49 protein-coding genes (2 of these 49 cut by a window edge) are annotated in these 57,671 nt (G+C 70.5%); 16 read left to right on the plus strand and 33 right to left on the minus strand.

The window, feature by feature from the left end; genetic code table 11:
- From clpC1 to lysS, 3 genes are all read right to left on the minus strand, one after another.
- Positions 1 to 1,571 carry the 5' portion of an ATP-dependent protease ATP-binding subunit ClpC gene (clpC1, locus tag E4P42_RS06560; RefSeq protein ID WP_135124257.1) on the minus strand. Its footprint begins 973 nt before the window's first position, so 1,571 of the gene's 2,544 nt are visible here — the first part of the coding sequence; the start codon lies at positions 1,569 to 1,571; its stop codon lies beyond the left edge, outside the window.
- A 303-nt stretch (positions 1,572 to 1,874) separates the two neighbouring features.
- Complete coding sequence (gene lsr2 / locus E4P42_RS06565; protein ID WP_135124259.1) at positions 1,875 to 2,216, minus strand: histone-like nucleoid-structuring protein Lsr2; 342 nt, start codon at positions 2,214 to 2,216, stop codon at positions 1,875 to 1,877.
- A gap of 114 nt (positions 2,217 to 2,330) precedes the next feature.
- Positions 2,331 to 3,869, minus strand: a complete 1,539-nt coding sequence (gene lysS, locus E4P42_RS06570) for a lysine--tRNA ligase (RefSeq protein ID WP_135124261.1) — start codon at positions 3,867 to 3,869, stop codon at positions 2,331 to 2,333.
- A gap of 94 nt (positions 3,870 to 3,963) precedes the next feature.
- On the opposite strand from lysS, the gene E4P42_RS06575 reads away from it, so the two are divergent.
- Entirely contained in the window at positions 3,964 to 5,214 is a 1,251-nt protein-coding gene (locus tag E4P42_RS06575) for an alanine racemase (RefSeq protein ID WP_135124262.1), read from the plus strand.
- 2 nt (positions 5,215 to 5,216) lie between these two features.
- On the opposite strand, the gene E4P42_RS06580 is transcribed toward E4P42_RS06575, so the two are convergent.
- From E4P42_RS06580 to ftsH, 11 genes are all read right to left on the minus strand, one after another.
- A complete protein-coding gene (locus tag E4P42_RS06580; RefSeq protein ID WP_135124264.1) occupies positions 5,217 to 6,032 on the minus strand; it encodes a type III pantothenate kinase in 816 nt (271 codons plus the stop codon).
- Between the two features lie 5 nt (positions 6,033 to 6,037).
- Entirely contained in the window at positions 6,038 to 6,445 is a 408-nt protein-coding gene (panD, locus tag E4P42_RS06585) for an aspartate 1-decarboxylase (RefSeq protein WP_135124266.1), read from the minus strand.
- Positions 6,445 to 7,386 carry a pantoate--beta-alanine ligase gene (panC, locus tag E4P42_RS06590; protein WP_135124268.1) on the minus strand — a complete coding sequence of 314 codons (942 nt, stop codon included), beginning with the start codon at positions 7,384 to 7,386 and terminating at the stop codon, positions 6,445 to 6,447. The genes panD and panC overlap by 1 nt, the downstream gene beginning before the upstream one ends.
- A complete protein-coding gene (locus E4P42_RS06595) occupies positions 7,383 to 8,324 on the minus strand; it encodes a Rossmann-like and DUF2520 domain-containing protein (protein ID WP_135124270.1) in 942 nt (313 codons plus the stop codon). Before E4P42_RS06595 ends, panC begins: the two co-directional genes overlap by 4 nt.
- A gap of 86 nt (positions 8,325 to 8,410) precedes the next feature.
- On the minus strand, positions 8,411 to 9,814 hold the full coding sequence (locus E4P42_RS06600; RefSeq protein WP_209305708.1) for a DUF6779 domain-containing protein: 1,404 nt from the start codon (positions 9,812 to 9,814) through the stop codon (positions 8,411 to 8,413).
- Between the two features lie 77 nt (positions 9,815 to 9,891).
- The gene (locus tag E4P42_RS06605; RefSeq protein ID WP_135124274.1) at positions 9,892 to 10,371 is read right to left on the minus strand and encodes a DUF3180 domain-containing protein; all 480 of its coding nucleotides are present in this window, start codon (positions 10,369 to 10,371) and stop codon (positions 9,892 to 9,894) included.
- On the minus strand, positions 10,371 to 10,901 hold the full coding sequence (gene folK / locus E4P42_RS06610; protein ID WP_135124276.1) for a 2-amino-4-hydroxy-6-hydroxymethyldihydropteridine diphosphokinase: 531 nt from the start codon (positions 10,899 to 10,901) through the stop codon (positions 10,371 to 10,373). The genes E4P42_RS06605 and folK overlap by 1 nt, the downstream gene beginning before the upstream one ends.
- Complete coding sequence (folB, locus tag E4P42_RS06615; RefSeq protein ID WP_135124278.1) at positions 10,898 to 11,302, minus strand: dihydroneopterin aldolase; 405 nt, start codon at positions 11,300 to 11,302, stop codon at positions 10,898 to 10,900. The genes folK and folB overlap by 4 nt, the downstream gene beginning before the upstream one ends.
- Positions 11,295 to 12,125 carry a dihydropteroate synthase gene (folP, locus tag E4P42_RS06620; protein ID WP_167759381.1) on the minus strand — a complete coding sequence of 277 codons (831 nt, stop codon included), beginning with the start codon at positions 12,123 to 12,125 and terminating at the stop codon, positions 11,295 to 11,297. Before folP ends, folB begins: the two co-directional genes overlap by 8 nt.
- Positions 12,122 to 12,727 carry a GTP cyclohydrolase I FolE gene (gene folE, locus E4P42_RS06625; RefSeq protein ID WP_135124280.1) on the minus strand — a complete coding sequence of 202 codons (606 nt, stop codon included), beginning with the start codon at positions 12,725 to 12,727 and terminating at the stop codon, positions 12,122 to 12,124. Before folE ends, folP begins: the two co-directional genes overlap by 4 nt.
- A gap of 22 nt (positions 12,728 to 12,749) precedes the next feature.
- Positions 12,750 to 15,080, minus strand: a complete 2,331-nt coding sequence (ftsH, locus tag E4P42_RS06630; RefSeq protein ID WP_135124282.1) for an ATP-dependent zinc metalloprotease FtsH — start codon at positions 15,078 to 15,080, stop codon at positions 12,750 to 12,752.
- Positions 15,081 to 15,253: 173 nt separating this feature from the next.
- Between ftsH and E4P42_RS06635 the strand changes: the two genes are divergently transcribed.
- From E4P42_RS06635 to E4P42_RS06650, 4 genes are read left to right on the plus strand one after another with little or no spacing between them, the layout of a single operon-like run.
- The gene (locus tag E4P42_RS06635) at positions 15,254 to 16,213 is read left to right on the plus strand and encodes an alpha/beta fold hydrolase (RefSeq protein WP_135124284.1); all 960 of its coding nucleotides are present in this window, start codon (positions 15,254 to 15,256) and stop codon (positions 16,211 to 16,213) included.
- Positions 16,210 to 17,400, plus strand: a complete 1,191-nt coding sequence (locus E4P42_RS06640; protein WP_135124286.1) for an LLM class flavin-dependent oxidoreductase — start codon at positions 16,210 to 16,212, stop codon at positions 17,398 to 17,400. Before E4P42_RS06635 ends, E4P42_RS06640 begins: the two co-directional genes overlap by 4 nt.
- Entirely contained in the window at positions 17,400 to 18,416 is a 1,017-nt protein-coding gene (locus E4P42_RS06645; RefSeq protein WP_135124288.1) for a zinc-binding dehydrogenase, read from the plus strand. The genes E4P42_RS06640 and E4P42_RS06645 overlap by 1 nt, the downstream gene beginning before the upstream one ends.
- 15 nt (positions 18,417 to 18,431) lie before the next feature.
- Positions 18,432 to 19,166 (plus strand): SIMPL domain-containing protein, encoded by a 735-nt coding sequence (locus E4P42_RS06650; protein WP_135124290.1) that lies wholly within the window; start codon positions 18,432 to 18,434, stop codon positions 19,164 to 19,166.
- On the opposite strand, the gene E4P42_RS06655 is transcribed toward E4P42_RS06650, so the two are convergent.
- Genes E4P42_RS06655 through dacB form a run of 5 tightly spaced genes read right to left on the minus strand, consistent with a single transcriptional unit; the run spans position 19,163 to position 25,485 of the window.
- Positions 19,163 to 21,394 (minus strand): molybdopterin-dependent oxidoreductase, encoded by a 2,232-nt coding sequence (locus E4P42_RS06655; RefSeq protein WP_135124292.1) that lies wholly within the window; start codon positions 21,392 to 21,394, stop codon positions 19,163 to 19,165. The genes E4P42_RS06650 and E4P42_RS06655 overlap by 4 nt on opposite strands.
- A gap of 41 nt (positions 21,395 to 21,435) precedes the next feature.
- Complete coding sequence (gene hpt / locus E4P42_RS06660) at positions 21,436 to 22,068, minus strand: hypoxanthine phosphoribosyltransferase (protein ID WP_371286993.1); 633 nt, start codon at positions 22,066 to 22,068, stop codon at positions 21,436 to 21,438.
- A 14-nt stretch (positions 22,069 to 22,082) separates the two neighbouring features.
- Entirely contained in the window at positions 22,083 to 23,045 is a 963-nt protein-coding gene (tilS, locus tag E4P42_RS06665) for a tRNA lysidine(34) synthetase TilS (protein WP_135124294.1), read from the minus strand.
- The gene (locus tag E4P42_RS06670; protein WP_135124296.1) at positions 23,024 to 24,100 is read right to left on the minus strand and encodes a zinc-dependent metalloprotease; all 1,077 of its coding nucleotides are present in this window, start codon (positions 24,098 to 24,100) and stop codon (positions 23,024 to 23,026) included. The genes tilS and E4P42_RS06670 overlap by 22 nt, the downstream gene beginning before the upstream one ends.
- Complete coding sequence (dacB, locus tag E4P42_RS06675; protein WP_135124298.1) at positions 24,097 to 25,485, minus strand: D-alanyl-D-alanine carboxypeptidase/D-alanyl-D-alanine-endopeptidase; 1,389 nt, start codon at positions 25,483 to 25,485, stop codon at positions 24,097 to 24,099. The genes E4P42_RS06670 and dacB overlap by 4 nt, the downstream gene beginning before the upstream one ends.
- 129 nt (positions 25,486 to 25,614) lie before the next feature.
- Between dacB and E4P42_RS06680 the strand changes: the two genes are divergently transcribed.
- From E4P42_RS06680 to E4P42_RS06690, 3 genes are all read left to right on the plus strand, one after another.
- Entirely contained in the window at positions 25,615 to 26,103 is a 489-nt protein-coding gene (locus E4P42_RS06680; protein WP_135124300.1) for an inorganic diphosphatase, read from the plus strand.
- Between the two features lie 83 nt (positions 26,104 to 26,186).
- A complete protein-coding gene (locus E4P42_RS06685; protein ID WP_135124302.1) occupies positions 26,187 to 26,708 on the plus strand; it encodes a 2-oxo-4-hydroxy-4-carboxy-5-ureidoimidazoline decarboxylase in 522 nt (173 codons plus the stop codon).
- 54 nt (positions 26,709 to 26,762) lie between these two features.
- Positions 26,763 to 27,953, plus strand: coding sequence for a metallophosphoesterase (locus E4P42_RS06690; protein WP_135124304.1), 1,191 nt, complete (start codon positions 26,763 to 26,765; stop codon positions 27,951 to 27,953).
- Positions 27,954 to 27,988: 35 nt separating this feature from the next.
- On the opposite strand, the gene E4P42_RS06695 is transcribed toward E4P42_RS06690, so the two are convergent.
- The 9 genes from E4P42_RS06695 to E4P42_RS06735 all read right to left on the minus strand — a co-directional run bounded on the left by E4P42_RS06695 (position 27,989) and on the right by E4P42_RS06735 (position 37,568).
- On the minus strand, positions 27,989 to 28,966 hold the full coding sequence (locus E4P42_RS06695; protein WP_135124400.1) for a 2-hydroxyacid dehydrogenase: 978 nt from the start codon (positions 28,964 to 28,966) through the stop codon (positions 27,989 to 27,991).
- A 5-nt stretch (positions 28,967 to 28,971) separates the two neighbouring features.
- Positions 28,972 to 30,318 (minus strand): enolase C-terminal domain-like protein, encoded by a 1,347-nt coding sequence (locus E4P42_RS06700; protein WP_135124306.1) that lies wholly within the window; start codon positions 30,316 to 30,318, stop codon positions 28,972 to 28,974.
- Between the two features lie 76 nt (positions 30,319 to 30,394).
- The gene (locus tag E4P42_RS06705) at positions 30,395 to 31,177 is read right to left on the minus strand and encodes an IclR family transcriptional regulator (protein ID WP_135124308.1); all 783 of its coding nucleotides are present in this window, start codon (positions 31,175 to 31,177) and stop codon (positions 30,395 to 30,397) included.
- A 61-nt stretch (positions 31,178 to 31,238) separates the two neighbouring features.
- Positions 31,239 to 31,961, minus strand: coding sequence for a sulfite exporter TauE/SafE family protein (locus tag E4P42_RS06710; protein ID WP_135124310.1), 723 nt, complete (start codon positions 31,959 to 31,961; stop codon positions 31,239 to 31,241).
- Positions 31,958 to 32,962, minus strand: a complete 1,005-nt coding sequence (locus tag E4P42_RS06715) for an ABC transporter ATP-binding protein (protein ID WP_135124312.1) — start codon at positions 32,960 to 32,962, stop codon at positions 31,958 to 31,960. The genes E4P42_RS06710 and E4P42_RS06715 overlap by 4 nt, the downstream gene beginning before the upstream one ends.
- Positions 32,955 to 33,977, minus strand: coding sequence for an ABC transporter ATP-binding protein (locus E4P42_RS06720; RefSeq protein WP_135124314.1), 1,023 nt, complete (start codon positions 33,975 to 33,977; stop codon positions 32,955 to 32,957). Before E4P42_RS06720 ends, E4P42_RS06715 begins: the two co-directional genes overlap by 8 nt.
- Positions 33,978 to 33,988: 11 nt before the next feature.
- Positions 33,989 to 34,975 (minus strand): ABC transporter permease, encoded by a 987-nt coding sequence (locus E4P42_RS06725; RefSeq protein ID WP_135124316.1) that lies wholly within the window; start codon positions 34,973 to 34,975, stop codon positions 33,989 to 33,991.
- 14 nt (positions 34,976 to 34,989) lie between these two features.
- Positions 34,990 to 35,916 carry an ABC transporter permease gene (locus tag E4P42_RS06730; protein ID WP_135124318.1) on the minus strand — a complete coding sequence of 309 codons (927 nt, stop codon included), beginning with the start codon at positions 35,914 to 35,916 and terminating at the stop codon, positions 34,990 to 34,992.
- Positions 35,917 to 35,960: 44 nt separating this feature from the next.
- The gene (locus tag E4P42_RS06735) at positions 35,961 to 37,568 is read right to left on the minus strand and encodes an ABC transporter substrate-binding protein (protein WP_135124320.1); all 1,608 of its coding nucleotides are present in this window, start codon (positions 37,566 to 37,568) and stop codon (positions 35,961 to 35,963) included.
- A 321-nt stretch (positions 37,569 to 37,889) separates the two neighbouring features.
- On the opposite strand from E4P42_RS06735, the gene E4P42_RS06740 reads away from it, so the two are divergent.
- On the plus strand, positions 37,890 to 38,879 hold the full coding sequence (locus E4P42_RS06740) for a 2-hydroxyacid dehydrogenase (RefSeq protein WP_245233909.1): 990 nt from the start codon (positions 37,890 to 37,892) through the stop codon (positions 38,877 to 38,879).
- 12 nt (positions 38,880 to 38,891) lie between these two features.
- Here the strand turns inward: E4P42_RS06740 and E4P42_RS06745 are convergent, their stop codons facing one another.
- The 5 genes from E4P42_RS06745 to E4P42_RS06765 all read right to left on the minus strand — a co-directional run bounded on the left by E4P42_RS06745 (position 38,892) and on the right by E4P42_RS06765 (position 45,045).
- Positions 38,892 to 39,818, minus strand: coding sequence for a LysR substrate-binding domain-containing protein (locus E4P42_RS06745; RefSeq protein ID WP_135124324.1), 927 nt, complete (start codon positions 39,816 to 39,818; stop codon positions 38,892 to 38,894).
- Between the two features lie 111 nt (positions 39,819 to 39,929).
- The gene (locus tag E4P42_RS06750) at positions 39,930 to 41,201 is read right to left on the minus strand and encodes a glucarate dehydratase family protein (RefSeq protein WP_209305712.1); all 1,272 of its coding nucleotides are present in this window, start codon (positions 41,199 to 41,201) and stop codon (positions 39,930 to 39,932) included.
- Positions 41,198 to 42,133, minus strand: coding sequence for a 5-dehydro-4-deoxyglucarate dehydratase (locus E4P42_RS06755; protein WP_135124328.1), 936 nt, complete (start codon positions 42,131 to 42,133; stop codon positions 41,198 to 41,200). Before E4P42_RS06755 ends, E4P42_RS06750 begins: the two co-directional genes overlap by 4 nt.
- A 31-nt stretch (positions 42,134 to 42,164) precedes the next feature.
- Positions 42,165 to 43,766, minus strand: a complete 1,602-nt coding sequence (locus E4P42_RS06760) for an aldehyde dehydrogenase (NADP(+)) (RefSeq protein ID WP_135124331.1) — start codon at positions 43,764 to 43,766, stop codon at positions 42,165 to 42,167.
- Positions 43,767 to 43,974: 208 nt separating this feature from the next.
- Entirely contained in the window at positions 43,975 to 45,045 is a 1,071-nt protein-coding gene (locus E4P42_RS06765; protein WP_135124333.1) for a TerC family protein, read from the minus strand.
- A gap of 278 nt (positions 45,046 to 45,323) precedes the next feature.
- Here E4P42_RS06765 and E4P42_RS06770 point away from each other — a divergent pair, with 278 nt between their 5' ends.
- The 7 genes in view from E4P42_RS06770 to E4P42_RS06800 are tightly spaced (at most 56 nt apart) and all read left to right on the plus strand, a layout consistent with a single transcriptional unit that may run on beyond the window.
- The gene (locus E4P42_RS06770; RefSeq protein ID WP_135124335.1) at positions 45,324 to 49,265 is read left to right on the plus strand and encodes a Pls/PosA family non-ribosomal peptide synthetase; all 3,942 of its coding nucleotides are present in this window, start codon (positions 45,324 to 45,326) and stop codon (positions 49,263 to 49,265) included.
- Positions 49,262 to 50,590, plus strand: coding sequence for a M1 family metallopeptidase (locus E4P42_RS06775; RefSeq protein ID WP_135124337.1), 1,329 nt, complete (start codon positions 49,262 to 49,264; stop codon positions 50,588 to 50,590). The genes E4P42_RS06770 and E4P42_RS06775 overlap by 4 nt, the downstream gene beginning before the upstream one ends.
- Complete coding sequence (locus E4P42_RS06780) at positions 50,587 to 51,864, plus strand: hypothetical protein (RefSeq protein WP_135124339.1); 1,278 nt, start codon at positions 50,587 to 50,589, stop codon at positions 51,862 to 51,864. The genes E4P42_RS06775 and E4P42_RS06780 overlap by 4 nt, the downstream gene beginning before the upstream one ends.
- Positions 51,861 to 52,853, plus strand: a complete 993-nt coding sequence (gene galE / locus E4P42_RS06785; RefSeq protein WP_135124341.1) for a UDP-glucose 4-epimerase GalE — start codon at positions 51,861 to 51,863, stop codon at positions 52,851 to 52,853. The genes E4P42_RS06780 and galE overlap by 4 nt, the downstream gene beginning before the upstream one ends.
- On the plus strand, positions 52,850 to 54,604 hold the full coding sequence (locus E4P42_RS06790) for a hypothetical protein (RefSeq protein WP_135124402.1): 1,755 nt from the start codon (positions 52,850 to 52,852) through the stop codon (positions 54,602 to 54,604). The genes galE and E4P42_RS06790 overlap by 4 nt, the downstream gene beginning before the upstream one ends.
- Positions 54,605 to 54,660: 56 nt before the next feature.
- Positions 54,661 to 56,922, plus strand: coding sequence for an EspA/EspE family type VII secretion system effector (locus E4P42_RS26930; RefSeq protein WP_167759382.1), 2,262 nt, complete (start codon positions 54,661 to 54,663; stop codon positions 56,920 to 56,922).
- Between the two features lie 50 nt (positions 56,923 to 56,972).
- Positions 56,973 to 57,671, plus strand: partial view of a hypothetical protein gene (locus E4P42_RS06800; RefSeq protein ID WP_135124343.1) — the 5' portion only. The gene runs 153 nt beyond the window's last position; only the first 699 of its 852 coding nucleotides appear in the window; it begins with the start codon at positions 56,973 to 56,975; the stop codon falls past the right edge of the window.

Below are 57,671 nucleotides of genomic sequence, written 5' to 3' on the forward strand. Positions count from 1 at the left end.
GCGTCTTCCTGGCCGATGATCCGCTTGTGCAGCTCGTCCTCCATGCGGAGCAGACGCGTGGTCTCCTCCTCGGTGAGCTTGAAGACCGGGATCCCGGTCCAGTTGCCCAGGACCTCGGCGATCTGCTCGTCGTCGACCTCGGCGACCACGTCGAGATCGCCCGAACGCCACTGCTTCTCCCGCTCGGCACGCTGGGCGACCAGCTGCTTCTCGCGGTCGCGCAGGTTCGCGGCCTTCTCGAAGTCCTGCGCGTCGATCGCGGACTCCTTCTCCCGGCGGGCGTCGGCGATCTTCTCGTCGAATTCGCGCAGGTCTGGCGGAGCGGTCATCCGGCGGATGCGCATCCGGGCGCCGGCCTCGTCGATCAGGTCGATCGCCTTGTCCGGCAGGAACCGGTCGTTGATGTAGCGGTCGGCCAGCGTCGCGGCGGCCACCATCGCGGAATCGGTGATCGAGACGCGGTGGTGCGCCTCGTACCGGTCGCGCAGACCCTTGAGGATCTCGATGGTGTGCTCGACGGTCGGCTCGCCCACCTGCACGGGCTGGAAGCGGCGCTCCAGCGCGGCGTCCTTCTCGATGTACTTGCGGTACTCGTCGAGGGTGGTGGCGCCGATGGTCTGCAGCTCACCGCGGGCCAGCTTCGGCTTGAGGATGCTGGCGGCGTCGATCGCGCCCTCGGCGGCACCGGCACCGACGAGCGTGTGCAACTCGTCGATGAACAGGATGATGTCGCCGCGGGTGTTGATCTCCTTGAGCACCTTCTTCAGGCGCTCCTCGAAGTCACCGCGGTAGCGGCTGCCGGCGACCAGCGAGCCGAGGTCCAGGGTGTAGAGCTGCTTGTCCTTGAGGGTCTCGGGGACCTCACCGTGCACGATCGCCTGCGCGAGGCCCTCGACGACGGCGGTCTTGCCGACACCGGGCTCGCCGATCAGCACCGGGTTGTTCTTGGTGCGGCGGCTCAGCACCTGCATGACCCGCTCGATTTCCTTCTCACGGCCGATGACCGGGTCGAGCTTGCCCTCCATCGCCGCGGCGGTCAGGTTGCGGCCGAACTGGTCGAGCACCAGCGAGGTGGACGGGTTGCCGGACTCGCCGCCACGGCCACCGGTACCGGCCTCCGCGGCCTCCTTGCCCTGGTAGCCGGACAGCAGCTGGATGACCTGCTGGCGCACTCGCGTCAGTTCGGCGCCGAGCTTGACCAGCACCTGCGCGGCGACGCCCTCGCCCTCGCGGATCAGGCCGAGCAGGATGTGCTCGGTTCCGATGTAGTTGTGGCCGAGCTGCAGCGCCTCACGCAGGGACAGCTCGAGGACCTTCTTGGCGCGCGGGGTGAACGGGATGTGACCCGACGGCGCCTGCTGGCCCTGGCCGATGATCTCCTCGACCTGGCTGCGCACGCCTTCCAGCGAGATACCCAGCGACTCCAGCGACTTGGCCGCTACGCCTTCGCCCTCGTGGATGAGGCCGAGGAGGATGTGCTCGGTGCCGATGTAGTTGTGGTTGAGCATCCGGGCTTCTTCCTGAGCCAGGACGACGACCCTGCGGGCACGGTCGGTGAAACGTTCGAACATCGGTGGTTACCTGCTCTCCATCGCATAGGTGGTACAGACACTTCGGAAGCCGGGGCCACCGACATGCACCGCACCTGCCGTCCACTCTATCGGGCGGCGGCACCGGGTGCCGTGGTCGGCGGCCCCTACCGCCGCTCCCGGTGCTGTCCATCTCAACGCCGCACTCAGAGGATTCGTTTCCGCCCGGCCGCTCAGCGCGGTTCGCCGCTAGCGAAAAGGCCGGTGACAAACCATCGCCGCTACTGAAACGCCGAAACGGGCAACGCGTATGCGCGTTGCCCGTTTCGTCTGCTTCGACCGGTCTCAGGTGGCGGCGTGAAAGGCGTCGATGACGTCGGCCGGGATCCGGCCCCGCGTCGACACGTTGTGCCCGTTGCGCCGGGCCCAGTCGCGGATCGCGGCGCTCTGCTCGCGATCGATGGCGCCGCGGCCCTTGACCGGACCGGAGGCGCGGCCACGCCTGCGGCCGCCGACACGGCGACCGGCGTCGACCCACTGCTTGAGGTCGTTACGCAGCTTGGCGGCATTCTTGGATGAGAGATCGATCTCGTAGCTCACGCCGTCGATCCCGAATTCGACCGTTTCGTCGGCGGTGCCCGCACCGTCGAAATCATCGACCAACGTGACGGTGACTTTCTTGGCCATCAGTTCACACTGACCCTTCTACCTGCGCTTGGTGGATAGTTACGGCACTCGAATCCCCGCATCCAATGTGCCACATTAAGCGCAACTATTCAACGACGCGCCGGTAGTCCGAGTTCAGTTGCCGTGTCGACGAACTATCGGGAACAGAATTGTCTCCCTAATTGACAGGCCGGTCAAGGCCATCAACAACCGGTCGACGCCCATTCCGGTACCCGTGGCGGGCGGCATACCGTACTCCAAAGCGGTAAGGAAATCGTCATCGAGGACCATCGCCTCATCGTCTCCCGCGGCCGCCGCGCGGGCCTGCGCCTCGAACCTTTCCCGCTGGATTATCGGATCGCTGAGTTCGGAGTATCCGGTCGCCAACTCGAATTTACGAACGTAGAGATCCCACTTCTCGGTGACGCCGGGAACGCTGCGGTGCGAGCGGGTGAGCGGGGTGGTCTCGACCGGGAAGTCGCGGACGAACGTCGGCGCCCACAATGTGTCCCCCACGGTGTGCTCCCACAGTTCCTCGACCAATTTCCCGTGCCCGTAGCCGCGGTCGCGGGGAATCTCGGCACCGAGGCGCTCGGCGATACGCCAGAGTTCTTCTGCGGGCGTCTGGGGTGTGATCTCTTCGCCGAGCGCGGCCGACAGTGACGGATACATTTCGAGCGAGTCCCACTCGCCGTCGAGGTCGTAAACCGTGCCATCCGGCAATGGCACTTGGCGCGTCCCGATCGCCTCGTCGGCGACCTCCTGAATGAGCTCCCGCGTCACCGTCGCGGAATCGTTGTAGTCGCCGTAAGCCTGATAAGTCTCGAGCATCGCGAATTCGGGGGAATGCGTCGAATCAATGCCTTCGTTGCGGAAGTTGCGATTGAGCTCGAATACCTTCTCGAATCCGCCGACCAGTGCCCGCTTGAGGAACAGTTCCGGCGCGATGCGCAGGTACAGGTCCACGTCGAGCGCGTTGGAGTGGGTGATGAACGGCCGGGCGGCAGCACCGCCGGCCAGGGTCTGCAGCATGGGGGTCTCGAGTTCGAGGAATCCGCGCCGTTCGAGGGCGTTGCGCACCGCGCGCACGACCGAGACGCGCTGCCGCGCGATGGTGCGCGCCTCCGGCCGCACGATCAGGTCGACGTAGCGCTGCCGGACGCGCGCCTCCTCGCTCATCTCCTTGTGCGCGACCGGCAACGGTCGCAGCGCCTTGGAGGCGATTTGCCAGGAGTCGGCGAGCACAGAGAGCTCGCCGCGACGCGAGCTGATGACCTGGCCGTGGACGAACACGATGTCTCCGAGATCGACGTCGGCTTTCCACGCGTCGAGCGACTCCTGCCCCACCTCGGCCAGGCTGATCATCGCCTGCAGCTGGGTGCCGTCCCCCTCCTGCAGGGTGGCGAAGCAGAGCTTGCCGGAGTTGCGGGCGAACACGACCCGGCCCGCGACGCCCACGATCTCACCGGTCTGGGTGTCGACCGGCAGGTCGGCGAAGGTGGCACGCAGGTCGGCCAGGGTGTGGGTGCGGGCGACCTCGACGGGATACGGGTCGCGGCCCTCCTCCAGCAGCCGCTCGCGTTTGGCCTGACGGATGCGGAACTGCTCGGGAAGGGCAGCGTCATGGCTGGACTCGGATTCGGGCGAGGTATCGCCACCGGCGGCTGGTGTCACGGGGTGCCAGCTTAGTGCGGGTTCCCATGGCCCCCTGCCACCTGCGGCGACGCCGCTCCCGCGGACCGGGGCCCGCGGCGCCTTTAATGGAGCCATGCCCGGCCCGATCGATCACGACGCCGTCGCCGCCCTGTCGTCCGAGCCACTGGACTGGCGGTACAAGGGGCTGCCCGCGGCGTGGTCGGGCGCCACCGCCGCCGACGTCTGCGCCCGCCAGCCCGACCTGTTCGCCTCCGGCGCGCTGGGCCCGGTGTGCGTGCTCAACGCCTCGGCACTCACCCACAACCTGGTGACGATGGCCCGGTGGTGCCGCGCACGCGGCGTGGAGCTGGCGCCGCACGGCAAGACGCACATGGCGCCGCAGTTGCTGGCGCGCCAGTTCGCCGCGGGTGCGGTCGCGGTCACCGCGGCCACGGTCGGGCAGGCGCGGGTGTTCCGCGCCTTCGGCGTGCGCGAGATCGTGCTGGCCAACGAGGTGGTCGACCCGGCCGGCCTGTCCTGGCTCGGCGACCAGTTGGCGGCCGATCCGGCGTTCCGGGTGGTCTGCTGGGCCGACTCCGTGGCGGGCGTCGCGGCCATGTCCGCCGCGCTGGACGGCGCGGCCCGGCCGCTCGACGTCTGCGTCGAGGTCGGAATGGGCGGCGGGCGCACCGGGTGCCGCACCGACGCCGACGCCGACGCGGTCGCCCGCGCGGTCACCGCCGCGCCCGGGCTGCGGCTGGTCGGCGTCGCGGGATACGAGGCGGCCCGCGGCCATGAGGTGACCGCCGCCGCGCTCACCGAGGTCACCGGCTATCTGACGCGGCTGCGCGCGGCGGTGGTGCGGCTGGCCCCGCTCTTCGAGACCGACGAGGTGATGGTCACCGCGGGCGGCAGCACGTACTTCGACGCGGTCGCCGACGTGCTCACCGGCGACTGGCCGTCGGGGATGACCGTGCGCACCGTGCTGCGCAGCGGGTGCTACCTCACCCACGATGACGGGCTCTATCACCGCACCTCACCGATGCCGCGCACCGGCGATGCGGGCTTGCGGCCCGCGATGAGCGTGTGGGCCCGGACGGTGTCGCGGCCCGAACCCGAGCTGGCCCTGGTGACGATGGGCCGCCGCGACGTGTCGTTCGACCAGGGGCCGCCGATCCCGACGTCGTTGACCGGCAGCGAGGTCAGCCACCTGCACGACCAGCACGCATTCGTCCGGCTCGGACCCGCCGACCGCGGTCTGGAGGTGGGCGACTGGGTGCGGTTCGGCGTCTCCCACCCCTGCACGACGTTCGACAAGTGGCAGCTGATCCCCGTGCTCGACGACGATCATCGGGTGGTCGAGCTGGTCCGCACGTTCTTCTAGCGTCAGCGGGCCTGTTTGAGCCGGCCGCGCTGGTTGTCGCGGTTGCGTTCGAAGACCAGCCGCAGACCGTCGAGCGTGAGGTGGCGGTCGTAGTGCTGCACCGTGTGCACATGCGGCAGCACCAGCGGGGCGGTGTGTCCGGTCGCGAGCACCGTGACGTCGTCCCCGGAGAACCCGTCGATGTCGGAACGGATGCGGTTGACCAGGCCGTCGACCAGCCCCGCGAACCCGAACACGGCCCCGGCCTGCATGCACTCGACGGTGTTCTTGCCGACCACCGAGCGCGGGCTGGTCAACTCGACCCGGCGCAACGCCGCCGACCGCGCGGCGGCCGCGTCCGAGGACACCTGCACGCCGGGGGCGATGGCGCCGCCGAGGAACTCGCCCTTCGCCGACACCACGTCCACGCAGATCGAGGACCCGAAGTCGACGACCACGGCGGCGCCGCGGTAGCGCTGATAGGCCGCCAGGCAGTTGACGATCCGGTCCGCGCCGACCTCCTTGGGGTTGTCGACGAGCAGCGGGATCCCCGTGCGCACGCCCGGTTCGATCAGCACATGCGGCACCGACGGCCAGTACTGCTCGAGCATCAACCGGACCTCGTGCAGCACCGACGGCACCGTGGACAGGCCGGCCGCCCCGGTGAGGCGTTCGGCGTCGTCGCCGATCAGGCCGTCGATGGTGAGCGCCAACTCGTCGGCGGTGGCTTCCGATTCGGTGCGGATCCGCCACTGCTGCACCACCTTCGCGTGATCCCCTGACCCGGAGATCAACCCCACGGTGGTGTGGGTGTTACGGACGTCGATCGCGAGCAGCACGTCACTTACCTCGGGGAGACGAGGTCGGCCGCGGTGTCCGGGACGTGCGCGGGGTCGGTGCCCAGGTCGACCGGGCGGTTGTCGGCGTCGACGAACACCACCCGCGGCTGGTACGCACGGGCCTCGGCATCGTCGATGACGCCGTAGGCGATCAGGATAACCAGGTCACCGGGATGCACGAGATGGGCTGCGGCGCCGTTGATCCCGATGACGCCGCTGCCGCGGGCGCCGGTGATCGCGTAGGTGACCAGCCGGTTGCCGTTGTCGATGTCGACGATCGTGACCTGTTCGCCGTCGAGCAGGTCGGCGGCGTCCATCAGGTCGGCGTCGATGGTCACCGAGCCGACGTAGTGCAGATCTGCCTGGGTGACCGTGGCGCGGTGGATCTTCGACTTCAGCATCGTGCGCTGCATCAGTTCCTCCAGGGCAGCTCGTGGTCGGGTGAGCCGACCCGGGGGTGGCCGTCGATTCCCGCCGATGCCCCGATGTCGATCGCGATGTTGTCGAGCAGTCGGGTGCGGCCCAGCCGGGCGGCGATCAGCAGACGGCCGGCGCCCTCGGGCGGCGGCGGGCCGAGCATCGGATCGCGGACCTGCAGGTAGTCGACGTCGATGGCGGGCACCTCGTCGAGGACGGCGCGCGCCGCATCGAGTGTCGCGGCCACCCCGCCCGACGCGGCGTACATCCCGGCCAGCAGGGCCGCCGACAGCGCGCCTGCGTGTTCGCGCTCGACCTCGTCGAGGTAGCGGTTGCGCGACGACAGCGCCAGCCCGTCGGCTTCCCGCACCGTCGGGACGCCGACGATCTGGGTGTCGATGTTGAGGTCGCTCACCATCTGCCGGATCAGCACCAGCTGCTGATAGTCCTTCTCGCCGAAGAACGCGCGGTCGGGCCGCACGATCTGCAGCAGTTTGCACACCACCGTCAGCACGCCGGCGAAATGGCCTGGGCGAGAAGCGCCTTCGAGATCCTCTCCCAGCGGGCCGGGATGCACCGAGGTGCGGGTGCCGTCGGGGTACATGTCCGTGACGCCCGGCGTGAACGCCACGTCGACATTCTCGGCGCGCAGCGCGGCGAGGTCGTCGTCGAGCGTGCGCGGATAGGCGTCGAGGTCCTCCCCCGCCCCGAACTGCAGCGGGTTGACGAAGATCGACACCACGACCACCGCGCCCTGGACGCGTTTGGCCTGCCGGATCAGCGTGAGGTGGCCCTCGTGCAGCGCCCCCATGGTGGGCACCAGCATCACCCGCCTGCCGGTGGTGCGCAGCGCGCGGGTGACGTCGGCGACGTCGCGCGCCGCGCGGTAGATGTTGAGTTCGCCGGGGGTGAACTTCGGCGGTCGGCGGCCGATCACGACTGACCCGCCAGTACCGCGAAGACGTCTTCCGGAGCGTGCGCCCGCTGCGCGGTCCGCAGCGAGTTGGCCCGGTACGCGTCGGCCAGATTCGTGTCGACCTCTGCCAGCGCCCGCAGGTGGCGGCTCACCGCGGCAGCGTCGCCGCGGGCCACCGGACCGGTCAGCGCGGACTGACCCCGCTGCAGCGCATTCTCCAGCGAGGCGCGGGCCAGCGGCGCGATCACCCGTTCGGCGATGCCGCCGGGGGCGTCGCCGACGAGTTCCTGGCCGAGCAGCTCCTGTCCCCACAGCGCCGAGCGCAGTGCCTCCACCGCGTCGAGGATCACGGTGATGACGTGGTTGCCGCCGTGGGCCAACGCCGCGTGGTACAGCGCGCGGGCGTCCTCCCGCACCCGGAACGGTTCGCCCCCGATCTCGAGGACCAGCGACTGTGCGACGGCGTAGCCCACCTCGTCGGCGGCGGTGACGCCGAAGCACGCGTCGGGCAGGCGCGCGATGTCCTCGTCGGATCCGGTGAACGTCATCGCCGGATGGATGGCCAGTGGTACACAGCCTCGCTCGGTGAGCGGGCCGAGGATCCCGACGCCGTTGGCACCCGAGGTGTGGGCCACGATCGCGCCCGGACGCACCGCGCCGGTGGCGGCCAGGCCCGAGACCACCCCGGCCAGTTCGGCGTCGGGTACCGCGAGCAGCAGCAGCTCCGCGCGTTCGGCGACGTCGTGGACGGGGAGCACCGCACTGTCGGGCAGGCGGCGCTGCGCCCGCGTCCGCGACGCCTCGGAGATGGCGCTGCAGGCCGTCACCACGTGTCCGGCGCGTTCGAGTGCGACGCCCAGTGCCGTTCCCACCCGCCCGGCGGAGATGATGCCGACCGACAACCGGGCCGGACGCATCCCCTCGGGTGGACCCCACGCACGCGTCTGGGGCTGCTCCATCGCAGACGACCTCGCAAGTCTTTTCGGTGATCCGGTTACGTTCCGGTCCTGCCGAGCGGGTACCGGACGGTCGCTAGCAGGTTAGCTCACTCCTCGCGGCGCCGACGACCGCCGCCGGTGGCCGGGCTCGCCTGCAGGCGCGCCAGCAGATCGGCCACCGACTGACCGCCGGTGTCCTCGACGCTGCGGTGCCGTCGGGCCTGGGCTTCCTCGGGGGTTTCCTCGGTGATTTCCTCCGCGGGCGCCGGCGGCGGGGGCGGGGTGGACGGTTCGGCCGCCAGCACGGGAGGCGCGGCAGGTTCTTCGCGGCCGGACTCGTCCTCGGCGGTGTCGGCCGGGGCCGAATGCCTGCCGCGGGGCACCTCGACCGGCGACGCCGTCATCGCCGGCTCGGGCGCGCGACGGCGGCCGACGTACTCCTGGGCCGAGCCGTTCTCCGTCGGTCCGGGCACCCAATTGCTGCCCGGGGCACCGGCCGGGATCCAGGCGCCCTCGGCGGGTGCGGGCTGCCATTCGTCGGGCGCGGCGACCGGTCCGGGCTGCGGTTCGGGTTCGGGTTGGGGCTGGGGCTCGAAATTTGGCTGCGGTTCGGGCTGGGGCTGCGGCTCGAAATGGGGCGGGGGCGGCGGGTACGGACCGGCCGGGGCGGGCCGCTGCCACTGGTTGGGCGGCTGCGGCCCGAACGGCGCCGGCTGCGGCCCGAACGGCTGCGGCTGCGGCCCGAACGGCTCCGGCTGCGGCCCGAACGGCTGGGGCTGGGGCTCTTCGGCACGGCGGCGCCGGCCCCCGCGTTCCTCCTCGGCGGGCCCGGCCTCGGACGGCCGCCGGTGCGCACCGCCGAATTCGGGCACCGGCTCCGGTTCGGGCGGCTGCGGTTCGGCCGGCACGTCGATGATCGGGCTCTCTTCGGTCCGCACGTCGGTGTCGTCGACCTCGTCGGCGCGCAGCATCTCGTCGAGGCGGCTGCTGCTGACCCGGCCGGTGGTCTCGGAGTCCGTGGCCCAGTCGCTGTAGGCGCGCACCGTGGTGCGGTCGTGCTCGATGGCCGGCCGGTGGGCCAGGTCGGTGTCGAACAGGATCTCGAGATTCGTGCGCAGCGCGGCCAGCTCGGCGCGCAGCGCGGCCACTTCGTCGGCCGCCTGGGCGCGCAGTTCGTGGGCGAGTTCCCGGCGCAGCTGGGACTCGACGGTCAACTCGTATTCGCGGCGGGCCGAGATCTCCCGGTCCAGCTGCAGGTCGTAGACCAGCTTGAGGTCGCGCGCCTTGGCCTGGTCCACGTCGCTTTGCCGGCGATAGATCACCGAGACGAACGCCGCGACCACCGCGGCCCACAACGCCAGGATGACAGCGAGTTTCAGAAGTTCCACCCGGTTGGTGAACACCAGCGCCGAACTTGCCAGGATCGCGAGCACCAGCAACACCGTGAGCAGCATCCAGCCCGGCCTGCGACCACCGCGCCGGGCGCGGCCTCCGCGGGGCTGGACGGTCATGGGGCGACTGTACCCGCCACAGGTCACCTAGCGTGTCGACCCACACGGCGATTCGGCCGACGACCGTGTGGCGCCGCTCATTCCGGTGCCGCGTCGCGTTCTTCGGGCGGTTCGGGCGGGGACTTACAGCAATGCTGCAACCACATCCCGGCAATCATCAGGGCGGCCGCGCTGGCGGCCGCGACCACCACCCCCGCGGTGTCCTCGCCGGCCGCACGCAACACGTCGCGCTGCGGCAGCAGCCGCACCAGGATCCCGGCCCACCATCCGCACACCACCGCGCCGACCCAGGCCGACGCCTTGGCGATCACCACTGATCGGGCCACCGCGAGCGGGTGCAGCCGCCCGGGTCCGTCGCCGATCTCGCCGTCGCGAATCTTGGCGCGCACGTTGGCCGCCCACGCCGCCACCCCGGCCGCGACACCGAGCAGGGACAGCCCGGTCCACACGGTGATCGGCGGGAACACCCGCGGATAGGCGAACAGCGCCGCAAAATAGCCGACCGCGGCGGCCGCGAGCACCGCGGCCGCGAGGTCACGCTTACGCGTCGGTCCCATCAGTCGGCCGGGGTCTGCGCGATCAGACTCAGCTCGGTGCGCCGGACGCCGGCGCGTTCGGCCGCGTCGAGCTCCTCGAGCCACAGCGACACCGGGCGGGTGGTGCCCGCGGTGGTGAGCGTGGCGTCGGGTGCGACGGCCAGCCACGGCATGAGCACGAACGCCCGCAGGTGGGCGTACGGGTGTGGCAGCGTCAACTCGGCTGTCGTGGACCGCACCTCGTTGTCGCCGTCATGACAGGTGACGATGTCGACGTCGAGGGTGCGCGGGCCCCAGCGCTGGTCGCGGACGCGGCCGGCGGCCTGTTCGAGCGCCTGCCCGCGGCGCAGCCAACCGAGGCAGTCGAGATCGGCGTCCTCGGCGAGTACCACCGCGTTGAGGAACGCGCCCTGTTCGACCCCGCCCCACGCCTCGGTCTCGTAGACGGGCGACACCGCACGTACCGCGCCGCCCAGACCGTCGACGACGGACTGCAACCGCGCCAGCCGGTCACCGACGTTGGAGCCGATGGACAGCACCACCCGGGTCACGGGCGCTCCTCCCGGCCGCCGGGCGCGGCGCCCCGCCCGCCGCGCCGCGAGCGGCGGGCCACCACCGCGACGTCGGAGAAGGTCAGCGGAATCGGCGCCTGCGGTTTGTGCACCACCACCTCGACGGCGTGCACCCGTTCGTCGGTCATCACGCCCTCGGCGATCTCGGCGGCCACGGTCTCGATGAGATTGCGCGCCGGCCCGCCGACGATGTCGGCCGCGCGCTGCGCGAGCCCGCCGTAGTCGAGGGTGTCGGCCAGGTCGTCGCTGGCCGCGGCGGCGGCGTGATCGGTCCACACGGTCATGTCGATGACGAAGTCCTGCCCGTCGCGGCGTTCGTGGTCGTACACCCCGTGGTTGCCGCGCACGGTCAGCCCGCGCAGTTCGATCCGGTCAGCCATCCCCACCGCCTTTCCAGGCCTCCACCACTTTCAGCGCGTCCACCGAGGCGCGCACGTCGTGTACCCGCACACCCCACGCACCGTGCATCCCGGCGAGCGCGGAGATCACCGCGGTGGCGGTCTCCCGCCCGTCGGGTGGCCGCACCCGGCCGTCGGCATCGGCGAGCAGCGCCCCGAGGAACCGCTTGCGCGATGCGCCGACCAGCACCGGGATCCCGGTGGCGACCAGTTCGGGCAGGGCCCGCAGCAGCGCCCAGTTGTGCCCGGCGGTCTTGGCGAACCCGAGACCGGGGTCGATGATCAGCCGGCGCGGGTCGACGCCCGCGGCGACCGCGGCGCCGACACCGGCCAGCAGCTCCGCGCGGACCTCGCCGACCACGTCGCCGTAGGCGGGCACCTCGTGCGGCCGGTCGGCGCGCACCGAGCGCCAGTGCATCAGGACCCACGGCACCCCGGCGTCGGCGACGACGCCGGCCATCGCCGGGTCGGCCCGCCCGCCGGACACGTCGTTGACGATCCCGGCCCCGTGTTCGAGCGCGGCGGCCGCGACGCGGGCGTGCATGGTGTCGATGCTGACGGTGACGCCCTCGGCGCTGAGCGCCGCGACGACCGGCACCACCCGGGCGGCCTCCACCTCGGGGTCGATCCGGGTGGCGCCGGGTCGGGTCGACTCCCCGCCGACGTCGATGATCGCGGCGCCGTCGGCGATTAACGCCAAACCGTGCGCGACGGCGCGGTCGGCGTCGAGGAACTGACCTCCGTCGGAGAAGGAGTCGGCGGTGACGTTGACGACGCCCATCACCTGCACGCGGGTGGCGCTCACTTGCGCAAGATCAGATCCAGCGCCTCGGCCCGCGATGCCTTGTCGGTCTTGAACTGGCCGCGGACCGCGGAGGTGGTGGTGACGGCGCCGGGTTTGCGGATGCCGCGCATCGCCATGCACAGGTGCTCGGCCTCGATGACCACGATCGCGCCGCGCGGGTCGAGCTTGCGCATCAGCGCATCGGCGATCTGTGCGGTCAGGCGCTCCTGGACCTGTGGCCGCTTGGCGTAGAGGTCGACGACCCGGGCGAGCTTGGACAACCCCGTCACCCGACCGTCCTCGCCCGGGATGTACCCGACGTGGGCGACGCCGTGGAAGGACACCAGGTGGTGCTCGCAGGTCGAGAACATCGGAATGTCCTTGACCAGCACCATCTCATCGTGCTCTTCGTCGAACGTCGTGTTCAGCACGTCGTCGGGATTGGTGTAGAGGCCCGCGAAGATCTCCTTGTAGGCGCGCGCGACGCGCGCCGGGGTGTCGAGCAACCCGTGCCGGTCGGGATTCTCCCCGACGGCGATCAGCAGTTCCCGCACCGCCGCCTCCGCACGCGGCTGGTCGAAATCCGCGATGTTCGCCGAGGTCCACTCCTGCGACCGCGTCATCGAGGCCTCCTCTGTGAAGTTGTCAGTGATGTCCGGGCGGATTCGCGCGGTTGCCGTCGCGGCCCTCGTCGTCCTTGTCGCGTGCCGGGCCGCCCTGATGCGGCGGCTGCCCCGGCGGCGGATAACCCTGGTACGGCGGGTAGGGCTGCTGCCGGTGCGGATCGTGGCCCCAGCCCTGGTTGGGCGGCGGGGGCGGCGGATACCAGTACCCGCCCTGCTGACCACCCGCCTGGTGCTGCGGCGGCCACCCGGGGGCATGCCAGCCGGCCGGGGCGCCGTAGTCGGGCTGCGTCGCCCCGTTGGACCCGTTGGGCCCGCCGGATCCGTTCTTGCCGTTCTTACCGTTCTGCCGGGCGGCCGCCTCCTCGGCGGCGCGGCTGGCCGCGGCGATCGCGGCTTTGAACGCCGGTTCGGGCATCGGCCGCGGCCACTCCTCGCCGCGTTCGATGGCCAGCTCGCCGGGCGTCTTGATCGGCGGCTTGTCCGACGGCACCCGGCCGCCGAAGTCGTCGAACATGGTCAGGCGCGGCCGCTTCTTCACGTCACCGAAGATGGCCTCGAGTTCGACGCGGTGCAGCGTCTCCTTCTCGAGCAGTTCGCCGGCGAGCGTGTCGAGGACGTCGCGGTACTCGGTGAGGATCTCCCACGCCTCGGTGTGCGCGGCCTCGATGAGCTTGCGGACCTCGTCGTCGATGATCTGGGCGACCTCGTGGCTGTAGTCCGACGACGTGCCCATCGACCGGCCGAGGAACGGGTCACCGTGCTGGGTGCCGTAGCGCACGGCACCGAGCTTGCTGCTCATGCCGTACTCGGTGACCATCGCGCGGGCGATCTTGGTGGCCTGCTGGATGTCGGACACCGCACCGGTGGTGGGCTCGCGGAACACCAGTTCCTCGGCGGCGCGGCCGCCCATCGCGAACACCAGCCGGGCGATCATCTCCGAGCGGGTCATCAGGCCCTTGTCGTCCTCGGGCACGGCCACCGCGTGACCGCCGGTGCGGCCGCGGGCCAGGATCGTCACCTTGTAGATCGGCTCGATGTCGGGCATCGCCCAGGCGGCCAGCGTGTGGCCGCCCTCGTGGTAGGCGGTGATCTTCTTCTCGTGCTCGCTGATGATGCGGCTCTTGCGACGCGGCCCGCCGACCACCCGGTCGACGGCCTCTTCGAGTGCCGGGCCGGTGATGACGGTGCCGTTCTCGCGGGCGGTGAGCAGCGCCGCCTCGTTGATGACGTTGGCCAGGTCGGCGCCGGACATGCCGACCGTGCGCTTGGCCAGGCCTTCGAGGTCGGCATCGGGGGCCATCGGCTTGCCCTGCGAGTGCACCTTGAGCACGGCGCGGCGGCCGGCCAGATCGGGGCTGGTGACCGGGATCTGGCGGTCGAAGCGGCCGGGCCGCAGCAGCGCCGGGTCGAGGATGTCGGGCCGGTTGGTGGCGGCGATCAGGATGACGCCCTGGCGGTCGCCGAAGCCGTCCATCTCGACGAGCAGCTGGTTGAGCGTCTGTTCGCGTTCGTCGTGCCCGCCGCCGAGGCCGGCGCCGCGCTGACGACCGACCGCGTCGATCTCGTCGACGAAGATGATGCACGGGCTGTTCTGCTTGGCCTGTTCGAACAGATCGCGCACCCGGGAAGCGCCGACGCCGACGAACATCTCGACGAAGTCCGACCCGGAGATCGTGAAGAACGGCACGCCCGCCTCGCCGGCCACCGCTCGGGCCAGCAGTGTCTTACCGGTACCGGGCGGACCGTAGAGCAGCACGCCCTTGGGGATCTTCGCGCCGAGGGCCTGGTAGCGCGAGGGGTTCTGCAGGAAGTCCTTGATCTCGTAGAGCTCCTCGACCGCCTCGTCGACACCCGCGACGTCGGCGAAGGTGGTCTTGGGCATGTCCTTGGTGAGCTGCTTGGCGCGGGACTTGCCGAAGCCGAAGCCCATCCGGCCGCCGGTCTGCATCCGGGAGAAGAAGATGAACAGCGCGACCAGCAGCAACAGCGGAAGCATGTAGACCAGCAGCGACCCCAGCACGCTGCCCTGGTTGACGACCGTGTTGATCTTGACGTTCTTGTCCTGCAGCGATTCGAACAGCGTGACGCCGTACCCGGTCGGGTACTTGGTCAGGACCTTGTCGCTGTTCTCGGTCTCGCCGTTGCCGCTCTTGAGCTCGAGCCGCAGCTGCTGCTCACGGTCGTCGATCTGCGCGCTGTTGACGTTGTCGGCGTTGATCTGCGCGATGGCCACCGAGGTGTCGACGGGTTTGTATCCGCGGGTGTCGTCGCTGAAATAGAAGAACGACCAACCCAGCAACAACACGACCGCGATGACGATCAGCGTGCGGATCAAAGTTTTCCGGTTCATCTTCTCCTAGGCCCGCAGGCATGCTGCCGGCCGCGTCCTTCCGATACGTGCAGCTGGGATAGTTCAGGCTACCGCTAGACCAACGTCCGGTTGTTCCCGACGGCTCGCCGGGTCTGGCTACAGGCGTGTCCAGACCTCTTCCGCCGGGGGCGGCGCTGTGCTTGGCTGGACCCATGATCACTTCGACCGAACGGTTAGTTGACACCAACGGCGTGCGGTTGCGGATCCTCGAGGCGGGCGAGCGCGGGGCGCCGGTCGTCCTTCTGGCCCACGGGTTCCCCGAACTCGGCTACTCGTGGCGCCACCAGATCCCGGCGCTGGCCGCCGCCGGGTACCACGTCATCGCACCCGACCAGCGCGGTTACGGCGGCTCGTCGCGGCCCGAGACGATCGCCGACTACGACATCGTCGCGCTCACCGGCGATCTGGCCGGCCTGCTCGACGACGTCGGCGCCGAGCGGGCCGTGCTCGTCGGGCACGACTGGGGTGCGGTGGTGGCGTCGCAGTTCCCGCTGTGGCACCCCGACCGGGTGCGCGCGCTGGCCACGCTCAGCGTGCCGGCCGTGCCCCGCCCGCCGGCCCGGCCCACCGACATCTGGCGCAAGACCTTCGGCGACAGCTTCATGTACATCCTGTACTTCCAGGAACCCGGCCGCGCCGACGCCGAACTCGACGCCGACCCGGCCCGCACGATGCGCAGCATGCTGGCCGGGCTGCGGTCCGGCGACGAAGCCGCACTGGTCGACATGGCCGCCGCCGACGCGCGCGGATTCCTCGACCGACTGCCGGATCCCGACGGCCTGCCCGACTGGATCAGCCGCGAGGAGTTCGACCATTACGTCGGCGAGTTCACCCGGACCGGCTTCACCGGCGGCCTGAACTGGTACCGCAACTTCGACCGCAACTGGGAGCTGGCCGAGGCGACCCCGGCGTCGACGATCACCGTGCCCACGCTGTTCCTCGCGGGCACCGCCGACCCGGTGCTCACCTTCACCCCGCGCGACCGCGTCGGTGACGTGGTCACCGGCCCGTACCGAGAGATCCTCATCGACGGCGCCGGCCACTGGCTGCAGCAGGAACGCCCCGGAGACGTCAACGCCGCCCTACTCGAATTCCTCGGAGGTCTGTCATGAGCCGCACGCCCCTCAACTTCGGTGTCTTCATCACCCCGTTCCACCCGGTGGGCCAATCCCCCACCGTCGCACTCGAATACGACCTCGAGCGGGTGGTCCGGCTGGATCGGTTGGGTTTCGACGAGGCGTGGTTCGGCGAGCACCACTCGGGCGGCTACGAGCTGATCGCCTGCCCCGAGGTGTTCATCGCGACCGCGGCCGAACGCACCAGGCACATCCGGCTGGGCACCGGTGTGGTGTCGCTGCCCTACCACCACCCGCTGATGGTCGCCGACCGGTGGGTGCTGCTCGACCACCTGACCCGCGGGCGCGTCATGTTCGGCACCGGGCCCGGTGCGCTGCCGTCGGACGCCTACATGATGGGCATCGACCCGGTTGAGCAGCGCCGGATGATGCAGGAGTCGCTCGAGGCGATCCTGGCACTCTTCCGCGCCGATCCCGAGGACCGCATCACCCGCGAGACCGACTGGTTCACGCTGCGCGACGCTCAACTCCACGTCCGGCCCTACACCTGGCCGTATCCGGAGATCTCCACCGCGGCGATGATCTCCCCGTCGGGTCCCCGGCTCGCCGGCTCACTGGGCACCTCGCTGCTGTCGCTGTCGATGTCGGTGCCGGGCGGCTACGCCGCCCTGGAGACGACGTGGCAGGTGGTCACCGATCAGGCGGCCAAGGCCGGGCGCCCGGAGCCGGACCGGCGCGACTGGCGGGTCCTGTCGATCATGCATCTGGCCGACACCCGCGAGCAGGCGATCGACGACTGCACCTACGGCTTGGCCGATTTCGCCGCGTACTTCGGCGCCGCCGGATTCGTCCCGCTGTCCAATTCGGTGGAGGGCGAGCAGTCCCCGCGCGACTTCGTCACCGAGTACGCCGCGCAGGGCAACTGCTGCATCGGCACCCCCGACGACGCGATCGCCTACATCGAGGACCTGCTGGAGAAGTCGGGCGGCTTCGGCACCCTGCTGATCCTCGGACACGACTGGGCGTCGCCGGAGGCCACCTACCACTCCTACGACCTGTTCGCACGAAAGGTCATCCCGCACTTCAAGAATCAGCTGTCGGCGCCGCGGTCCTCACACGACTGGGCCAAGGGCATGCGCGATCAACTGCTGGGCCGCGCGGGCGACGCCATCGTCAAGGCGATCACCGAGCACACCGACGATCTGCAGAAGGACGCCCGGTAGTGCGGGCCGCGGTGCTGCGCGACGGCGCCATGGTGCTGCGCGACGATGTCGCCGAACCCGTTCCCGGACCGGGTCAGGTGCTGGTCGGGGTGCGCGCGTGCGGGATCTGCGGTTCGGATCTGCACTTCGCGCGGCACGGTGCACGTGTGCTCGACGCCGGCGCCGCCATGGAGGGGGTGCCGGCGATGGCCGAACCGGTCGACCTGTCCGGTGACGTGTTCATGGGCCACGAGATCGCCGCCGAAGTGCTCGAGGCGGGGCCGGGCACCGACGCCCCCGCACCCGGGACGGTGGTGACGTCCATCCCGGTGCTGCTGTCGTCGACCGGGGTGGTGCCGATCGTCTACTCCAACAGCACGATCGGCGGCTACGCCGAGCGGATGCTGCTGTCGGCGCCGCTGCTCCTGCCGGTCCCCAACGGCCTCGATCCGCGCCACGCCGCGCTCACCGAACCGATGGCGGTGGGCCTGCACGCGGTGAACCGGTCGTCGATCACTGCGGGCGAGAAGGCGCTGGTGGTGGGGTGCGGGCCGATCGGCATCGCGATCATCGCCGCGCTCCGGCTCCGCGGTGTCGAACACGTTGTCGGCGCCGACTTCTCGGCCGCCCGGCGGCAGCTCGCCGAGACCATGGGCGCGCACGAGACCGTGGACCCCGCGCAGCACTCACCGTTCGACACGGTCGCACCCGAGGTGGTCTTCGAAGCGGTCGGCGCCCCGGGCATCCTCGACGACGTGCTGCGCCGCGCACCGGCACGCACCCGGGTGGTGGTAGCCGGGGTGTGCATGGAACCCGATACGGTGACGCCGTTCTACGGCACCGCCAAGGAGATCACCGTGCAGTTCGTATTCGCCTACGACGCAGGCGAATTCGCCGACACCCTGCGGGCGATCGCGGATGGCGGTATCGACGTCGCCCCGCTCATCACCGGAGAGGTGGGCCTGGACGGTGTCGGCGGTGCCTTCGACGCGCTCTCGCGGCCCGACGAGCACTGCAAGATCCTGGTCACCCCCTGACGTAGGGTGCCAGGCATGCCGATCGCACTGCGCGCGAAGTCCCGGTTGTTCACCCTCCTCGCGGCCGCACTCGCGGTGGCCGGGCTGTCGGCCTGCGACGCCTCCTCGGGTCCCGGCCCCGCCACCGACGGCGGGGAGGCCCGGCAGGTCACCGTCGTCGGTGCCGGCGAGGTGCAGGGCGTCCCGGACACGCTGACGGCGAGCGTGGCCATGGAGGCGATCGCCCCCGACGTGACCGGCGCGATGACGCAGTCCGGCGAGCGTCAGGACGCGGTGATCAACGCACTGATCGGTGCGGGCATCGCCCGAGAGGACATCAGCACCACCCAGGTGAGCCTGCAGCCGCAGTTCGGCGCCGACGGCACCGCGATCATCGGCTACCGGGCGAGTAACGCGATCGACGTCAAGATCCGCGACCTCGACGCGGCGTCGCAGACGCTGTCGTTGATCGTGGTGACCGGTGGTGACGCGGCGCGGATCAATTCGGTGAACTATTCGATCGAGGACGACTCGCAGCTCGTCCGCGACGCCAGGGCGCGCGCCTTCGAGGACGCCAAGGCGCGCGCCCAGCAGTACGCGCAACTGTCGGAGCTCGAACTGGGCAAGGTCGTCTCGATCTCGGAGGCCGCCGGGTCCGGACCACCGCCGCCGCCGATGCCGATGCGCGGTGAGGCCGCGATGGCGGTGCCGCTGGAACCCGGTCAGCAGACCGTCGGCTTCAACGTGACCGTGATCTGGGAGCTGACCTAACCGACCGGCGCGATCTCGACCGGGATGCCGTTGAGGACCGCGGTGCCCGACAGCGCGTCGAGCACCGCGCCGTCGTTGAGCTGGTTGACGTTCACCCCGGGATGGCCTGCCGCCACCGACAACCGCACCCCGTCGAGGGCGTGCCCCCAGCCGTGCGGCAGCGACACGACGCCGCGGCGCATCCGGTCGGTCAGCTCCACCGGCGCCTCGAGCGCGCCGCCGGGACCCTTGACCACCGCGGTGCCGGTGAGGCCGAGCTCTGCGGCGTCATCGGGGTGGATCTGCAGCGTGCACCGGTTGGAGCCGCCCGACAACGCGGGCAGGTTGTGCATCCAGCTGTTGTTCGACCGCAGATGCCTGCGCCCGATCAGCACGAATCCCTCCGTCCGGTGGAGCAGTGAATCCCGCAGCCGCACAACATCTTTTAGGAACGGCTCGGGTGCCAGCTCCACCCGGCCCGAGGGGGTACGCAGCACCTCGGTGAGCCGCGGCTGCAGCGCGCCGTAGTCGATGCCGTGCGGTGCGTCCTTGAGGCGGCGCAGCGTCAGTCCATCGGGACGGGCGCCGAACGCGTCGCCGTAGCGGCCGAGGCGCAGCATCATGTCCAGCCGCCGTTCGTATCCGGGGCCAGGCTCGAGCATTGCGGTCAGCTCGTCGACGCTGCGGCCGGCGACCGGGGAGTCCGGGTCGGCGGTCTCCTTGGCCAGCGTGGTGGCGATGACCTGATCGTCGACCAGCGCGACGTCGCCGTCGGGTCCGGCGCCGTAGAGGATCAGCGCCAGCCGGGCCAGGATCTCCGGCTCGCCCGGCCGGCCGTCGGTCGGCAGCGGCGGCGGTGAGTAGCGGACGTTGTTGCGCACCGCGAGGTTGTTCAACGCGACGTCGAAATGCGGTGTGCGCGAAGGCGGGGGTGGCGGCAGAATGACGTCGGCGTGGCGCGTCGTCTCGTTGAGGTACGGGTCGACCGAGAGCATGAATTCCACGCCCCGCAGCGCGCGGCTCAACCGGTCCCCGTCCGGCGTCGACAGCACCGGGTTCCCCGCGATGGTGATGACCGCCTTGACCTGACCGTCGCCGGGCGTGTCGATCTCCTCGGCCAGCGCCGCGGCGGGCAACTCGCCGAGCGCCTCGGGATGCCCCGACACCCGGCTGCGCCAGCGTCCGGTGCGGAACCCGCGACCGGGCCGGTGCGGCCGTGGCGACGCGGCCACCGCCGAGGCCGGGAACATCACCCCGCCGGGCCGGTCGAGGTTGCCCGTGAGGATGTTGACGACGTCGACCAGCCAGCTGGCCAGGGTGCCGAATTCGACGGTCGAGGTGCCGATACGTCCGTAGACGGCCGCCGACGGTGCGGTGGCGATCTCGCGCGCCAGGGTGCGGATCTCGGCGGCCGGCACCCCGCAGTGTTCGGCCACCGCCTCGGGGGTGAAGTCGGCCGCCAGCGCCCGCACCGCCTCGACGCCCGCGACGTGCTCGGCCACCGCGCCGAGGTCCACCAGATCCTCGTCGAACAACACGTGCACGAGCGCGAACAGCAGCGCGGCATCCGTGCCGGGGCGTGGGGCGACGTGGCGGTCGGCGATCTCGGCGGTGCGGGTGCGGGCCGGGTCGATCACGGTCAGCCGCCCGCCGCGGCGCCGCAGCGCACGCAGTTTCCCGCCGACATCGGCTGCGGTGAGCACACTTCCGTTCGACACCAGCGGGTTGGCGCCGATGACGACGAGGTGGTCGGTGCGGTCGAGGTCGGGCACCGGGAACGCGATCGGGTTGCCGAACAGGTGGCCGACGGCGACGTGCTTGGGCATCTGGTCGAGCGTGCTGGCCGAGTACACCTGCCGGGTGCCCAGCGCCCGCACGATCAACGGCACGTACAGGCCACCGGCGATGGTGTGGGCGTTGGGGTTACCGAAGTACACCGCGACAGCCGCACCGCCGTGGCTGCCGAGCACGGCGCCCAGCCGATCGGCCACGATCGCGAACGCTTCGTCCCAGCCGACCTCGACGAGCACACCGTCGCGACGCACCAGCGGTGCGGTCAGCCGGTCGGGGTCGTTGTCCAGTTCGGGGAAGCTCGCGCCCTTGGGGCACAGGTAGCCGGCGCTGAACACGTCCTCCCGGTCACCGCGGGCGTGGGTCACGGTGCCCGAGCCGATGGCCGGGTCGATGGTCAGAGTCAGCCCGCAGGTCGCCTCGCAGAACGGGCAGATGCGCAGCGCGGTCTCGGTCATGATCACATCCTGCGCCCGGCCGGCCGCCCGCGGTAGCGGAATCAGCTGTCGGTGTAGACCTTCGGTTCCAGCGTGCCGATGTAGGGCAGGTCGCGGTAGCGCTCCGCGTAGTCGAGCCCGTAGCCGACGACGAATTCGTTGGGGATGTCGAAGCCGACCCAGGCGATGTCGACGTCCGCGCGCACGGCGTCGGGTTTGCGCAGCAGCGTGCACACCCGCAGCGAGCGGGGCTGGCGGGTGGCCAGGTTGCGCAGCAGCCACGACAGCGTCAACCCCGAGTCCACGATGTCCTCGACGATCAGCACGTGCCGGTCGTTGATGTCGCGGTCGAGGTCCTTGAGGATGCGCACCACACCCGACGACGACGTCGACGAGCCGTAGGAGCTGACCGCCATGAACTCGAGCTGGGTGGGCAGCGGGATGGTGCGGGCCAGATCGGTGACGAACATGACCGCACCCTTGAGCACCGTCACCAGCAGCAAGTCCTGCCCGCCGGGTTCGAGGACTTCGCGGTACGTCTCACTGATCTGGGCGGCGAGTTCGGCGGTGCGGGTCCGGATCTGCTCCTCGGAGAGCAGCACCGACTTGATATCGCCCTCGTACGGGTGAGCTGGTTCCGCAGGCACGCCCACAGCGTGCCATGTTCGGTCTGCGGCGACCACGCCGGGCTGGATCCACGCGGGTGTTCTCACACCGGCTCCTGCGTGAGGCCGAGCACCCCGTTGCGGCGGACCGCGAACAGGCGTCGCCGCGTCAGCGGGGACGGGACCGCCACGCCGCCCTGGCCGCGCCAGTCGATGACCAGCGTGTCGACCGCCCGGATCTGCAGATCGGTCAGTCCGCGCGCGCCGCCGGCCAGCAACCAGGCCCGGATCACCCGCCTGCGCACCGCGGTGGGCAGGCGCGCCAGCCCCGCGGTGTCGAGGCCGTCGCCGACCGCCACGTCGCGGCCCGCGCGGGCGGCGAGGTCGTCGAGCGCGTCGTTGTCCTCCCGCAGGGCGGCGGCGGTGGTTGCCAGCGCCTCGGCGACGCCGCCGGCGAGGACGTCCTCGAGCAGCGGCAACACCTCGTGGCGCAGCCGGCTGCGGGTGTAGCGGGGATCGCTGTTGTGCGGATCGGTCCACGGCCTCAGCCCGAGTTCGGCGCAGGCGGCGGCGGTCTGGCTGCGGGGCACCTCCAGCAGCGGGCGGTACCACGGCGGGTCACAGGCCCGCATGCCCGCGACCGACCTCGGCCCCGACCCGCGGCCCAGCCCGAGCAGGACGGTCTCGGCCTGATCGTCGAGGGTGTGGGCGATCAGCACCGGGGCGCCGCGGTGCGCGTCGCGCAGCGCGGTGTAGCGGGCGGTGCGGGCCGCGGCCTCGGGGCCACCGGCGGTGCCGACCACGGCGGACAGCACCAGGGCGTCGATGCAGCCGAGCCGTAGCGCCTGGTCTCGGGCCGCGGCGGCGACGTCGGCCGAGCCGGGCTGCAGGCCGTGGTCGACGATCAGCGCGGTGGTCGGCCGCAGGCCGGCGGCCACCGCGGTCAGGGCCAGCGAGTCGGCGCCGCCGGACAGCGCCACACACCAGCGGTCCCGGCCGGGCAGGTGCCGGTCGGCGAACCGCGACACCACCCGGTGCAGCTGGGCTACAGCACCCGGTCGATCCATCGCTGCGGCTCGTCGATCTCGGAGGGCAGCGGCAGCGTCTCGGGTCCGGACCAGATCGTATTGAAACGCGTCATGCCGACCGTCGACACGACGTGGTCGACGAACGCCTTGCCGCGGGTGTACTGGTCCATCTTCGCGTCCACCCCGATCAGCGCCCGCAGCACCCGCTGCAGCGGCGGCTGACTGCGGCGGCGCCGTTCGTCGAAGCGGCGCCGGATCGTGGCGACCGATGGGACCACCGTGGGGCCGACGGCGTCCATCACGTGGTCGGCGTGCCCCTCGAGCAGGGTGCCGAGCACCAGCAGCTGGTCCAGCGCGGTGCGCTGCTCGTCGCCCTGCATGGCCCGCATGAACCCGATGACACCGCTCGAGCCGGGAGCGGCCTGGTGGTTGCGCCGGTTGCGGACGAATTCGGCCAGCCGCGCGGCCACCTCGGTGACGTCGTCACCGGCGTCGCGGGTGAGCACGCCCAGCGCCGAGGACATGTGGTCGGCCAGCCACGGATTGGCGCGGAACTGCACGCGGTGGGTCACCTCGTGCAGGCACACCCACAGCCGGAAGTCGGCAGGCGACACCCGCAACTGTCGCTCGACCGCAATCACGTTGGGCCACACCAGGAGAAGTTCACCGCCTGGCGCCTTTGCCGAGTCACTTCGTTCCTGCCCGCCGCCGGCCGCGAACGGGTCGTACTGCCCGAGGATCCCCGCCGACACGAAGGCGAGCACCGCCCCGGTCTGCGCGCCCGTGACGCGGCCGGTGACGAACCCGCGCGGTTCGTCGGTGCCGCCGGTCATCACCCGCATCGACTGCGTCGCAGCCGTGATCCACTGCGGCCGGTCGACGATGCGGGCCTCGGTGACGGCCTGTCCCTCGTTGAGGCCGGTCACCTCGCGCACCGGCAGCTCGGCCTCCCGCGACGCGGACGCCAGCTGGTCGATGACCTGGCGGCGGGTGTAGTCGCTGGCCGCAGGCCCCGGCCGGGCGAGTTTCGTGCCGACGGTCGCGGCGAATCGCCAGTCGACGGTGCGGCCGACGGTGACGGTCTCGGCGTTCATGACCCGCACCCACAGGCCCGCAGCGTGGCGGCCAGCGCGTCGAGCGCGGTGCGTCCGGACAGCCCGGCGTTGTTGGACATCAGCGCGAACGCCAGCACGCGGCCGCGGTCGTCGGTGACGATGCCGGCCAGCGAGTTGGTGCCGGTCAGCGAGCCGGTCTTGGCGCGCAGCCAACCCGCGGCGGCCTTGCCCGCCTCGGTGTCGACGTACCGGTTGGACAGCGTGCCGCTGCCCCCGGCGATCGGCAGCAGGTCGACCAGCGGCCGCAGTTCGGGCCGGTCGTCCCCGGCCGCTGCGGTCACGACCTCGTCGAGGGTGCGCGCGGTGAGCCGGTCGTCGACGGACAGCCCACTGGAGTCGACCAGGACTGCGCCGGTGGTGTCGATCCCGGCGCCGGCCAATTGCGCGAGCACGGCCTGTGCGGCGCCCGCGAAGCTCTGCGGACGGCCCAGCTGGGCGGCCACCTCACGACCGATCGACTCGGCCATCACGTTGTCCGAGGCGTTCATCATCACGCGCAGCCGCTCCATCAGCGGCGGCGACTGCGCCGCGGCGATCTGCCTGCCCCCGGTGTAGGGCCCCGGCAGCAGCGTCACCGCCGCCGGGTCGATGCCGAGCGCGACGGCCAGCGCGCGGCCGGCGTCGGTGGCCGGGGTGGGTGAGCGCCGTGACTCCACGCTGACGGGCTGGGTGCGGCCCGCGTCGAGCATCACCGGCACGATCGGGGCGATGTCGCCGCCGGGAATGTCCAGCGGGTCCCAGCCCGGCGCCATCAGCGGTCCGGTGTAGGCGCTGACGTCGACGGCCACCGCGGTGACCTCGATCCCGCTGCGCCGGACCTGATCGGCGAGGTCGGTGATCCGGGCGGCGTCCTTGTACCAGGTGTCGGTGCCCGGCGGCGCCGCCGACAGCGTGGGGTCGCCGCCGCCCTTGAGCACCACCAGACCGGGATCGGTGGTCTGGTCGCCGGCGACCACGGTGGTGGTCAGCCGCGCCTCCCGGTCCAGCGTGAGCAGCGCCGCGGCGGCGGTGAGCACCTTGTTGGTCGACGCCGGCTGCATCGGCACGTCGGCGCGCTGTTCCCACAGCACGTCGCCGGTGAGCGCGTCGGTGATCCGGCCGCCCAGCTCGCCGAGGTTGGGGTCGGCCAGCGCCGGGGCCAGCGCGGCGGCCAGGCCGGCGCCGGTGGGCGGGGGCGCGCTGTCGGCGACGGGCACGATGCCGGGATTCGCGGTGGCCGGGGCGGGAAGGGGTTTGGCGGCCTGCGCCTCGCCGCCGCGGCCGGTGGTGACCACTGCGGCCACCGCGACGATCACGGCGGCCAGCAACAGCACCACTACGCCGATCACCACATGGGTGGACCGCCGCCACCTGGTGGGCCGCATAACACTCCTGCTGTTCCGATGGGGTGACCGAGCCACCTGTGCTTACAGCAGGGTATCGCTCGTTTACTGTGGACCCGCGTCGTCACCCGACGACCCCTGGTGCGAACACATGCGAAGGAGCCGACAGCGGTGGAGTTCGACGTCGTCATCGAGATCCCGAAGGGGTCGCGCAACAAGTACGAGGTGGACCACGAGACCGGCCGGGTGAAGCTGGACCGCTACCTCTACACGTCGATGGCCTACCCCCTGGACTACGGGTTCATCGAGGACACCCTCGGTGAGGACGGCGATCCGCTCGACGCGCTGGTGCTGCTGCCGGAGTCGGTCTTCCCCGGCTGCATCGTCGAGGCACGTCCGGTCGCGATGTTCCAGATGACCGACGAGGCCGGCGGCGACGACAAGGTGCTGTGCGTGCCGGCGGGCGACAAGCGCTGGGACCACGTCAAGGAACTGGCGGACGTGCCCGAGCAGGTGCTCGAAGAGGTCAAGCACTTCTTCGTCCACTACAAGGACCTGGAGCCGAACAAGTACGTCAAGGCCGCCGACTGGACCGGCCGCGAGGATGCCGAGGCCGAGATCACGCGGTCGTTCGAGCGCGCCAAGACCGAATCGCACTGACGGGCCGCTGACCCGGCGGAGGATTTAGCCCGCCCGTAACACGGCGTAACGCCGCCGTGGTCTGCGGCTCTCATCATGGCCGCATGCTGTTGCATCAGGGCATCGGGCTGGCGGCCTACAACGCCATGCCGATGCGCCGCGCGGTGCATGCGGTGTACGAGTGCTGCTACAGCGTGCCGCTGGCCGCCGACCTGGCCCGCGGTCGGCCCTACCCCGACCACGACGCGCTCCTGCGCGCCGCCGACACGCTGCTGTTCGGGCTGTCCGAGGACTCGGTCGACTCGATACTGCAGGCCTACCCGGACGTCGGCCGCCGGCCCGGCAGCGAGAAGTCGGCGGCCGAGCAGTGCGCGGTGTGCGACGAGCGCCCCGAGGTGATGGCCCGGCTGGCCGACGCGTCCCGGCGCTACCTCGAACACTTCGGGTTCGGCTTCGTGATGTACGTCAACGGATTCTCCGCCGACGATGTGCTGACCGCGATGAGCGACCGGCTGCACCACGACCTCGACACCGAACGCAAGGTGGTGCGCAACGAGCTGGCCCGGGTCAACCGCACCCGGCTGCAGCGGATGCTCGGACCCGAAGGCGGCTATCACAACTGGTGAGCGGCTCCCCTAGGCTGGCCGGGTGACACCCAGTTCGGCACTCCGGTAGCGCGCTTGTTCCTCGTCATCCTCGGTACCGTCCTCGCGCTGATCCACCTCTATCTGTGGAAGCGTCTGGTCAAGGACACCACCCGACCGGGCCGCACCCGCTGGGCGTTGAGCGCGGCGGTGGTGGCGCTGTTCGGATTGTTGCTCGCGACGCTGATCGGGCCGCGCGTGGCGGGGGTGCGCGAGGCCGGGTGGTACGCCTGGCCGGGCTACTTCTGGTTCGCCCTGGCCGCCAATCTGTTCCTGGCGCTGCTGGTGTTGGAACCGGTCCGGCTGGCGCTGCGTGGCTGGGTGCGGCGAGCCCGGGTTGCCCAATCCGCGCCCGACGCCGATCCCGTTGCCGCACCCGCTGATTCGGCCATGAACCGGCGGGTGTTCCTGGCGCGGACCACGGCGGTGGCCGCGGGCGCGGCGTCGGCCGGTCTGGTCACGCTCGGCGCGACCACCGCGCTGGGGCCGCCCGACGTCCTGCAGGTGCCGGTGCGGCTGCGGCGACTCGACCCGGCGCTGCGCGGATTCCGCATCGCGGTGGTGTCGGACATCCACCTCGGGCCGCTGCTGGGGCGGGCGCACACCGAGCGGATCGTGCGGATGATCAACGAGACCGAGCCGGACCTGGTGGCGATCGTCGGCGACCTGGTGGACGGGACGGTCGCCGAACTCGGCCCTGCCGCAGCGCCGTTGCGCGATCTGAACGCACGCGAGGGCGCGTTCTTCGTCACCGGCAACCACGAGTACTTCGTCGACGATCCCGTGTCGTGGCTGACCGAGATCGAACGCCTCGGGGTGCAGCCGCTGCGCAACGAGAACACGGTGATCCGCCGGGGCGGTGCGGCGTTCGACCTCGCCGGGGTGAACGACGTGGCCGGCGAGGAGCGCAACGATCCGCCCGATTTCGACCGAGCCCTGGCCGGGGTGGACGCCGCCCGGCCCACGGTCCTGTTGGCCCACCAGCCCATCCAGGTCACCGAGGCCGCCGCGCGCGGTGTGGACCTGCAGGTGTCCGGCCACACCCACGGCGGTCAGATGTGGCCGTTCCACTACGTCGTCGAGGCTGTGCAGCCGGCGCTGGCCGGCCTCTCGACGGTCGGTGACACGCAGTTGTACGTGTCGCGCGGCGCCGGCTTCTGGGGACCACCGGTGCGGATCGGCGCCCCACCGGACATCACCGTGCTGTCGCTGCGCGACGACGCCTGAGCCTTCCGGCCGCCGGTCGAGGTGTGGCGAGCGGCTCAGGCGCTGACGAGGTTGCGCAGCGTCTCGCCGCGCTGCAGGCGGCCGATGTTGTCGGTGATGTCGTCGCACCGGCCGGAGAACGTGTGGTCGGTGACGCCCGAGGAGTGCGGGGTCATCAGCACGTTCGGCAGTTCGCCGAACGGCAGGTCGCTCGGCTGGCCGTACCCGTCGGCGCCGGGATAGGTGTACCAGACGTCGATCGCCGCGCCGCCGATCACGCCCTGCGAAAGCGCCTCGTACAGTGCTGCTTCGGCGACCAGCGGACCGCGTCCGACGTTGATCAGCACCCCGGCCGGGCCGAGCGCGCGCAGCTCGTCGGCGCCGATCATGCCGACGGTGCGCTCGGTCAGCGGGGCGGACACCACGACGACGTCGGCCTCGGTCATCAGCCGGGTCAGCTGTCCGGTGTCGCCGGCCCACCGCAGCTGTTCGGCGGCCGCGTCGAGCCGTCCGCTGCCGGTGACGGCGATACCGTCGGCGCCCAGCGCGCGCAGCACGTCCCAGCTGCGCCGGCCGATGTGCCCGAATCCGACGAACCCGACCAGCGCGCCGCACAACGCGGCGGGCTGGGGGATCGAGCGGTCGTAGACCGAGGTCGCCCACCGGCCGGTGCGCAGCGCGCGGTCCTGTTCGAGGAACCGTCGGCGCATCAGCACCGCGGTCGCGACGATGTACTCGGCGATGGACTGTTCGTGGCGAAAGGTGTTGGCCACCAGGACGTCGGCGCTCAGCGCGTCGAACGCGATCTTGTCGGTGCCCGCGCCCGCGGCGTGAACCAGCCGCAGCCGCTGCGCCACGGTGGCGAGCTCGGCCGCGAAACGACCGCCGACGTAGACGTCCGCGTCGCGGACCGCTTCGCGCAGCGCCGCCGGATCGGCCGGGTCGCTCCAGTACACCTCGGTTCCCGCCGGCAGCGCAGATTCGAACCGCGCGCGGTGCGGGAAGAGATTGGTGTCGGCGACCACGACCTTCATCGACGTCACCGGTGCAGCGCCGGCCGCTTGCTGTCGAACGTCCAGTCCGGTACCAGGAACCGCATGGCGGCCGCATCGTCGCGGGCGCCGAGGCCCTCGCGCTGGTAGAGCTCGTTGGCGGCGGCGAGCGCGTCGTGGTCGATCTCCACGCCGAGGCCCGGCCGGTCCGGCACGGTCAGGTGGCCGTCAGTGATCACATACGGCTCCTTGGTGATCCGCTGCCCGTCCTGCCAGATCCAGTGCGTGTCGATGGCGGTGATGGTGCCCGGCGCGGCGGCCGCCGCGTGGGTGAACATCGCCAGTGACACGTCGAAGTGGTTGTTGGAGTGCGAACCCCACGTCAGACCCCAGGCGTCGCACAGCTGCGCGACGCGCACCGAACCGTGCAGCGTCCAGAAGTGCGGATCGGCGAGTGGGATGTCGACGGCGCCCGAGCGGATCGCATGACCCATCTCGCGCCAGTCGGTGGCGATCATGTTGGTGGCGGTCGGCAGGCCGGTGGCCCGCTTGAACTCCGACATCACCTCACGGCCGGAGAAGGTGCCCTCGGGACCGACCGGGTCCTCGGCGTAGGCCAGCACACCGACGAGGTCGCGGCAGGTGCGCACCGCCTCGTCGAGCAGCCAGCTGCCGTTGGGGTCCAACGTGATTCGCGCCTCGGGGAACCGTTCGGCGAGTGCGGTGACGGCCTTGGCCTCCTCGGCGGGGGCCAGCACACCGCCCTTGAGCTTGAAGTCGGCGAACCCGTAGCGCTGCTGCGCGGCCTCGGCGAGGCGCACCACCGCCTCGGGGGTGAGCGCCTCGGTATGGCGGAGCTTCATCCAGTCGTCGGCGCCGGCGTCCTCGTCGGCCGGGCTGCGGTAGGCCAGATCGGTCTTGGTGCGGTCACCGATGTAGAACAGGTAGCCCAGCGCCGGGACGCGCTCGCGCTGCTGACCGTCGCCGAGCAGGGCGGCCACCGGCACCTCGAGGTACTGGCCGAGCAGGTCCAGCAGGGCCGACTCGACCGCGGTGACGGCATGGATGGTCACGCGCAGGTCGAACGTCTGGGCGCCGCGGCCCGCGCTGTCGCGGTCGGCGTAGGTGCGCCGGATGGCGGCCAGCGTGGCGTGGTAGTCGCCGATGGAGCTGCCGATGATCTGCGCGGCGGCGTCCTCGAGCGTGCGCCGGATGGCCTCGCCGCCGGGGACCTCACCGACGCCGGTGCGGCCGTCGGAGTCGGTCAGCAGCACCACGTTGCGGGTGAAGAACGGGGCGTGGGCGCCGCTGAGGTTGAGCAGCATGCTGTCGTGGCCGGCCACCGGGACGACCTTCATCTCGCGGACGACGGGGGTGCGCTGTGTCGAGGTCATGATCCTTCACCCTACGAGCCGATTTCTATGCATGTCCAACACCAATGAGGCATTGATTGATTCAGTCTCCGCATCGTCATGCGAACCATTTGTCGCCATTGGCCAGCGGCCGCACCACGCGGGTCACCTTGTCGCACACCATCCGCAGCGCGTCGACGAGTTCGCGTTCCCGCGGCGCGGTGAGCCGCTCCAGCGGCACCGAGACGCTGATCGCATCTTGGGCGGGACGGACGTACGGCAGCGCCACCCCGAAGCACCGCAGACCCGGTGCGTTCTCCTCGTCGTCGGTGGCGTATCCGCGAATCCGCGTCTGCTCCAGCGCCGCGTCGAGTGCCTCGCGGTCGGTGAGCGTGCGGGCGGTCAGCGGCGCCAGCACCGACGGGATCGCGGCGTCGCGGTCGGCGCCGAACCGGTCGGCCAGCAGCGCCTTGCCCAGCGCGCACGCGTGCGCGGGCAGCCGCCGGCCCACCTTGTTGACGCTGCGCACGTACTGCCGTGACTCCCGGGTGGCCAGGTACACCACGTCGGTGCGGTCCAGCCGGCCGACGTGGAACGTCTCGTCCAGGTCGCGGCGCAGGTCGTCGAGGAACGGGACGATCACCGGCAGGTACGGGTCGGCGTCGAGGTAGCCGGTGCCGACCAGCAGGGCGCGCACCCCGATGCCGTACTGCGTGCCCGAGGCGTCCGAGCGCGCCCAGCCCTGCTCGACCAGTGTGCGCAGCAGCGCGTGGGCACTGCTGCGGGGCATGTCGAGCGCGGCGCAGATCTCCCGGATGCGCGCCGGGTGGTCGTGCCGGCCGGCCAGGTACTCGAGCAGCTCGACGGTGCGCACGGCCGACTTCACCTTGCGCAAGGACATGTTTGACCGCTCCTCCGGTCCCGGATCGACCATCGCCGCGCTCACGTCGTGCGTCCGCCGGTCAGAACGCGCCGAGCTGGCGCGCGATCAGCACCACCGCACCGACGGTCGACACCCCGATGGCCAGCCAACGCTGCCTGCGCCGGTCGAGCACCCGGTTCATCAACCGCGACAGCAGATAGCCGACCACCACCGCGGGCAGCATCAACGCGAACGCGCGCAGCGTGGTCTCGTGCACCTCGCCGGTCAGGGCCAGCACCCCGACCGAGATCACCGAACCGATGAGGAAGAACCCGTTCATCGTGCCGCGCAGTGCAGGCCCGGTGGAGCCCTGCCACACCAGCGCCATCGGCGGGCCGCCGATCGAGGTGGCGGTGCCCAGCACCCCCGACGCCGCACCGGCGACCACGAGATTGCGCTTGTGCGGCGCCGGTTTCCAGCCTGCGCTGGCGAACACCACCCCGAGCAGCACCACCCCGGCCAGCGCCAGGGCCAGCATCTGTTCGGGCATGGCGGCCAGCAGCAGCGCCCCCGCGACGGTCCCGGGAATGCGGCCCGCCAGCGCCCAGCCGGTGCCGCGGATGTCGATCGCCTGGTGTTCGCGGATCACCACGAACAACGTCAGGATCGTGGCCAACATGATCAAGGTCGCGGGGATCAGCGCCGGGTCGACGATCGCGACGATCGGCGCCGCCAGCATGCCCATGCCGAAACCGATCGAGGCCTGCATGCACGACGCCAGCACGATGGCGGCGGCGATGATCGAATACGACGCGATACTCACGCCGACATCGTGACCGCACCGGCTTCCTCGCTCTGCAGCGGGTGGTAGCACTCGGCCTGGTGGCCGGGCGCCTGCGGGTCGACGGCGATCGGCGGTGCGGCGGTGGCACACACGTCGGTCGCCCGCCAGCACCGGGTCCGGAAGCGGCAGCCCGACGGCGGGTTCAGCGGTGAGGGCACCTCACCGCGCAGCAGGATCCGTTCGCGGCGCTTCCCGTCGTCCAGGGTCGGCGCCGCAGACATCAGCGCGGCGGTGTAGGGGTGGTTCGCGCGGTCGAACACCGGGTCGGTGGCACCGCTTTCGATGATGCGACCGAGGTACATCACGGCCACCCGGTCGGCGACGTGGCGCACCACCGACAGGTCGTGGCTGATGAAGATGTAGGCGATGCCCAATTGCTGCTGCAGATCGTGCAGCAGGTTGAGCACCTGCGCCTGCACCGACAGGTCCAGCGCCGAGACCGGTTCGTCGCAGATGACGACGTCGGGGTTGAGCGCGAGCGCGCGGGCGATGCCGATGCGCTGACGCTGACCCCCGGAGAACTCCTGCGGGTACTTGTCGGCGGCCTTGGCGCCCAGCCCCACCAGGTCGAGCAGCCCGCGCACCCGCATGTCGCGGTCGCGCCGGTTCTCGACGAGCGATTTGTGGGTGCGCCACGGCTCGGCGATGATCTCGGCGGCGGACATGCGCGCGTTGAGCGACGCGTACGGGTCCTGGAACACCATCTGCACCCGGCGGCGGAAGTCGAGCAGCTCCTTGCCGCGCAGCGTGTAGGGGTCGATGCCGTCGAAGCGCACCGTGCCCGAATCGGGCCGCTCGAGCATCATCAGGGTGCGCGCCAACGTGGACTTCCCGCAGCCGGATTCGCCGACCAGGCCGAGCGTCTCACCGCGATTGAGGTCCAGGTTGATGCCGTCCAGTGCGCACAGCCGGCGCTTACCGCCCCCCGGTACCCGGAACGACTTGCGCAGATCGCGCACGGTCAGCAGCGTGTCAGACATTCTTGACCTCCTCGGGGAAGTGGCAGGCCGCCTTGCGGCCCTCGCCGGTCACGTCGAGCGCCGGCCGGGTGGTGGTGCACACCTCGCGGGCCAGCGGGCAACGCTCCTGGTACACGCACCCGGCCGGGATCGAGTGCAGGTCCGGCGGCGCGCCGCCGATCGACTTCAGCGGCTCGCCGCGCACCGTGTTGATCGGCACGGAATTGAGCAGGCCCTTGGTGTAGGGGTGCTTGGGGCCGGCGAAAACCTCGGCGACGGACCCTGTTTCGATGATATTGCCGGCGTACATGACCGCCACCCGGTCGGCCTCCTCGGCGACGAGCGCGAGGTCGTGGGTGATCAGCACCACCGCCATCCGGCTCTCGGTGCGCAGGTCGCGCAGCAACGCCATGATCTGGGCCTGCACCGTCACGTCGAGCGCCGTGGTCGGTTCATCGGCGATCAGCACGCTCGGGTTCAGTGCGACGCCCATCGCGATGAGCAGGCGCTGACGCATGCCGCCGGAGAACTGGTGCGGGTAGGAGTCCAACCGCGACTCGGGTTGCGGGATGCCGACGCGGGCCATCAGCTCGACGGCCTTGCGCTTGGCGTCCTTGGCGTTCATGCCGTGGTGGATGCGGAACGGTTCGGCCAGCTGGGTGCCGACCGTGTACAGCGGATTGAGGGCGGTGAGCGCGTCCTGGAACACGATGGCCAATTCGGTGCCCGCCAGCTTGCGCCGGGTCTTGGCGTCGACGGCGAACAGATCCTGTCCGGCCAGCCGCGCCGACCCGGCCGACACCTGCGCGACGGGTTCGAGCAGGCCGACCAGGGCGGTGGCGGTCATCGACTTACCGCAGCCGGATTCACCGAGCAGCGCCAGTGTTTCGCCGCGGTGCGCGGTGAACGACACGCCGTTGACGGCGCGGACGGTGCCGTTGATGGTGCGGATGTCGACGGTGAGGCCGTCGACCTCCAGCGCGGTCGGATCGGATTCCAGCTTCTCGGCGGGTGGGTGCTCTGCGACGATGGTCATGGCGTGGCCTTTCAGATGCGCTTCGTGGTCTTGGCGAAGCGGGACAGGCGCTTCTGCGGAACGGTGAGGCGCCACCGCTGGGCGGGATCGGTGGCGATTCGCGCCCAGGCGGCCAGGATCGTGGCCGAGACGGTGGTGATGACGATGGCGAGGCCCGGGAAGAACGACAGCCACCAGGCCGTGTGCAGGTAGGTGCGGCCCTGCGAGACCATCAGGCCCCAGCTGACGTCGGGCGGCTGGATGCCGATGCCCAGGAAGCTCAGCGAGCTCTCGGCCAGCATCACGTAGCAGAAGTCCAGCGTCGCCACCGTCAGCAGCGTCGGCAGCACGATCGGCAGCACGTGGCGGCCGATGATCGACGTCGAGCTGGCGCCGAATGTCCGTGCGGCGTCGACGAACAACCGGCTCTGCAGCTCGGCCGACTCGGCGCGGGCGGTGCGCAGGTACACCGGGATGCGGGTGATGGCCAGCACCAGGATGATGTTGGCGGCGCTGGGCGAGAACACGTACAGCACCACGACCGCGAGCAGCAGCGACGGGAAGCTCATGATGACGTCGGCCACGCGCATGGCCACCGTCTCCCGCCAGCCGCGGTAGTAGCCGGCCCACATTCCGATCGCCGATCCGACCACCGCGGAGATCACCACCGCGGGCACCGCGACCGACAGGGTCGTCTGGGCGGCCACCACCAGCCGGGCGAGCATGCTGCGCCCCAGCGGGTCGGTGCCCAGGATGTTGGCCCAGCCGTGGGCGAGCGTGAACGGGGGCTGATTCGAGTTGTCCAGGTCGATGTCGGTGGCCAGGTCGCCCATCAGCATCGGGCCGAAGACCGCGGTGAGGAACACCAGGCCGAGGACCACGGCGGCCAGCGCGGCCACCCGGTCGTTGACCAGCAGGCGCAACCACTTCGAGGCCGTGCCCTTCTTGGGGCCCTTACCCGGCGTGCCGACGATCGCGGTCGTCGGTTTGACCGGGACCAGGTCGAGTTGTGTGCTCATGGCGGTGTCTCTCCTCAGACTCGGGCCGGTTCGCGGACGCGGGCGTCGAGCAGCGCGTAGCAGGCGTCGATGATGATGTTGAGCAGGAAGATGCTGACGGCGGTGAGGAGCACCGCGGCCTGCAGGACGGCGAAGTCCCGCTGCAGGATCGCGTCGATCATCAGCTTGCCGATGCCGGGCCAGCCGAAGATGGCCTCGACCACCACCGCGCCGTTGATCAGCGCGACCGCGAGGTCGCCGGCGACGGTGAGCGCGGGCGCCGCGGCGTTGCGCAGCGCGTGGTGGGTGACGACGCGGAAGTCGGTGGCGCCCTTGCTGCGGGCCAGCCGGACGTACGGCGCCGACAGCGCGGACACCATGGCGCCGCGGACCACCTGGGTGAGCACGCCGAGCGGTCGGATCATCAGCGTGGCGATGGGCAGGATCCAGGCCAGCCCGCTCTCGGTGCCCGACGTCGGCAGCCAGCCGAGCAGCACGGCGAACAGCCACACGCCGGTGATCGCGAACCAGAAGTCCGGGATGCTGGCCGCGGTCATCGACAGCAGGCTGGAGAACCGGTCGGCCAGCGAGTTGGGCCGGTAGGCCGCCCAGCAGCCGATGACGACCGCGCCGACCATCGCGAGCAGCATGGTGACCGCCGCGAGCTGCAGCGTTGCCGGGAAGGCGCGCAGCGCCATCTCGGACGCGGATTCCCCGGTGCGCAGCGACGTTCCGAAGTCCAGGTGCAGCACGCCTTTGAAATAGTCGACGAGCTGCGTCCACACCGGCTGGTCGAAGCCGTTGGCCGCGGCGAACGCCTCACGTTGTTCGGGGGTGGCCGATTCGGGCAGGTAGAGGTTGGTCGGGTCGCCGGTGAGCCGCGCCAGCAGGAACACGCCCAGCAGCACGATGATCAACGGCAGGGCGCTGGTGTACATCCGGCGCCGCACGAATGGGAACATGGGACTTGGCCTTCCGGGCTGGGCTGTGGTGGTGGGCTGGTCCGCTAGGCGGCGTCGGTCGGGGTGGGGCCGGCGGGACGCATCTCGCTCAGCCGCATCTCGTCACCCGTCGCGGAGTTGGGCGTGTAGTCCACGCGCGGCGACTTGCCGAGAATGCCCTTCATGTGCGCGATGTAGGCCATCTGCATGATCTCCTGCGGCTCTTCGGCGAAGAGTTCGGCGAACGCGTCCTGGCGGTCCTGACCCGTGAGTGCCTCGGCGGCGCGGATCTTGCGGTCGAATTCGGTTGTGCCGAAGGCACTCTGCGGTCCGTCGCTGAGCATGTACTGGTCCATGGTGAACGCGGCGTCACCGGCCTGGTTGCCGTGCATGATCATCAGCAGGTAGGGCCCGGTGTTCGGCGGGAACGGCCGCAGCTGGTAGAGCAGCTGGTTGGACGTGTCCATCATCTCGATCTTCACGTTGAGCCCGATGTCGGTGAACTCGCTTTGCAGCACCTCGATGGTCTCGCTGATCTTCGGGAACTGCGCGGTGCGGCCGATCAGGCGGATCTCGCGGTCCACCGGCACTCCGTCGGCGCGGGCTTCCTCGATGAGCCGGCGGCCCTTCTCGGGATCGTGCGGCCACAACTGCAGTTCGGCGTTGTACCCCACGACGCCGGACGGGATCAATTGCGCAGCAGGATCACCGAGGCCCTGGAACAGCGCCTTGACGATGCCGGTGCGGTTCACCGCGTAGTTGATGGCCTGACGCACCCGGATGTCGTTGAGCGGCGCCTCGGTGCCCTGCATCCGCAGTGCGGTGGTCTCGTTGTTCTGGAACGGCACACCGAGATCGCCCGCCCCGTCCTCGGGGCCCAGGCCGACGGCGATGTCGGTCTCGTCGTTGGTGATCATCGCCGCGCGCACGCTGCCCTCGCTACGCCACTGGTATTCGGCGCGGGGGAAGGCCGGCGGCTGACCCCAGTAGGCGTCGTTGCGGGCCAGGATCAGCTTCTGGCCGTACTGCCAGTCGGCGATCGCGTAGGGCCCGGTGCCGATCGGTTCGCGCACCTTCTCGGTCGTGCTCGTGGTGCGCGGCACGATCTCCACGAACGACAGGCGCAGCGGCAGAATCGGGTCGGGGTTCGCGGTGGCGACGGTGAGGGTGGTGTCGTTGACGGCGTCGATCTCGAGCTTCTCATCGCCGAAGACGTAACCGTCGACGTTGCACTGCAGGTCGGAGTTCACCGCACGGTCGATCGAGAACGCGGCGTCGGTGGCGGTCATCGGGGCGCCGTCGGAGAACGTCACGTCGGGGCGGATGTCGAAGGTCCACTCGGTGTCGGAGGTCTGCCGCCAGCCGGTCGCCAGCAGCGGCTGCAGGTCACCGGTGTTCGGATCGCGCTCGATGAGCGGTTCGGTGATGTTGGAGCGCACCACGATGCCGGTCGACGTCAGCGAGCTCTCGCACGGTTCCAGCGTGGGCGGTTCCTGCGCGAGGACGATCCGCAGCGTGTTGGTGTCGTAGCCGCCGCGGCCGGAGTTGGCGACGGTGCACCCGGCGGTCAGCACGCACGCCGTGGCGGCGGCTGTGACGACGGATGCGGCGGCCAGCACGCGGCGGGCCGGCCGCGCAGTGTTCCGGCGAGAGGCCGGGGCGAAGCGCGTCATGGCACCTCCAGGAAGTGTGATGTCCACGTATGTGGATGCGGTGTGTGACCGCAGACACAAGCTAAGAACCCGCCGAATCGGCCGTCAACCTGGCCGAACGGCCGTTTCGCAGCATGGAGGCCGCGAAGGCAGAGGCGCTGGAACAGCGTGGGAAACACTGTTGATCAGGCAATTCGCTCGCCGAGCGCCATTGCTGATGCACCCGCGATGCGTGCAGGCACGCAATATATGCGGGTTGCGTATCAACCCATGCTATTTACGTGTTGGACGGGTATTCGCCGGCGGGCATACCGTGATCGCAGCCACACCCGGAGGAGACCTGTGCCCGAGAACGCCGCCACCACCCCGCACGTCCTGCAGGTCGGGCCGCTCAAACCGTCGCTCGCCGAGACGCTGCGCACCCGCTACCGCGCCGATGAACTGCCCGCCGACGGCGCCGCCCGCGACGCCTACCTGAGTGAGCACGGCGCCCGGGTGACTGCCGTCGTCACCTCCGGACGCACCGGCGTGGACGCCGCGCTGATAGAACGGCTCCCCCACCTGAGCGCCGTGGTGAATTTCGGCGTCGGATACGACACGACCGACATGGACGCCGCCGTCGCCCGCGGCGTGGTCGTCAGCAACACCCCCGACGTGCTGACCGACTGCGTCGCCGACACCGCGGTGGGCCTGACCATCGATGTGCTGCGCCGGTTCTCGGCCGCCGACCGCTATGTGCGTGCCGGCCGCTGGCCGGTCGACGGCAACTACCCGCTGACGCGGCAGATCTCTCACAAGTTGGTCGGTGTGCTCGGCCTGGGCCGCATCGGCACCGCGATCGCCACCCGGCTCGCGGCGTTCGGCTGCCCGATCAGCTACCACAACCGTCGCCCCGTCGACGGCTCCCCCTACGCCTACGTCGACTCGCCGGCCGAACTCGCCCGCCGCGTCGAGGTACTCGTGATCGCCGCCGCGGGCGGCGGGGGCACGCGCCACCTCGTCGACCGTGACGTCATCGACGCCCTCGGCCCGGACGGCTACCTGGTCAACATCGCCCGCGGCAGCGTGGTCGACGAGGCGGCGCTGGTCGAGGCGCTGCAGAGCGGCAAGCTCGCCGGCGCCGGCCTCGACGTGTTCGCCGAGGAACCGCGGGTGCCCGAGGCGCTGCTGTCCATGGACAACGTGGTGCTCCTGCCTCACGTCGCCAGCGGAACGGTGGAAACCCGTGCGGCGATGGAGGATTTGACACTGCAAAACCTCGACTCGTTCCTCACCACGGGCCGGCTGGTCACCCCGGTGCCCGAGGTCGCGGACCTCGTCGCGGCCCGCTGACGCCGGCGCCGGTCAGCGCAGGTCGTCGGGCACCAGATCGTCGGTCGTCCACTCCCGAGGCGGCAGCACATCGCGCAGGAGCCGGTGCAGCGCCGGGTTGGTGCTGTCCCCGCGCCACGCGGCGTCGAGTTCGACGGGCCGCTCCCGGAACGCGCCGATCGACCGGAACACCACGCCTTCCGGGTGCAGGGTCGCCGCCGACGCCGGCACCAGCGCGATCCCGATGCCGGACCGCACCAGCACCAGCATGGTGTGCACCTGCGTCACGTACTGCACGTGCCGGGGCGTCGCGCCGGCGATGGTGAACGTGCTGATCAGCAGTTCGTGGAAGTAGCGGGCCTGCACCGGTGAGTACATCACCAGGTCCTGGCCGTCGAGGTCGTTGAGCGTGAGTTGACGGCCCACGTCGACCAGCGGATGACCCGCGGGCAGCGCGGCCACCAACTGCTCGTGCAGCAGCGGACGTGACACGATGCCCGGCCGTTTCAGCGGCGGGCGGGCCATGCCCAGATCGATCTCGCCGGTCATCAGCCCCTCCAGCTGTGCCGCCGAAACCATCTCGCGCAGTTCGACTTTGACGTCGGGCAGTTCGGCGCGGGCCCGGTCCAGCAGCCGCGGCAGGACCGCGTGCGCGGACGCCGCGGTGAAGCCGACGACCACGGTGCCGAGATCGCCCGCCGGGACGCGCCGGACGTTGAGCGCGGCGCCTTCGGCCAGCTGCAGGATGCGCCGTGCGTCCGGCAGGAACGCCACCCCCGCCGGGGTGAGCGTGACCGAGCGGGTGGTGCGATCGATGAGGTGCACCCCGAGTTCGTTCTCGAGCTGCTGGATCTGGCGGCTCAACGGCGGCTGCGTCATGTGCAACCGCTCGGCGGCGCGGCCGAAGTGCAGTTCCTCGGCGACGGCGATGAAGCAGGACAGCCGCGACAGGGAGAACATCGATTCCTCCCTCACTCGCCGACCGCACCGGTGCGGCCCTGATACGTCAGCGTAAACCGCGGGTGCCGGCCCGGCGGCGACGTGCGTCGCCGGGTCCGCGCCGCGGAGATCTCACCAGCGCGGGCTGTCCGCGCGGAACGAGGGGTCGATGCTGCGCATGTACCCCGTGTCGTCACGCTCGCGGATCCCGCAGCGCACGTACTGTTCGTGCAGCACGGCCAGGCTGTCGTCGTCGATCTCGACACCCAGCCCCGGACCGGTGGGGACTGGCACCGCACCGTCGGCGAAGGTCAGCGCACCGTCTTTGACCACTTCTTCGGTCTTCCACGGCCAGTGCGTGTCACACGCGTAGGTGAGGTTGGGCGTCGCGCCGGCCAGATGCACCATCGCGGCCAGGCTGATGCCCAGGTGGCTGTTGGAGTGCATCGACAGGCCGAGCCCGAAGGTGTCGCAGATGCCGGCGAGCAGCCGTGACCGCTGCAGTCCGCCCCAGTAGTGGTGGTCGGACAGCACCACCTTCACCGAACCCTTGGCCACCGCGGGGGCCAACTGGTCGAAGGCGACCACACACATGTTGGTGGCCAACGGCATCGGCGCCTCGCGGGCCACCTCGGCCATCCCGTCCAGCCCCGGCGTCGGGTCCTCCAGGTACTCCAGCACCCCGGCCAACCCCGTGGCCACCTTGATCGACGTCTCCGGCGTCCACGCGGCGTTGGGGTCCAGCCGCAGCGGGTGGTTCGGGAACGCCGCCCGCAGCGCCTCGATCCCGGCCATCTCCTCCTCGGGCGCCAGCACGCCGCCCTTGAGTTTGATTGCGGTGAAACCGTATTCGTCGACGATCCGGCGGGCCTGGGCCACCAGCTCATCCGGGGTCAGCGCCTGACCCCAGCTGTCGGGTTCCGCGCCGGGATGGGCCGCCCACTTGTAGAACAGGTAGGCGCTGAACGGCACCGTGGCGCGAACGGCGCCGCCCAGCAGATCTGATACGGGCCGGCCGGTGACGTGCCCCTGCACGTCCAGGCAGGCCACCTCGAACGGGGAGAACACCCGGTCGACCACGCTGGCCGAGGTGATCATCCCGGCCAGGCCGGAACCGTCACCGGTGCGGTCACCGCCGAGCCGGTCGGAGATCAGGGCGCGGATCGCGTTGAGCGCGAACACGTCCTGACCCACGATCGCCGACGCCGCGGCCTCCAGCCGTTCCAGGTGGACGGTGTCGGCGTAGGTCTCGCCGAGACCCACCAGGCCGGCGTCGGTGTCGAGCTGGATGATCGCCCGCAGCGCATAGGGCTGATGCACGCCGACCGTGTTGAGCAACGGCGGGTCGGCGAAGGCGACCGGCGTGATCCGCGCCCCGGTGATCCGCACCGCCGCGCTCATCAGTGCACCAGCGCGTCGTTGAGCACCGCCCGGCCGGCGGCCAGGATCTCGCGCAGCTTGTCGACGTCGGCGGGCGTGCAGTCCACCAGCGGCGGGCGCACCGGACCGGCCTCGACACCCTCGAGGGTGACGCCGGCCTTGATGAGCGACACCGCGTAGCCGGGCATGGTGTCGCGCAGCCGGACCAGCGGGTGGAAGAACTCGCGCAACAGCGCGGCGGTAAGCGCCTCGTTGCCGGCCTCCAGCGACTGGTAGAACGCCAGCGCCAGCTCGGGGGCGAACGCGAAGGTGGCCGACGAGTAGAGCGTCACCCCGATCGCGCGGTACGCCTGCTGCGAGACCTCCGCGGTCGGCAGGCCGTTGAAGAACTGGAAGCTCTTGCCCGACAGCGCCAGGGCGTCGGTGACCGCGCGCACGATGCGCGAGACCATGTCCAGGTCGCCGGTGCCGTCTTTGAAGCCGACCACGTTCGGCAGCTGCGCGACCTCGACGGCCGAGGCCTCGTCGTAGCGGGCGTTGCCGCGGTTGTAGACGATCAGCGGCAGATCGGTGACCGAGCTGACCTCGCGGGTGTAGGCGACCAGACCCGCGGCCGGCATCTCGACCAGGTAGGGCGGGAGCAGCAGCAGGCCGTCGGCCCCGGCCCCGGCCGCGGCGCGGGCGAAGGCCTTGGCCTGCGCCAGCGAGCCGCCGGCGCCGGCGTACACCGGCACGCGCCCGTCGACGACCTCGACCGCGGTGCGCACCACGGTGGTGAATTCGGCCGTGTCCAGGGCGTGGAACTCACCGGTGCCGCAGGCGATGAACACGCCGCCGGGGCCCGCCTCGACACCCTTGGCGATGTGCTGTGACAGGCGCTCGGTGTCCACCTCGCCGGCGGCGGTGAGGGGGGTGACGGGGAAGAACAGGACGCCGGTCAGGGGCGCAGCGGGCATGGGGTGCTCCTCAATCTGTGGGGTAAGGGGGTCAGTCTTTGGTGAGTTCGCCGTCGACCCGGCGCCAGATGCCGTCCGGATTGCCGTCGGCGATGGCGCTGGGCAGCAGCGAGATCGGCGTGTCCTGGTAGCAGACCGGGCGCAGGAACCGCTCGATGGCCCGCGAACCGACGGAGGTGGTGCGCGAGTCGGAGGTGGCGGGGAACGGGCCGCCGTGCACCATCGCGTGACACACCTCGACGCCGGTCGGCCAGCCGTTGAACAGGATGCGTCCGGCCTTGAGCTCGAGGATCGGCAGCAGCGCACCGGCCTGGTCGAGGTCGGCGTCGTCGGCGTGCACGGTGGCGGTGAGCTGGCCCTCCATGTGGTCGGCCACCCTCTTCATCTCGTCGAAGTCGGCGCAGCGCACCAGCAGGCTGGAGGCGCCGAACACCTCGGCCTGCAGCGACTCCGAGCCGAGCAGGCTGCCGGCGTCGGTGCTGAACAGGGCGGCGCGGCAGGACACGGCGGCGCCCCCGTCCGACGAGCCGCGGGCCACCAGGTCGGCCGCACCGGAGAGCGCCTCCACGCCGGCGCGGTAGGCCTCGGCGATGCCGGGCGTGAGCATCGCGGTGGCCGGCGCCTGGCCGAGCGCCTCGGCGGCGGCCGCGACGAAGGCGTCGAGCTCGGGGCCGTCGATCGCGATGACCAGACCGGGGTTGGTGCAGAACTGGCCCGAGCCCATGGTGAGTGAACCGACGAAGGCGCGGCCGAGGTCGGCGGCCCGGTTGGCCAGGGCGCCACCCATGAGGAAGACCGGGTTGATGGAGCTCATCTCCGCATACACCGGAATCGGCTCGCGGCGGCCCGCGGCGGCGGCGACCAGTGCCAGACCGCCGGAGCGGGAGCCGGTGAACCCGACGGCCTTGACGCGCGGGTCGGTGACCAGCGCGGTGCCCAGTCCGCGGCCGTCGCCGAACAGCAGCGAGAAGGTGCCGGCCGGCAGCCCGGCGTCGGCGACGGCGGCGGTGATGGCGCGGGCGACCAGTTCGGAAGTGCCGGGGTGGGCGTCATGGGCCTTGATGATGACGGGGCAGCCCGCGGCGAGCGCCGAGGCGGTGTCCCCGCCGGCCACCGAGAACGCCAGCGGGAAGTTGCTCGCGCCGAACACGACGACCGGGCCGAGCGGGACGGCACGCTGGCGCAGGTCGGGACGTGGCAGCGGGGCCCGGTCGGGCAGCGCGGTGTCGATGCGCGCACCGTTCCAGCTGCCTTCGCGCAGCACGGAGGCGAACAACCGCAGCTGGCCGGTGGTGCGGCCGACCTCACCGGTCAGCCGCGCCTCGGGCAGGCCGGTCTCGGCGTGCGCGCGGGCGACGAGGTCCCCGGTGATGGCGGCGATGTTGTCGGCGATGGCGTCGAGGAACTGCGCGCGCTGTTCGGAGGAGGTGTTGCGGTACACCGAGAACGCCTCGGCGGCGGCTGCGCAGGCGGCTTCGACGTGGGAGTCGTCGCCGTGGGCGTAGGCGGGTTCGAGATCCTTGCCGGTCGTCGGGTCGAAGCCGCGGATCTCGGTTCCCGAGCCCCGCACCGCGGCGCCCGCGATCAGCATCTGTCCGGTCAGTTCAGTGGTCGACGTCGCGATCGAGGTCATGCTTTCACGCTAGGCCGCCGATAAATGCCTGTCCAAGTCCAATTCTGGGCCGACTAATCCACGGATTGAATCAGTAGCGGTGGTGCGGATCACCGCCGCGGGACCAGCGTGTCGCATCCGACGCCGGTTCGCCGTCGGATCCACACGGACCCGGAAACGCCGCACGGCAGCCACGACGCAAGCCGTGACCGCCGTGCCGACGATGCGGTCAGTGCCGGTCGGAGCGCTCCGAACGGTCACCGGGCTCGGAGTCACCGACCACCTCGGCCGCGGGTTCGTCGCGCGCGATCTTGTCCTGCGTCTCGTCGACCTTGCGGACATCCTGACCGCGGGTCTTGTAGAGGCTGAGGACCGTGGTGATGGCCAGCGTGACGATGATGACGCCGAGCGACAGCAGGGTCGGGATCTCCGGCACCGGGACATGCTCGCCGCCGTTGATGAACGGCAGCTCGTTCTCGTGCAGCGCATGCAGGAACAGCTTCACGCCGATGAAGGCGAGGATGAACGCCAGACCCTGCGACAGGTACACCAGGCGCTTGAGCAGACCGCCGAGCAGGAAGAACAGCTGGCGCAGGCCCATCAGCGCGAACACGTTGGCGGTGAACACCAGGTAGGGCTCCTGGGTCAGGCCGTAGATCGCCGGGATCGAGTCCAGCGCGAAGATCAGGTCGGTGGTGCCCAGCGCGACGATGACCAGGAACATCGGCGTCATCAGCCGCTTGCCGTCCTCGCGGATCCACAGCTTGAGGCCGTCCCACTTGTCGGTCAGCGTCAGGTGGTTGCGGGCGAACTTGACCACCGCATTGTCACCGTCGTCCTCGTGGTCGGTGTCACGGGCGAGGTTCCACGCGGTGTACACCAGGAACAGGCCGAAGATGTAGAACACCCAGGAGAACTGGTTGATGGCCACGGCGCCGAGCGCGATGAAGATGCCGCGGAAGATCAGGGCCAGGATGATGCCGACCATCAGGGCTTCCTGCTGGTACTTCTTCGGCACGTTGAAGCTGGCCATGATGATGATGAAGATGAACAGGTTGTCCACCGACAGGCTGTACTCCGTCAGCCAGCCGGCGAAGAACTCCAGCCCGTAGTCACCGCCGTGGAAGAGCCACACCCACACGCCGAAGACGATCGCCGCGCTGACGTACACCGACAGCGCGATCGAACATTCCTTCATGGTGGGCTCGTGCGGCCGCCGGGCGATCATGATCACGTCGAACAGCAGCACCGCCACTGTCACCGTGATGGTGATGCCCCACTCGAGGGCCGAAACGTTCACTCGATATACCTCCGGTCGTCGAACACGCCGGAGGTCTCTTCCGCCGACGCATCGTCATGCACCGACCCGCAGCACCGGTCGGCCGATGACAGCCGACGTCGTGACGACACCGCGGCGAAGGAATACTCCCCTCCGGCACAGATTGTGCCCGGCCGACGCCGGCCAGGCCAATCCGGGTCCGTAACAGCGACCAGGGCGGGGGTACCCGCTTCGGCGCGATTGTCACCACACGCCGCCTCCGGCGCACGGGTGCTGCCGCGTGCGCTTAGTAGTTTGTAGTGGTGACAGCAGCGGTTTCCGGCGCCGGATTGCCCGACCAGTACGTCCTGTCCGCGTTCGCCGCGGCACCGCGCACGCTGGTCGACATCCTGCACGAGACGGCCGCCCGCTACCCCGATGCGCCCGCCATCGACGACGGCACCGTCGCGCTCACCTACGCCGAGCTGATCGCCGACATCGATGACAGCGTCGCGTGGCTGGCGGCGCGCGGCATCGGGCGCGGTGACCGGATCGGCATCCGCATGCCGTCGGGCTCCTACGCGCTCTACGTGGCGATCCTGGCGACGCTGGCGGCCGGCGCGGCATACGTGCCGGTCGACGCCGACGACCCCGACGAACGCGCGTCGCTGGTGTTCACCGAGGCAGGCGTCGTCGCGATCATCACCGAACAGGGGCTGGTCCGCGGGCCCGGCTCCTCACGCGGGTGGCGGGCGGCCGCCCCACTGGCCCGCGACGACGCGTGGATCATCTTCACCTCCGGGTCGACGGGCGTGCCCAAGGGTGTGGCCGTCACCCACCGCAGCGCCGCCGCGTTCGTCGACGCCGAGGCGACGATGTTCCTCACCGACAACCCGCTCGGGCCCGGCGACCGGGTGCTGGCCGGGCTCTCGGTGGCCTTCGACGCCTCCTGCGAGGAGATGTGGCTGGCGTGGCGGCACGGCGCCTGCCTGGTGCCGGCGCCGCGGTCGCTGGTGCGCAGCGGGATGGACCTGGGCCCGTGGCTGGTCTCCCGCGACATCAGCGTGGTCTCCACCGTGCCGACGCTGGCCGCCCTGTGGCCGGCCGAGGCGCTCGAGGCGGTCCGCCTGTTGATCTTCGGCGGCGAGGCCTGCCCGCCGGAACTCGCCGAGCGGCTCGCGGTCGAGGGCCGCGAGGTGTGGAACACCTACGGTCCCACCGAGGCCACCGTGGTGGCCTGCGCCGCCAAGCTCGACGGGCGCAGCCCGGTCAGTATCGGGTTGCCGTTGCCGGGGTGGGACCTCGCCGTGGTGGACAAGGCCGGGATGCCGGTACGCAACGGCGAGGTCGGCGAGCTGGTGATCGGCGGCGTCGGGCTGGCCCGCTACCTCGACCCCGACAAGGACGCCGAGAAGTACGCGGCCATGCCGACGCTGGGCTGGAACCGCGCCTACCGCAGCGGTGATCTGGTGCGGCTGGAGGCCGAGGGCCTGTACTTCGTCGGCCGCGCCGACGACCAGGTCAAGGTCGGCGGCCGGCGGATCGAACTCGGCGAGGTGGACTCCGCGCTGGTGCACCTGCCCGGCGTCAGCGGCGGCGCGGCGGCGGTGCGGCGCACGGCCAGCGGCACACCGCTGCTGGTCGGCTATATCGCCAGCGCCGATCCCCGGTTCGACCTGGCCGCCGCCCGCGCCGCCCTGTCCGAAGCGCTGCCCGCGGCGCTGGTCCCCCGGCTGGTGCTGGTCGACGAACTGCCCACCCGCACCTCCGGCAAGGTGGACCGCAACGCGCTGCCCTGGCCGATCGCCGGCGCCTCTGCGGACGACGACAGCGCCGAACTCGGCGGCACGATGGGCTGGTTGGCCGGGGTGTGGCGTGACGTGCTGGCCGCACCCGTCGACGGACCGGAGGCCGACTTCTTCGCCAGCGGCGGCGGCTCCCTGTCCGCGGCGCAGCTGGTGGCCGCACTGCGTCAGCGCTACCCGCAGGTGACCGTCGCCGACCTCTACGACCATCCGCGCCTCGGCTCGCTGGCGGGCTTCCTCGACGAACTCGCCCCGCCGCCCGCCGTGGTCACCCGCGAGGTGAAACCGACGCCGCGGGTCAGCCAGGCGATCCAGGTCGCGCTGTCGCTGCCGCTGGCGACGCTGACCGCACTGCAGTGGGTGGTGTGGCTGGCGCTGCTCAACAACGTCGCCGCCCAACTGGACCTGGTGCCGTGGGCGGCACCGCTGAACTGGTGGATGGTGCTGGCCGGGTTCGTGCTGTTCGTCTCGCCGGTGGGCCGGATGGGCATCGCGGTGCTGTTCGCCCGCATGCTGCTCGGCGGTCTGGAACCGGGCACCTACCGCCGCGGCGGACCGGTGCATCTGCGGGTGTGGCTGGCCGAACGGCTCGCCGACGCCAGCGGCGCCGGCAACCTGGCCGGTGCGCCGTGGATGGTCTACTACGCCCGCGCACTGGGCAATTCGGTGGGTAAGGGCGTCGACCTGCACTCCCCGCCCCCGGTCACCGGCCTGGCCAAGCTCGGCCACCGCTGCTCCATCGAACCCGAGGTCGACCTGTCCGGGCACTGGGTCGACGGTGACCTGTTCCATGTCGGGCCCATCACCGTCGGCAACGACGCGACGATCGGTGCGCGCACCACCCTGCTGCCCGGCGCCGTCGTCGGCAAGAACGCCGACGTGGCGCCCGGTTCCGCGGTGGTCGGCAAGGTGAAGAACGGTCAGTACTGGAAGGGTTCGCCCGCCGTGAAGTCCGGCAAGGCGCGCCACCCGTGGCCGGATCACCGGCCGCCGCGCGCGCCGCTGTGGGTCGCGGTCTACGGGATGACCTCCATGCTGCTCGGCGCGCTGCCGCTGGCCGCGCTGGGCGTCGGTCTGGCGATCATCGGCTGGGGGGTGTCGGGTACCGACTCGGTGGCCGCCGCGATGCTGCCCGCGCTGCTGTGGACGCCGGTCGCCACCGTGGCCGCGGTGCTGACCTACGCCGGGGTGACTGTGGCCGGGGTGCGTCTGCTGTCGGTGGGGCTGCGCGAGGGCTACCACCCGGTGCGCAGCCGGATCGGTTGGCAGCTGTGGGCCACCGAACGCCTCCTCGACGCCGCGCGCACCTACCTGTTCCCGCTCTACGCCAGCCTGCTCACCCCGGCGTGGCTGCGCCTGCTCGGCGCGAAGGTCGGCGCGGGCACCGAGATCTCGACCGCGCTGTTCACCCCGAAGTTCACCGTCGTGGAGGACGGCGCGTTCCTCGCGGACGACACCATGGTCGCGTCCTATGAACTCGGCGGCGGCTGGATCCACGTCGCGAAGGCGACGATCGGCAAGCGCGCGTTCCTCGGTAACTCGGGCATCACCCAACCGGGCCGCAAGGTGCCCGACGACGGGCTGGTCGCGGTGCTGTCGGCCACCCCGCACAAGGCCAAGGCCGGATCGTCGTGGCTGGGCAGCCCGCCGGTGCGGCTGCGCCGCCAGCCCACCGCGGCCGACGCGCTGCGCACGTTCCACCCGTCGCCGCGGCTCAAGGCGATGCGCGGCGCGGTGGAGACCTGCCGGGTGATCCCGCTGATCGTCACGTTCGCGATCGGGGTCGGCGTGCTGCTGGGTCTGCAGGCGCTGGCCGTGCACCTCGGATACCTGTGGACCGCCTTGGCCGGCGGTCTGGTGCTGCTGGTGGCCGGCGCGGTCGCCGGGGCCGTGGCCGTCATCGCGAAGTGGCTGGTGATCGGGCGGATCGAGGCGATCGAGCATCCGCTGTGGTCGTCGTTCGTGTGGCGCAACGAGGTCTCCGACACGTTCGTCGAAACCGTCGCCGCGCCGTGGTTCGCGCGCGCGGCCGGTGGCACGCCGGTGATGAACCTGTGGCTGCGCGGGTTGGGCGCGAAGATCGGCCGCGGGGTCTGGTGCGAGACGTACTGGCTGCCCGAGGCGGACCTGGTCACGCTCGGCGCGGGCGCCACCGTCAACCGCGGCTGTGTGGTGCAGACGCACCTGTTCCACGACCGGATCATGCGGATGGACACCGTCGTCCTGGAGGACGGCGCCACGCTGGGCACGCACTGCGTCGCGCTGCCCGCGGCCCGGCTGGGTGCCGGCGCGACGGTCGGACCGGGGTCGCTGGTGATGCGCGGGGACGAGGTGCCGCCGTCGACGCGCTGGCAGGGCAACCCGATCGCGCCGTGGGACACGTTGCGTCGCAAGCGTGGTGAGGCCGCCGCCAAGAAGAAGAAACCGGCGCGCGACCCCGAGGGCTCCGCCGCGTGACCCGGTCGAAGAAGACGAAATCGCAGTCCCCCGTCATCGACCCCTACCTGCCCGGCAGCGGCAACTTCGGCTACCGGGTGTCCCGGTACGAGCTCGACCTGGAGTACAAGGTCGCGATCAACCGACTGTCGGGGACCGCGACCATCACCGCCGTGACGCTCGCCGCGCTGCGCACGTTCACCCTCGACCTGTCGGGGACCATGAGCGTCACCAAGGTCGCGGTCAACGGTCGCAGACCCGCCCGATTCTCCGTCGGCAACGGCAAATTGAGCATCACACTGTCGGCGCCGCTGCCCGCCGGCGCGGCGCTGGTGGTCGACGTCCGCTACAGCGGCAACCCCCAACCCGTCCGATCCCCCTGGGGCGACGTGGGTTTCGAGGAGCTGTCCAACGGCGCACTGGTGGCCGGCCAACCCAACGGAGCGCCGTCGTGGTTCCCCTGTGACGACCACCCGAGCTCGAAGGCGAGCTACCGCGTGCAGATCAGCACCGACAGCCCGTACCGGGCAATCGCCAACGGCCAGTTGGTGTCCCGCCGCACCAAAGCCGCGCACACGGTGTGGACCTACGAGCAGGCCGAGCCCACGTCGACCTACCTGATGACCCTGCAGATCGGCATGTACGACATGCACCGGCTGGCCAAGAACCCGGTGCCCATGCAGGCCGCGCTGCCCGCCCGGTTACGCGAGAACTTCGACCACGACTTCGGCAGACAGCCGCAGATGATGAAGCTGTTCGTCAAACTGTTCGGGCCCTACCCGCTGTCGACCGGTTACACCGTCGTCGTCACCGATGACGATCTGGAGATCCCGCTGGAGGCCCAGGGCATCTCGATCTTCGGCGCGAACCACTGCGACGGCAGCCGCGACGCCGAACGGTTGATCGCCCACGAACTCGCCCACCAGTGGTTCGGCAACTCCGTCACCGTGCGCCGGTGGCGCGACATCTGGCTGCACGAGGGGTTCGCCTGCTACGCCGAGTGGCTGTGGTCGGAGCACTCCGGTGGCCCCGGCGCCGACGACCTCGCCGAGTACTACCACCGCAAGCTCGCCGGCCTGCCGCAGGACCTCGTACTCGCCGACCCCGGACCGCAGGACATGTTCGACGACCGGGTGTACAAGCGCGGCGCGCTGACGCTGCACGTGTTGCGCGGGCGCATCGGCGACAAGAAGTTCTTCACGCTGCTGCGGGACTGGACCGCCCGCCACCGGCACGGCACCGCGTTCACCGACGACTTCACCGGCCTGGCCGCGCACTACACCGCGGAGTCGCTGCAGCCGCTGTGGGACGCCTGGCTCTACGGCAAGGACCTGCCGGCGCTGTGACCGACGCGGCGCCGGCCACCGGGCCGATCACCCGCAGCAGCGTGGCGCGGGTCGGCGCGGCGACGGCGCTGACCGCGCTGTGCGGGTACGCGGTGCTTTACCTGGCCGCCCGCGCGCTCGAGCCCGCCGATTTCTCGGTGTTCGGGGTGTTCTGGGGGGCGTTCGGGTTGGTCAGCGGGGCGGCGTTCGGGCTGCTGCAGGAGGCGACGCGCGAGGTGCGCGATGCCCGCAGGACGCATCCGCCGGACGGTCCCCACACCCGGCCGATGCGGGTGGCGGCCGCGGTGGCGGTGGCCTCGGCGGCGGTGATCGCCGGCACGTCGCCGCTGTGGGCGGGCCACGTGTTCGTCGCGCAGCAGGGCTTGTCGGTCGTGCTGCTGGCCGCTGGGCTGGCCGGTTTCTGCCTGCACTCGACGCTGCTCGGGATGCTCGCCGGGATCAATCTGTGGACGCAGTACGGGGCCCTGATGGTGACCGACGCGGTGATCCGCGTGCTCGTCGCCGCCGCGACGTTCGCCGCCGGTTGGGGGCTGGGCGGGTTCGTGTGGGCGACCGTCGCCGGCTCGATGGCGTGGCTGCTGGTGCTGGCGTGCTCGCCCGCCGCCCGTGCCGCGGCGGTGCTGCGCACACCCGGCAGCACGGCGACGTTCTTGCGGGGTACCGCACATTCGATCGCGGCCGCCGGCGCGAGCGCGGTGCTGGTGATGGGGTTCCCGGTGCTGCTGCAGGCCACCTCACGCGAACTCGGCGCGGCGGGCGGCGTGGTGATCCTCGCGGTCACGCTGACCCGGGCGCCGCTGCTGGTGCCGCTGACCGCGATGCAGGGCAACCTGATCGCCCACTTCGTCGATCAGCGGTCGCGGCGGCTGAGGGCGCTGGTGGCGCCCGCGGCGGTCGTGATCGGGGTGGGCGTGGTTGGGGTGATCGCGGCCGGCCTGCTCGGTCCGTGGCTGCTGCGCACCGGCTTCGGGGAGCAGTACCGCGCCGACGGGGCGCTGCTGTCGTGGCTGACAGCCGGAGCCGTGGCGATCGCGTTGTTGACGCTGACCGGCGCCGCCACCGTCGCCGCGTCGCGGCACCGTGCGTACGCCCTCGGCTGGGTGGGCGCCACCGTCGCCGCGGTGGGTCTGCTACTGCTGCCGCTGGACCTGCAGACGCGCACGGTGGTCGCGCTGCTGTGCGGTCCGCTGGTGGGGATCGCCGTGCACCTGTGGGCGCTCGCCACCGACCACCGGGCGCATATCCTGCCTGTCGACGAAGGAGGGTTCGCATGACGTGGCTGGTGACCGGCGGTGCGGGATACATCGGATCCCATGTCGCCCACGCCATGGTCGACGCCGGGCTGCCGGTGGTGGTGATCGACGACCTGTCGACCGGGCTGGCGCAGTTCGTGCCGGAGGGGGCGCCGTTGGTGCGCGGCACGCTCCTCGACGAGGACCTGGTGGCCGCGACGCTGCGCGAGCACGCGGTGACCGGCGTGATCCACCTGGCCGGGTTCAAGTACGCCGGGGTGTCGGTGCAGCGGCCGCTGCACACCTACCGGCAGAACGTGTCGGCGATGGTGACGCTGCTCGACGCGATGGCGGCCACGGGCGTCGAGAAGTTCGTGTTCTCCTCGAGCGCCGCCACGTTCGGCACGCCGGACGTGCACCTGGTCGACGAGACGACGCCGACCCGGCCGGAATCCCCCTACGGTGAGACCAAGCTGATCGGCGAGTGGCTGCTGCGCGACGTCGGCCGCGTCTCGGACCTGCGCCACACCAGCCTGCGCTACTTCAACGTGGTGGGCTCGGCGTCGCCCACGCTGTTCGACACCAGCCCGCACAACCTGTTCCCGCTGGTGTTCGACATGCTCTTCCGGGGTGACACACCGCGCATCAACGGCGATGACTACCCCACCGCCGACGGCACCTGTGAACGGGACTACGTCGACGTCGGCGACGTCGCGCTGGCGCACGTGGCCGCCGCGCGCCGGCTCGACGCGGGGCAGCCGGTCGAGCCCGTCTACAACCTCGGCAGCGGAGCCGGCACGTCGGTGCGCCAGATCATGACCGCGATCCGCACCGTCACCGGCATCGACTTCGAGCCGGCGATCATGCCGCGGCGCGCCGGCGATCCCGCCCGCATCGTCGCCGACGGCAGCCTCGCCGCCCGCGACCTGGACTGGACGATGCGCCACTCGCTCGAGGACATGGTGGCCTCGGCGTGGGCGGCGCGGCAGGCGGCCGGCGCGGCGTACCCCGGCGCAGGGCGGCCCGGCTGACCTGGGTCACCCGCGCCGCGGTCGGGCTCATCGCGGTGCAGCTGCTCGTCCGGACGTGGCTGGCGTTCGGCGGCTACTTCTACTGGGACGATCTGATCCTGATCGGGCGGGCCGGCACCCAGTCGCTGCTGTCGCCGTCGTATCTGTTCGACGACCACGACGGGCATGTGATGCCGGCGGCGTTCCTGCTGTCCGGGGTGCTGGTGCGGCTGGCGCCGTTCTCGTGGGTGTTGCCGGCGTTGAGCCTGGTGGTGTTGCAGCTGCTGGCGTCGCTGGCGCTGTGGCGGGCGCTGCACATCCTCCTCGGGCGGCGGCCGGTGGTGTTGCTGCCGTTGACGTTCGCGTTGTTCACGCCGCTGGCGGTGCCGGGGTTCGCGTGGTGGGCAGCGGGGCTGAACTCGCTGCCGATGCTGGCGGCGCTGGCGTGGGTGTGCGCGGATGCGGTGCTGCTGGTGCGCACCGGCCGGGCGCTGTATGCGTGGCGGGCGACCGCGGTGTACCTCGGCGGGCTGCTGTTCTTCGAGAAGGCGGCGGTGATCCCGTTCGTCGCGTTCGTGGTCGTCGCCCTGCTGGCGTACGTGACCGGCGACGGCCGCGCGGTGGTGACGGTGTGGCGGCGCGGACTGCGGTTGTGGGTGGCGGCGCTGGCGCTGACCGCGGCGTGGGTCGGGGTGTACCTGCTGGTCGTCGACCAGAAGCGGTGGAGTTTCGACCTGGCGATGACGTGGGACCTGCTGGCGCGGTCGATCACGCACGGCATCGTGCCGGGTCTGGTGGGCGGCCCGTGGGAGTGGAACCGGTGGGCGCCCGCGTCGCCGTGGGCGACGCCGCCGGCGACGGTGATGGTGCTGGGCTGGGTGGCGCTGGCGGCGGTGGTCGCGGTGTCGTTCGCGCGCAAGGAGCGGATCGGTCCGGTGTGGGCGGCCGCGGTCGGCTACGCGGTGGCGTGTCAGGTGCCGATCTACCTGATGCGCTCGTCGCGATTCACGGCGCTCGAGCTGGCGCAGACGCTGCGGTACCTGCCGGACCTGGTGGTGGTGCTGGCGCTGCTGATGGCGGTGGGGTTCTGCGCGCCGAACCGCGCCGGGTCGGCGCGGTTGGACGCATCGAGGGCGTGGTCGCTGGCGGTCGGTGGGTTGGTCGCGGCGTTCGTGGCGAGCAGCCTGTACTCGACGGTCACGTTCCATCGGATCTGGCGGGACAGTCCGGTGCCGTCGTACGTGGCGACTGCGCGGGCGGGGCTGGCGGGGGTGTCGGAGCCGATGCTCGACCAGGAGGTCGATCCGCTGATCCTGCAGCGGGTGCAGTATCCGGAGAACCTGGCCAGCCACATGTTCGCGCTGCTTGACGACCGGCCGGAGTTCGGGTCGAGCGCGACCGAACTGCGGATGCTCGACGGGTCGGGTCGGGTGGTCGAGGCGCTGGTGACGTGGGTGCGGGCGATCCGGCCGGGCCCAGAGCCGAACTGCGGGTACCTGGTGCAACCGGACTTCCCGGTGCAGATGCCGCTGGACGGGCCGCTGCTGCCGGCGGACTGGACGGCCGAGATCAACTACCTGGCCAACAGCGAAGGCTCGCTGATGATGGCGCTGTCGGAGGGGCCGCAGGTGAAGGTGCCGGTGCGACCCGGGCTGAACCGGGTGTTCGTGCGGTTGCCGGGCGCCGGAGACGCTATCAAGGTCAGCGCGGCGACCGCGGCGCTGTCGGTGTGCATATCCCCCGGTCCGGTCGGATTCGTGGCACCGAGGTAGTCCGGCATACGGGATACTGAGCAAATGAGCTTGCGACGGGGCGGGGTTGCGCGGCGATGAGCGCGATCGACGGATTCAACGCGAACTGGAACAACGCCCGCGAAACCTTCGGCCAAGGCAACCCGCAACCGGGCACCGACTTCGACAACAGCTCCCGATTGACCGGACTCGGGTCTGGGCTCTCCGACGCCGCGCCCGGCTCGAAATGGTCCGGCGCCGCGGCCGCCAACTACGACAAGGCCAACACCGACCACCAGGCCGTGTTCACCCAACTCGCGGTGTTGGACCGCAAGATCGCCGCTCAGGTCGACCAGTCCGCCCAGGTCGTCGAGACCGGCCGCCAAAATCTCGACAACGTCCGCCAATGGGTCAACGACGCCGTCAACAGTCTCCCGCCCGGCAAGCAACGCGACCAGATGGAACTGCAGATCGCCAAAGCCGGCCTCGGCCGCCTCACCGAAGTCGTCGAACAAACCAACAAACAGTCCAACGCCATCGGCCAGAACATCGGCAACATCACCTCCGAGTACGACTCCCTCAAAGAAACCATCCGCTTCGCCAGCGAGACGAAAGAAGGCGAACCAAAAGACCAGCCCCTCGGCATCACGGACGACGATGAGCAAGGCGAAGACGGACTGCCTGAGGACGAAGTCCAGCAAGACGCCAAAGAGACCGTCGAGGGTGCGCTCAGCGGTAACGGCCAAGACGCCACAAAGGTGAACGAGGTGCTCAACTCGTTCACGGACGCTCAGATCGCTGGCACCGAGCCGCTGACCGCGCAACAGCAGCAGTTCCTCAGTCAGATGCAGTCGCAGACAGCGAACAAGTCGCTCGAGGAGCTGGAGAATATCCGTCAGAGTCTCGGTGACAACAAAGGCATCCTTGCCAATTCCTGGCAATTGATGAGCGATCCCGATGTCAAGTTCCCGAAGTCAGGCACTCCTACGGATCTGTTCCCGGAGATCACCCCGGAGACCGTGTCGGGCAGCATGGATCACCTGCCGCAGAGCATCCAGGATGTGTTGAAGAGCCCGGCTTGGGTGGACGTGCCGAATTCCGAGGGATACGGCCTCTACGAGCTTCCCACCAAGGACCAATTGCAGGCCATCTCCGCGATGGTGGCCGACGGTGACGAGCGCTTCCAGCAAGGGTCCTACCTCGACGGCGGGCTGATGAGCCGAGGGGCCGAGATCCTCCAACAGAGCGAACAGCTCAAGGTCGAGATGGGCGACTACAGCGATGCCGATGCCGTTGTGCAAGACATCTTCCGATCGGCAGGCCGTGACGAGTTCGTCGCCCATGAGCTTCTCACCGGCAAGCCTTTCGACGGCGGCCCTGATTTGGTGACGGGTGTCGAAGAAGGGGAGGCCTTCCTCGACAACATGAACAAGCACGGCTGGGCGGACGACGGCTCCGCGGCGCGAACGCTGACCGACTGGATCGATGACGGTTCGCGGATGGACGGCACCGGGCACGACCAGATGGCCGGCGAAGCCGCGCATGCCGTTGCGTCGTACCTCGGCGCACACCAGGAAGAGTTGGCCAACATGGGATCGTTCACCGGCATCGGTCTGGGCGCCGTCAATCCAGAACTCGTCCGTGGCTACGCAGAAGCGCTTGCGCCCTACCAGGAAGCCATGATCGGCGACCACCGTGAGCCGACTCCGGGCTTCGGTCTACTCGAAGGAGAACCGAAGAACTACGACACCGCCCGCAACGCGTTCGCAGTGATTCACTCCGATCCGGAAGCGTCGAGGACCTTCACGGAGCATGCGTACCAGTCGATTCTCGCCTACCAGCAGGAGACAGCCGACGCGGCGGCGAGTGGTGCCCCAGCCAATGGAGAGGCGACCGGAAACGCAGGCAGGATGCTTGGAGTGCTCAACTCAGCCGCCACGTTGGCCGAAGTAGATCCCGAATTCGACATGCGAGAGGCAGCGCTCGGCGCCGTTATAGACGAGGTCGGCGGGAAATTCCCGATCGTCGGGTCGCTTGGTGCCGATTACATCAAGGAGTCCATTCTCGCCGGGTCCTTCGACTACAAGGTCGAATCTCACGACTTCAAGTCCATGAATGACATGCAAACCTACGCCGTCGCCGCCGGGCTTTACTCTCAGAATGTTCCCGCTGTGCCACAGCTTGGCCCGTTCATCGATACATCGGACGGAACTCTGAAGATGCCGCATGAAGTGCCGGCCGACCAGCACGAGGCGTACTACCAAGCGCTCACCGACTACACCGCCTCAGATCCCAGATGGGGCTCGGTCATCGATTCTTTCGCCGATGAGTATGACCAAGGCGCCGGAGCGCGGCGCTGAAACGAGGCCACGGAATGACACCACGTACAACGTTTTCCCAGATTGCAGTGATGGCTGCGGTGTTGACCGCTTGCTCGACCTCCGCACCGGCGATGCCGTCGAGCACTGAACCCGGCGCAGTGCACGAGTTCTTGACCGGATCTGAGGCCGGCAGCAGGCTGGAAGCGATCAGCACCTATGACTGGCCGGATAACGGTGCAGAGCCGGCTGCATATTTCGACTGGATAGCCGCCGATGCGACTTCCGCTGATTCGACGGTCGCTACTCGCGCGGGCGAATCTGCGCATGCCCTGGCGGTGTTCCTCGGCGAGGAGCACTCCGAACTCGAATCGCTCCCCTCCGACCTCGCGGCGGCCTACGGCAGAGCCCTGACGCCTTTCCAGGGCGCGCTGGTCGGTGACGACGACGGCATTCGCGGGTTCGGTCAACTCGGCGGTCCGGGTGACTTCTCCGCGGAGCGCGGCATCTTCTCGGTGATCGCCACCAACGCTGAGGCGGGCGAACGTTTCGTCGAGAGTGCGTATAGCCGCGCTCGAGCAATCGCCGCCGGGGCGGCCGAGAGAGTCTGCCGAGACGGGGGCGCAGCCACCGCGGCCGTGCGCCAGGCAGCCGAACTCTCCGGGCTGGCGGCATCCGCGGATTCCAAGCGCGATGAGCGCTTGCAGGCGACAGACGAGGTGACGCATGCGATGGCGGTGGCGTGCGTGTCGGTGGCGAAAGAACCACCGCAAGGAAGGATCACGGACTTC

It is taken from the genome of Mycobacterium sp. PS03-16 (genome assembly GCF_004570325.1).
Classification (GTDB): Bacteria; Actinomycetota; Actinomycetes; order Mycobacteriales; family Mycobacteriaceae; genus Mycobacterium.

Excerpts from the sequence above, each read along its gene's own strand:
- E4P42_RS06600 (WP_209305708.1), bottom strand. The coding sequence starts at position 9,814 with ATGACCGTCCAGCCCCGCGGAGGCCGCGCCCGGCGCGGTGGTCGCAGG.
- dacB (WP_135124298.1), bottom strand. The coding sequence starts at position 25,485 with ATGCGGCCCACCAGGTGGCGGCGGTCCACCCATGTGGTGATCGGCGTA.
- E4P42_RS06655 (WP_135124292.1), bottom strand. The coding sequence starts at position 21,394 with ATGACCGAGACCGCGCTGCGCATCTGCCCGTTCTGCGAGGCGACCTGC.
- E4P42_RS06730 (WP_135124318.1), bottom strand. The coding sequence starts at position 35,916 with ATGTTCCCATTCGTGCGGCGCCGGATGTACACCAGCGCCCTGCCGTTG.
- E4P42_RS06635 (WP_135124284.1), top strand. The coding sequence starts at position 15,254 with ATGATCACTTCGACCGAACGGTTAGTTGACACCAACGGCGTGCGGTTG.
- E4P42_RS06650 (WP_135124290.1), top strand. The coding sequence starts at position 18,432 with ATGCCGATCGCACTGCGCGCGAAGTCCCGGTTGTTCACCCTCCTCGCG.
- E4P42_RS06605 (WP_135124274.1), bottom strand. The coding sequence starts at position 10,371 with ATGGGACCGACGCGTAAGCGTGACCTCGCGGCCGCGGTGCTCGCGGCC.
- E4P42_RS06735 (WP_135124320.1), bottom strand. The coding sequence starts at position 37,568 with ATGACGCGCTTCGCCCCGGCCTCTCGCCGGAACACTGCGCGGCCGGCC.
- E4P42_RS06700 (WP_135124306.1), bottom strand. The coding sequence starts at position 30,318 with ATGACCTCGACACAGCGCACCCCCGTCGTCCGCGAGATGAAGGTCGTC.
- E4P42_RS06755 (WP_135124328.1), bottom strand. The coding sequence starts at position 42,133 with ATGCCCGCTGCGCCCCTGACCGGCGTCCTGTTCTTCCCCGTCACCCCC.
- E4P42_RS06640 (WP_135124286.1), top strand. The coding sequence starts at position 16,210 with ATGAGCCGCACGCCCCTCAACTTCGGTGTCTTCATCACCCCGTTCCAC.
- lsr2 (WP_135124259.1), bottom strand. The coding sequence starts at position 2,216 with ATGGCCAAGAAAGTCACCGTCACGTTGGTCGATGATTTCGACGGTGCG.
- folB (WP_135124278.1), bottom strand. The coding sequence starts at position 11,302 with ATGGCTGACCGGATCGAACTGCGCGGGCTGACCGTGCGCGGCAACCAC.
- E4P42_RS06695 (WP_135124400.1), bottom strand. The coding sequence starts at position 28,966 with ATGAAGGTCGTGGTCGCCGACACCAATCTCTTCCCGCACCGCGCGCGG.
- galE (WP_135124341.1), top strand. The coding sequence starts at position 51,861 with ATGACGTGGCTGGTGACCGGCGGTGCGGGATACATCGGATCCCATGTC.
- E4P42_RS06715 (WP_135124312.1), bottom strand. The coding sequence starts at position 32,962 with ATGTCTGACACGCTGCTGACCGTGCGCGATCTGCGCAAGTCGTTCCGG.
- E4P42_RS06760 (WP_135124331.1), bottom strand. The coding sequence starts at position 43,766 with ATGACCTCGATCGCGACGTCGACCACTGAACTGACCGGACAGATGCTG.
- panD (WP_135124266.1), bottom strand. The coding sequence starts at position 6,445 with ATGCAGCGCACGATGCTGAAGTCGAAGATCCACCGCGCCACGGTCACC.
- E4P42_RS06685 (WP_135124302.1), top strand. The coding sequence starts at position 26,187 with ATGCTGTTGCATCAGGGCATCGGGCTGGCGGCCTACAACGCCATGCCG.
- E4P42_RS06725 (WP_135124316.1), bottom strand. The coding sequence starts at position 34,975 with ATGAGCACACAACTCGACCTGGTCCCGGTCAAACCGACGACCGCGATC.
- E4P42_RS06595 (WP_135124270.1), bottom strand. The coding sequence starts at position 8,324 with ATGGAGCAGCCCCAGACGCGTGCGTGGGGTCCACCCGAGGGGATGCGT.
- folE (WP_135124280.1), bottom strand. The coding sequence starts at position 12,727 with ATGACGCGGTCGCAGGAGTGGACCTCGGCGAACATCGCGGATTTCGAC.
- ftsH (WP_135124282.1), bottom strand. The coding sequence starts at position 15,080 with ATGAACCGGAAAACTTTGATCCGCACGCTGATCGTCATCGCGGTCGTG.
- E4P42_RS26930 (WP_167759382.1), top strand. The coding sequence starts at position 54,661 with ATGAGCGCGATCGACGGATTCAACGCGAACTGGAACAACGCCCGCGAA.
- E4P42_RS06720 (WP_135124314.1), bottom strand. The coding sequence starts at position 33,977 with ATGACCATCGTCGCAGAGCACCCACCCGCCGAGAAGCTGGAATCCGAT.
- tilS (WP_135124294.1), bottom strand. The coding sequence starts at position 23,045 with ATGGATCGACCGGGTGCTGTAGCCCAGCTGCACCGGGTGGTGTCGCGG.
- E4P42_RS06670 (WP_135124296.1), bottom strand. The coding sequence starts at position 24,100 with ATGAACGCCGAGACCGTCACCGTCGGCCGCACCGTCGACTGGCGATTC.
- E4P42_RS06575 (WP_135124262.1), top strand. The coding sequence starts at position 3,964 with ATGCCCGGCCCGATCGATCACGACGCCGTCGCCGCCCTGTCGTCCGAG.
- E4P42_RS06745 (WP_135124324.1), bottom strand. The coding sequence starts at position 39,818 with ATGTTCTCCCTGTCGCGGCTGTCCTGCTTCATCGCCGTCGCCGAGGAA.
- E4P42_RS06705 (WP_135124308.1), bottom strand. The coding sequence starts at position 31,177 with ATGTCCTTGCGCAAGGTGAAGTCGGCCGTGCGCACCGTCGAGCTGCTC.